The following is a 57,671-nucleotide window of genomic DNA, read 5'->3' on the forward strand; positions in this document are numbered from 1 at the left end:
CCCGCCGCGGCGGACACGGGCCCGAGGCCCGTCCCGTACGCGCGCCGGTGGGCGCCCCCCGCCCCCCCCCCCCCCCCCCCCCCCCCCCCCAACCCCCCCCCCCCCCCCCCCCCCCCCCCCCGCCCGGCGCCCCCCCCCCCCCCGCCCCCCCCCGGCCCCCCCCCACGGCGCGAAGCGTGAACGGGAATCGTGCCGCGGCACGGCCGAAGCAGGAGTCGGCGAGGCACGATGTTCACGCGCGGGCGCGGACCGTCTTCACCGACAGCCCGACCTCAGTGCCGATCGCCTCCCAGGTCAGGCCGCGGGCGCGTAGCGCGCGGATCGTGTCCGCGTCGACGTCGGGGGCCGGCCGGTTCAGCCGCTGGGCCTGGAGGTGAGTGCGGCGTTCGGCTTCGGGGATGCGGCGCAGGATGGTGCGGCAGTCCACGCCCGCCGCGCGGCCGATCGCGGTCGCGGACTGCCCGGCCCGGTAACGGGTCAGAATCTCCTCGTCCGACAGCGCCAGCACCATAGAGAGCCCACGGAAAGGAGAGCCCGTCGCGGCGCAGGCAAGGGCCCGGTGGCGGTGGACCTGAATCCTGCCCCGGCACCCCGGTCCAAGTCGGCGACCGGCCGCGGCCTGACCCGCTCAACCCGGCCAGGTCACAGCATTAGGGCCTGTCCGATGGGTCGGGTGACCCGTCCATCCGGAGAATCGTTCGGACAGGTGTGGGGCGAGGTGATCTGTCGGATCAGGAGTGGGCTCGGTTAGAGCCGCATCTACCGACGAACGTAGGTCGGGGCGGGCGCTGGAAGAGTCATCGCAGGGTGATCAACGGAATTCTCTTCCGTCAGCGAACCGGGATTCTATGGCGTGATCTTCCAGCGCGGTTCGGGAAATGGAAGACGGTGCACGACAGGCATCGGCGCTGGTCGGGGGATGGCACATGGGAGAAGATCCTGCGGGCTGTCCAGGCCGATGCCGATGCGGACGGACGGATCGACTGGAGCATGGTCAGTGTGGACTCGACCTCCTGCCGTGCCCACCAGCACGCCGCCGGTGCCCGTGCCGAAGCGCCGCGGCTCCCGAGGCGACCGGGTCAGCCTGTTGAGCATCGTTCCGATGAGGCTTTGGGCCGCTCTCGGGGCGGGTTGACCTGCAAGATCCACCTAGCTGGAGAGGGCGGCCGCAGACCTCTCGCCTTCCTGATAACGCCAGGCCAGTGGGGTGATGCTCCACAGATGATCCCGACCCTCGAACGCATCCGTGTCCCACGTGCCGGCGGCGGCCGTCCACGCACACGCCCTGATCACGTCGGCGGCGACAAGGCGTACTCATCCCGCCAGAACCGCCGCTATCTGCGGCGGCGGCAGATCAAGCACACCATTCCCGAGCGTAGGGATCAGCGAGCCAATCGCCAGCGCCGTGGTAGCGCCGGCGGTCGGCCCGCTGGCTTTGACAAGTCGATCTACAAACGCCGCAACGAAGTAGAGCGGACGTTCAATGCACTCAAGTGCTTTCGGGCCGTAGCCACCCGTTTCGACAAGCGCGCCTACGTCTTCCATGGAACGGTGACCGTCGCATCGCTCCGGCTGTGGCTCCGCTCGTGACCCGCCAGCAGCCCTGTCAGGGAACGTCTTGGCCGATCGCCCGGATCACGTCGGCAAGCCACACCAAGTGGTGACCCACAGCTTGGTCCTGGTGAGCCAGCAGATCCTCAAGATGCTGCCATGACTCCGAGAGCTGTCCGATCGTGAGGGCCCGGGGTTCGCTGCCGACGTCGTAGAGCTCGTCGACCGGGACAGACCAGAAGAGGTCTTCCCTGAGCGTCACGGTGGGCCCGGCTGACGCTTCAATGTGCCGTAGCGCCACGTACAAAGCGCGACGAAGTTGATCGATCGGGATCTGCACGGGTTCGCTGGCCATGGGCGTCATCTTCACTCAGGCACACCGGCAATGACTCATCGGACAGGCCCTAGGTGTATTGACCTGCAGCGTTGTTGACGCGGCTGATGGGCGGGTGTCCGTCGAGTGCGGTGTGGCAGCGGTGGTGGTTGTAGGTGTGCAGGAAGTCTGTCAGGGCCACTGTCCGCTCGGTGTTCGAGGTGTAGGGCCGCAGGTAGGCCCACTCGTCCAGGAGGGTGCGGTTGAAGCGTTCGACCTTGCCGTTGGTCTGCGGACGGTAGGGCCGGATCTTCTTGTGGGCGATGCCGGCCGCGATGAGGGTCTGGGTGAACAGCTTGGACTTGTAGCAGGAGCCGTTGTCGGTCAGCACCCGTTCGACGGTGATGCCGTGAGCCTGGAAGAACGCGTTCGCCCGCTGCCAGAAGGCGATCGCGGTGTGCTGGCGTTCGTCGGGCAGGACCTCGCTGTAGGCCAGGCGGGAGTGGTCGTCGACGGCCGAGTGGATATAGCTGTAGCCGATCACCGGCGTGCAGCTCTTGCGCTCGGTCGTGGTGGCCTGGCGGTTGCGGTCGCCTGCGGTCCTGCCGACGGTCCGCCAGCCGCCGCCGTCGGGGATGTTGCCGAGCTTCTTGATGTCGACGTGGACCAGCTCGCCGGGCCTGGCGCGTTCGTAGCGGCGGATCGGCTCGCCGGTGGGCCGGTCGAGCCAGGCCAGCCGGTTCAGGCCGTGCCGGACCAGGATGCGGTGCACGGTCGAGGCGGGCATGCCCAGGATCGGACCGATCCTGGCCGGGCCGAGCTTGCGGTCGGTCCGCAGTCGGCAGACCTGTGCCTCGACCACGGCGGAGGTCCGGAGCGGGGTCGTTCGGGGCCGGCTGGAACGGTCGGCGAGGCCCGCCTCGCCCTCGGCCCGCCAGCGGCGGACCCATTTGTGGGCGGTGGGACGGGATATGCCCATCTCGGCGGCCACGTGCGCGACCGGTCGGCCGGACAGGACGCGTTCGACCAGGATCCGCCTGCCGTGGACGGTCAACCGGGCGTTACGGTGGACACGAAGACCTCCGTGTGCGGTGAAGCCTAGACACCTCCACCACACCGGAGGTCTTCGCCATGATCAAGACCAGCCGGCGTTAACAACGCTCGTGATCAATACACCTAGGCAGGAGCAGCGGCCAGGGCAGGGGACCCGGTCAAAGCTCGCGTGTGGATGCTGGCCTCAGATGGGCAAAGAACACCGAACCGCGAGGATGAGGTCCGAGAGCCTGGCCTGAGGTGTCCAGGCTCTTGGACGACATGCGGCGGCCGACGGTTTGTCGTTTACGGCACCGGGGCCGATGAGTTTCATCAGTTGATGGTGACTGTCCGCTGCGCGGTTATGGTGCGGGAGTTGCGGGCGGTGGCGAAGGTGTAGAGACCGGGGACGAGGGTCCAGGTGCCGGCGTTCCAGATGGTGAGATCGTCAGCCGGAATAGTGAGAGTGATGCGCTGACTAGCTCCGGGAGCGAGGGTGAGCTTGCGGAAGGCAACGAGGCGACGTGGTTCGGCTGTCGCCGCGGCCGGAAGCGTGGCGTAGATCTGGACAACGTCGGTGCCCTGGCGGTTGCCGCTGTTGGTGACGGTGACGGAGAGGGCGACTGTCTTCGTGGTGGCGTTGTAAGCAGCTTCGGAGGAACCGTGGGCGAAGCTGGTGTAGGACAGACCGTGCCCGAAGGGGAAGAGGGGCTGTTGTCCCTTGGTGTCGTAGTAGCGGTAGCCGATGGCGATGCCCTCGTCGTAGGAGACGGTGGCGTTCTTGCCGGGATAGGTCTCGGTCGTGGCGCCGGGGCCCTGAGCGGTGCTCACGGGGAAGGTGACGGGGAGGCGGCCGGAGGGGTCGTTGTCACCGAAAAGGACGGCGGCGAGCGCGGTGCCCATGCCGCAGCCGCCGTACCAGGCTTGTACGACGGCTTCGACGTCGTCGAGCCAGGGCATCGCAACCGGACCGTCGGTGTTCAGGACGACGATGGTACGGGGGTTGACGGCGGCGACGGCGGTGATGAGCTGGTTCTGGTCCGCGGGGAGGGTGAGCTGCTCGTGGTCCATGGCCTCGCCGGCCATGCGGTTGACGAAGACGACGGCGGCTTCGGCGGCGCGGGCGGCCTGAACGGCGGCCGGGATGAGAGAGACAGGCTGCCAGCCGAGAGTGAGTCCACAGGTGCTCCGGCCCATGGGGTCCGGGTCGGCGATGGCGTTGTTGTAGGTGAGCTCGATGGTGGCGGTCTGGCCGGCGGTGAGCTCGATGGTGCCCTGGAGGGGGTAGTCGTAGGTGCCGAGGAAGAAGCGGCGGGTGCCTCGGGAGCCGGAGACGACGGTGACGCCGTTGATCTTGAGGGTGGCGGTGCCGGCGGGCAGGAGGGAGAAACGGTGCAGGCCGGTGTGGGTCGGGGTCAGAGTGCCGGACCAGGTCGCGGACCAGACTGTGGGGAGGCTCTCGATCGGGGCGCTGGTGAAGTCGATGACGCTGTCGGTGCGGGTGGCGACCGGGGTGCCGGTGGGCTGGGCGGAGGCGTAGTAGCGGCCGGTGAGGCCGGCGGTTCCGCTGGTAGTGCGCAGGACGGTGGCGGGAACGGTGGTCAGGGGGATGTCGCCGGTGGTGCCCTGGGCGTGGGTGACGGTGACGGTGCTGCCGGCGCGGGCCTTGATGGCCTGGAGGGGGGTGGTCCAGGTGCCGGGGTCGACGTAGGTGGAGCCGGCGACGCCGGTGAGGGCGTCGGCGTCGGCGGGGCCGATGACCGCGAGTGACTTGAGTTTGGCGGGCAGGGGGAGGGCTGCGGAGCGGTTGGTGAGCAGGACGGTGGAGGCGAGTGCGGCTTCGTGGGCGAGGTTCTTGTGCTCGGTGGTGCTGGCGTTCTGGGCCGGGGTGGGGAGGGGGTTGTCGACGAGGCCGTTGGCGAACATGGTGATGAGGATGCGGCGGGCGGCGTCGTTGAGGCGGGCGGCTGGAATGGAGCCGTTGGTGAGTGCGCCGGGTGCCAGCTTCACTCCGCCGGGTCCGAGACCGGCGAGGTCCATGCCGGCCTTGGCGGCGGTGACCTGGTCGGCACCAGCCCAGAAGTCGGGGACGGTGTAGCCCTGGAGACCGAGGCGGTTCTTGACGTCGTCGAAGAGGGCTGGGTTCTCGGTGGCGAAGGTTCCGTTGATCTTGGGGTAGGCCATCATCACCGAGGTGGTGGGGGCTGCGGCGATCACGTGACGGAAGGGCTTTTGGTAGGTCTCGTGCAAGGCCCGGTCGGACACCAGGGTGTCCGTGAAGAAGCGGTTCACTTCCTGCGTGTAGGCGGCGAAGTGCTTGACAGTGGCGGTGATCTGACGGCTTTGCATGCCGGTGGTGAGGGCGGCTCCGAGCCGTCCGGCGAGCAGTGGGTCCTCGCCGAGGCTTTCGGCTTGCCTGCCGAAGTGCCAGGTGCGGGTGAGGTCGATGGTGGGGCCGAGGAGGGTGTTGTAGCCCTTGGCGCGTCCTTCGGTGCCGATGGCGGTGCCGATGCGGCGGGCCAGGTTCTCGTCGAAGGCTGCGGCCTGCGCGAGGGGGACGGGGAAGGCGGTGACGTTCTGTTCGCCGCGCAGGCCGGCAGAGGCGTCGACCATGGTCAGCGCGGGGATGCCGAGGTGGGTGAGGGCGGCGAAGTCGCAGCGGACGAGCGCTTCCTTCTCCGCGGCGGTCATCCGCGCGAGAACGGCGTCAGCACGGTCGAAGACGCGGGGGTCGGTAGCGGCTATTGCCTGAATGGTGGCTCCAGGGGTCATGGTGGCGACTGCTGCTGTGACGATGGCGGCAGACAAGAAGGCACGTCGGTTCACGGCGACTCTCCGGACGGTGGGGGTGGCGGGCGGTGCCCGCAGAATCGACTGCTGCATGCCCGGCTGCAGGGGAGCATTCCGGGGTATTCAGCGACTCCTGGGGGTCTTCCCGAGTCCCACGAGAACCTCCAGGTTTTCAGGTGCTTGGATCTCGACACCTCACGCAATCCGAAAAGCTATGACCGTGAACACGTCGGGTCAACCCATCGAACTAATTCAATTTAGGTTGCAGGCTCTGACCTGCATCGACGCACGTTCCATAAAGGCGATCGAAGAGCCGGAGGATTAATCTTCCGGGCATTCTGTGGTTTGCTATACAGATATTCGATGGCTCTCATCCATCGCATCGATGATGCTGGCGTATTTCCGTGACATGCATGCGTGCCCGGCATGGATGAAAAGCGTGCCGGGCACTTTCGGTAGCTTCAGATATCCGTAGCTATTTTGAGGCGGTGTCGGTGGAGTGGAGGGTGTGTGTGCCTGGGGTGAGTCTGCTGGGTTCGCACCCGGGTAGTTGGACGACGGCTGTGCAGTTCGGTGGCACGGTGATCTTTGCCTTAATGCCGGCGCCGGTGGTCTCCCAGAACAGTTCGGTTGTTCCGTGGGGTGTCTCGTGGCGTGTGCGGGCCCAGGTGATGCCGCCGCCTGGGCGAGGCCGGAAGGTGAGAGTCCGGGCGCCGGGGGCGGTGACCTCGATGCCTCCGACGACCCGGTGGAGCCAGTCCGCGACGGCCCCGAGGGCGTAGTGGTTGAACGAGGTCATTCCGCCGGGATTGAGGGTGCCGTCGGGGCGGAGGCTGTCCCAGCGTTCCCAGATCGTGGTGGCGCCCATGGTGACGGTGTAGAGCCAGGAGGGGCAGTCGGTCTGCAGGAGCAGGCGGTAGGCGGTGTAGAGGTGGCCGGTGTCGGTCAGCGCGTCGCAGATGAGGGGGGTGCCGACGAAGCCGGTGGCGATGCGGGCGCCGTCCTGGTTCACCAGCTCGGCGAGGCGGTCGCCGGCGGCCTGGCGCCGGCTGGTGTCCAGAAGGTCGAAGACGATCGCGAGGGCGTACGCGGTGGGGCTGTCACTCGTCATGCGGCCGCCGGGGCGGACGTACCGGCTCCGGAAGGCCGTGGTGATCTCGTCGGCAAGCGTGTCGTAGCGGTCGGCGTCGCTGGTGTGGCCCAGTACGCGGGCGGCGCGGGCGAGGTGGCGTGCGGAGTGGGCGAAGTAGCCGGTGGCGACGAGGTGGCGGTCGGTGCGGCCTGCAGCAGGGTCGTCCGGCGGAGCGGTGGGGTCGAGCCAGTCGCCGAGCTGGAAGCCGGTGTCCCACAGGCGGTCGGGACCGGCGAGTTTTTCGACGAGGTCGACCCATGCCTTGCCCATGGGGTAGTGGCGGCGCAGGAGCTCGAGGTCTCCGAAGCGCTGGTAGAGGGTCCAGGGGGTGAGGGTGGCGACGTCGCCCCAGGCGGCTCCGGGCTGGATGGGGGTCCACATCGGTTCGCCGGGGATGACGGGGACATACCAGGGGATGGTGCCGTCCGGGAGCTGTTCGAGCCCGACGTCGGTGAGCCAGGAGTCGAGCATGCCGGCGCAGTCGTAGAGGAAGCTGGCGGTGGGGGCGAAGACCTGGATGTCGCCGGTCCAACCGAGGCGTTCGTCGCGCTGGGGGCAGTCGGTGGGGATGTCGACGAAGTTGCCGCGCATGCTCCACAGGACGTTCTCGTGTAGGCGGTTGACCAGCGGGTCGCTGCATTCGAACCAGCCGGTGCGGCGCATGTCCGTGTGGTGGACGCGTGCGGTGACGGCCTGCGGGTCGAGCTCGCCGGGCCATCCGGTGATCTCGGCGTACCGGAAGCCGTGCAGGGTGAAGCGAGGCTCCCAGGTGTAGGGGCCGGTGCCGGGCAGGATCAGCGTGTCGGTGGAGTACGCCTCACGCAGGGGGCGGGTGGCGAGTTCACCGTCCTGGAGCACCTCGGCGTGCCGGAGGGTGAGGGGGGTGCCGGCGGGACCGTCGGCGGTGATGCGCAGACGGCCCACGAGGTTCTGTCCGAAGTCGAGCAGGTGGCGGCCGTCGGGGGTGCGGGTGACCGAGACCGGAAGGATCTCCTGGGTGCAGCGGACCGGGGGCCCGTCGGGTGCGACGAGCGTGCGGGGGTCGCGGGTGCCGGTGCGCACGAGGGCCCAGCCGTCCGGCGAGGCGGCTGGGGAGCTCCATCCGGGGTCGTCGAGGCGGGCATCGAAGGTCTCGCCCTCGTACAGACCGCTGGTCAGGATGGGGCTGGGGGCTGCGTGCCAGGTGTGGTCGGTGGCGATGACGGTGGTGGTGCCGTCGATGTAGGTGATCTCCAGCTGCGCGATGAGGGACTGGTCGGTGCCGTAGATGTTGCGGGTGCCGCCGTCGAAGCCGTACTTGCCGCGGTACCAGCCGTCTCCCAGCCAGGCGCCGATGGTGTTGGCGCCGGGGGTGAGGAGGGCGGTGACGTCGTGGGTGCGGTAGCGCAGCCGGTGGGGGTAGACGGTCCAGCCGGGGGCGAGGGCCTCGTCGCCGACGCGGGTGCCGTTGATCTCGGCTTCGTACAGACCGTGGGCGGTGATGTAGAGCCGGGCGCGATGGATCGGCTTGGCGTCGGCTTGGAAGTGTTTGCGCACGCGGGCAGGGCGGCGTTCCGCTGCGGGGTCTTCCTCCCAGGCCGCGCCGACGGGCAGCGCGGACCAGTCGGTGGGTGTGAGCAGGCCGGTTTCGACGATGCTGGGCTCGCTCCATGCGGATGGCTCGCTGTTGCTTGCCGACCAGGTGCGGACGCGGACGAGGGCGCGTTCGCGGGAGGTGAGCGGTTCGGCGGGCCAGGCGACAAGGACGTGGTCGGAGCCGGTGACACGGCCGGTGCGTCGGCTGCGGCCCTGGCGTTCGACTTCGACTTCATAGGCGTGCTGGTCACCGGCTTCGGCGGCGGGGGTCCAGGACAGTCGGGGAATGCCGGTGCCGATGCCGAGGCCGTCCGTGAGGTGCTCGAAGCGCACCGGGGAGGGCGGGTGGGGCTGCAAGGGAAGGGGCCTTTCGTGTGCTCGGGAGCTGGGGCGGTGGGCGGGTGTTCAGCCCTTGACCGCTCCCGAGGTGAGGCCCTTCATGACCTTCTGGTTGAGAAAGAGGTAGATCACGAGGGTGCCGAAGACGTTGATACAGATCGCTGCGAAGAGCGGGCCGTACTGGGTGGCGCCGAAGTCGCCGGTGAAGTTCAGCAGTCCGACCTGGATGGTGCGCAGGTCTTGGCTGTTGGTGAAGGTGAGGGCGATCAGCAGGTCGTTCCAGATGAAGAAGAACTGCACCAGGCCGACGGTGAGGAGGGCGTTGCGGACCATGGGGACGCTGATGGTCCAGAAGGCTCGCAGGATGCCGGCGCCGTCGAGGGTGGCGGCTTCGAAGAGTTCGCGCGGGACGGTTCTGTAGTAGGTGGCCATCATGAAGACGGTCAGGGGCAGGCCGGTGCCGGTGTAGGTGAGGATGAGCGGCCACAGGGTCCCGGACAGGCCGGCCTGGAAGTAGACGGTGAACAGGGGCAGCAGGATCATCTGCGGGGGGATCATCATGCCCGCGAGGAAGACGAGGAGGGTGAGACTGCGTCCCTTCCAGACCATGATCTGCAGGGCGAAGCCGGCTGCGGTGCCCAGCAGGAGGATGAGAGCGAGGGCTGGGACGACGGCCAGGAGGCTGTTTTTGACGTAGAGCCCGATGTTTCCGGTGGTCCACGCCTCGGCGTAGTTGCCCCATTCCCATGTGGTGGGCAGGCTCCAGGTGGAGTTGTTGAGGTAGTCGCTGTTGGACTTCAGTGAGGTCAGGAACATCCAGATCAGCGGGTAGACCTCGACGACCAGGAGGACGGCGACGGCGAGCCGGATCCACAGTCGGCCGCCGGCCTTGCGTGCTGCGCGGAGCGGTGGCTGCTTGGGTCGCTTGTGGCCGCTGCTGGTGGTCTTCGGCAGGGTGTCGATGGCCATGGCGTTCAGCTCTCCGTGTTGTCGCGCCGCGAGACGCGGTAGACCGCCAGGCTCACCAGGAGACAGACGACGGTGAGGAGCAGCGCAATGGTGCTTCCGTAGCCGTACTCGCTGTAGGTGAACGACGACTGGAACATGTACAGGGTCAGCGGGGTGGTGCCGTTGCCGGGCCCGCCGTTGGTGAGGGCGACGACGGAGTCGAAGACCTTCAGGGTCCCGTTGATGCTGAAGATCAGGGAGGACATGAGAACGGGCAGCGAGAGCGGCAGGACGATGTGCCGGATCAGCCGCAGGCCGGAGGCGCCGTCGAGGCGGGCGGACTCGAGGACCTCGTCGGGGATGTCGACGAGCCCGGCGAACAGCAGCACGGCGTAGAAGCCCATCGAGCGCCAGATGTCCATGATGATCAGGACCCAGAAGGCGCTGCCGGCGTTGCCGAAGAAGTCGACGGACTCCAGGCCGAAGGCGTTGAGCAGGGAGTTGACGGGACCGGGCTGGGGCGCGACCTGGAAGAGCTTCTGGAAGAGCAGGCCGACGGCGACAGTGGGCAGGATGACCGGGAAGAAGGCCAGGGTGCGGATGAGACCGGAGGCCTTCTTGAGGAAGAAGACGTAGAGCAGGGCCAGAAGGTAACCGGCGATGACCTGGCCGGCGGTGACGATGACCGCGTACTTCAGGGTGAACCACAGGGCGTCGTGGACGGCCGGGTCGTCGAGGAGCCGGGTGAAGTTGTCCAGGCCGTTCCCGGTGAAGCCCTCGATGGAGTTGCCCTTGGTGAAGGAGTACCCGAGCGACCACACCATCGGTACGAGCATGATCAGGGTGTAGATGAGGAGTGCGGGACCGAGCAGGATCAAGATCGCCCTGCGGTCACCGAGTACGCGGTGCATCAGTGGTGTCCACTTCGTTTCTGTGAAGGGCTGGCCAAGCGGTGGCGGGCGGCCGCCTTGGACTGGCGGCCGCCCGTCGCACAGGGGTTACTCGGTGCTGAGCGCGGCCTGGACGGTCTCCATGAACTGCTGCGGGCTAACGCTGCCGTTGACGAGGCCGGGGGCGGTGGTGTTGCTGATCGTGGTTGCCTTGGTGCTGAAGAGCGCCTCGAACCAGAGGACGTTCTGCTTGGAGGAGCTGATGGTCTTGCGGACGGTGCCGGTGATCTCGTTGGCGTCCTTGACCGGCGTGTTGACCTTGAAGCCCGAGATGGTGCCGTGGTCCTTCAGGGCGGTGCTGCCGTAGTTCTTGGCGATGCAGCTGACCCAGGCGCCGGTCTTCTTGTCGAAGTTCTTCGAGCCGAGGGTGATGGCCAGGCCGATGTTCGAGGGGTACTGGTCGATCGAGCCGGCTCCGCCCTTGACGGCGGGGAAGGGCATGAAGCCGACGTTCTCGACGCCGACCTTGTTCTGCTTGGGGTCGGAGATGTTGGCCAGGGCCCAGCTGCCCATGTAGAACATGCCGGACTTGCCGGTGAGGAACTGGTTCATCGCGGTGTCGTAGTCGATGGAGCCGACGCCCTTGCCGAAGTAGCCCTTCTTGCCGAGCGCGGCGATCTCTTCGGCGGCCTTGACGTACTGGGGGTCGGTCAGCTTGGCCGCGCCGCCGTCGATCTTCTCCAGGGCGTCGGGACCGAGGCTGCGGTAGAGGTAGCCGCTGATGAGGCGGGTGAGCGGCCAGCCCTGGGCGCCGGAGGCGGAGAACGGCTGGACGCCCTTGGCGTTCAGCTTGTCCGCGGCCGCCAGCAGCTCGTCCCACGTGCCGGGGACGGCAATGCCGTTCTCCTGGAAGAGCTTCTTGTTGTAGAAGATTCCCTCGATGTTGTACTCGTACGGCAGCGCCATGAGCTTGCCGCCGTACAGGGCCTTGATCGTGGAGACGGCGGCCGGCTCGATCTGATCGGCGACACCGTTGCGCGCGAGTTCGAGCTGGAGGTCGGCGATCTTCCCGGACTTCTCGAGCTGCTTGGTGAGCGCGGGGGCGTTGCCGGCGGCGAACTGGGAGGGCAGGGCGTCCTGACCGGCGAGCAGCTGCAGCTTCTGATCGAGCTGCGCCTGCGGGACGGTCTCGACCTTCAGCGGCAGGGCGGTGTTCTCCGTCTTACAGGTGCTGGTGGAAAGCGTGGTCAGTGCCGTCCGCGTGGTCGTGTTCTCGGTGACGCTGAGGTACTTGAAGTCCTTGGGCGCCGCGGAGGCGCCACCGCCGCTGCCGCCGCAGGCGGTGGCGAGAACGGCCAAGGACATGGCGCCGGCCGAGGCGAGGATCAGGCGGCGGGCGCGGATCGTGCGGTGGGGCACTGGAGACTCCCAGGGATCGTGAGAGGAGAAGAGGCGCTCAGCGGGCGCGAAGGGCGGCGGAAAAGACCGGCCGCGCGAAGACGGAGTATGTAGAACGTTCTCCATCGGAACTGGCAACACCATGACGCCATCCCTCTGGCGCCGTCAAGACACAGACGCGTAACATCAGTGCCGCCTGGCCGAATAACGGGATCACCCGAAGGCTCAGCATGTAGAACGTTGCACTAACTGTAAGGAGGCGGGGGCTCGTATGGCTCCGGATAGTTCGCCCAGGAACATCAAGCGGGTGACGATCACCGATGTCGCCCGTCATGCCGGCGTGTCCACCGCCGCCGTCTCCAAGGTCATGCGCAACGCCTACGGAGTGAGCCCTGCCATGCAGGACCGGGTGAGAACGGCGATGGCCGAGCTGGACTACCGCCCTCATGCCGCGGCTCGTGGCATGCGCGGGCGTACGTACACGATCGGCGTTCTGCTCGACAACGTCCGCAACGCGTTCTTCGCCGACATCCTCGACGGCATCCATCAGGAACTGGAGGACAGTGAGTACACGGTTCTGATCGGCGCGGCAGGATTCGGCCCGGACGAGCAGGCCCGTACGATCCGCTCGATGGTGGACCGTCAGATGGACGGCCTGGTCCTCATCGCCCCCGCAACCCCACGTGCGGAGGTCTTGTCGACAGCGGCGGTGACGCCCACGGTGGTCATCGGTCACCACGACACCTCCGAGGTACACGACTCGGTCGTCGACGCGGACGATCTCGGCGCGGCGCTGGTGGTGGACCATCTCGTCTCGCTCGGTCACCGGGACATCGCACTGATCTCGGCAACCGGCAGTAGGACCAGTCGCTGGCAGCGGACTCCGGAGGTCGTGCTGGCGGAGGGATATGTGAGGGCGATGGAACGCCATGGCCTCGCCGACCGGGCACGTGTGCACCATGCCGCGTACACCGACGAAGGCGGCCGTGCGGCCGGTATCGCCCTGCTTTCGGGAAACGACCGGCCTACGGCGATCCTGGCCGGCGCCGACGTCGCGGCCCTTGGTATCTACCGCGCCGCCGACGAACTGGGGTTGTCCATCCCTAAGGACATTTCGCTCGTGGGCTACAACAACACCGCGATCGCCTCGCTCGCTCCTGTTCAGCTCACCAGCGTCGACCAGGCCGGACAGACGATGGGGGCGGCGGCCGCGAAGATGCTGATCGAGCGGGTCGAAGGTCGGCGGGACCGGTCCATGCAGACCATGATGACCCCTCGGCTGGTCGTGCGGCGCAGTACAGGAGCGCCGCGCGCCTGATGGAGGCGGGTTGTCGTCATACGCGGTCGGCCACTGCGGCCCAGGAAGGGCCTGGGAGATGTCGTACGAGCAGCAGGACCGGTAGCGGTCACGACCTCTGAGGGTCTGGAGCGTCCAGGCTCCGCAGCCTGGCGCGGAAATGGCATCACGGCAGGGGGTGCCGAGGCCGTCGCGTCCGCCGAGTAGACACCGCTGATGCCCGCATCTCGTCCGGTCGGTGCAAAAGGCATGCGTCTGGGCCGTCTGCTCATCGAGCAGACGGCCCGGACGGGTCCTCAGGTCCACGCTCACGCGGTCCTGGTGCCCGGACTCGTAGAAAGGCGGTCGGCCCGGGACACGTCTTCACTGCAGTGCTTGTTCATCACTGGACGCCGGTCGGTACACCTGGCTGCGCGGTGCGGCGGGCGGCCGGCAGCAGTGAAGCTGCGACGAGGGCGCTTGCCGCGCCGAGGACGGCGACGGCGGCCGCGAGGCTACCGACCGCTTCCTTGCCTGCCAACAGGGCAAGAGGGCAGAGGAATTCTCCGAGGAAGAAGGCCGCGGTCCAAAGACCCATGCCCCGGCCCCGGTCGGCGAAGTCGAGACGGGCCATGGCCCGTGTCACGAGTGACGGAAGCAGCATGCCGGTGCCGACGCAGTTGACGATGGCGCCGGTGATCAGCAGAGGCAGGCCGTCGGCGAGCCCCATGAGCAGGAAGCCGATCGCGCACAGGGCGAGGAGCACAGGCAAAGGGCGCAGCCGCGGGGCGAGGCGAGTGAAGAGGATGGAACCGAGGACGGTGGCGGCGCTGGCCACGGCGGTGACGGCGCCGATGGTGCCGGTGGAGTTGGTGCCCAGGTCGTCCAGGAGGTAGGCCATCTCGACGGGAACGGTGTAGAAGACGACGGCTCCGAAGACGGTGAGGAGGCAGATTCCCGCCATGCGGCGTATGGGGAAGGGGTGTCGGGTCTCCTGCGGCACCGTTGTGCCCTCCTGCGTCGGCGGGAGGGGGGCCGGCAGGACGCGGGCCATGACGGGCGCGATGAGCAGGCCGACGGCGTAGAGCCAGAAAGGGGCGCGCCAGTTCGCGGCTCCGAGTGCTCCTCCGAGGACGAAGAAGAGGGTGGCGGATGCGGAGGCGCACATGGTCTGCAGAGCGAGGTAGCGGTCGCGGAGTTCGCCGCTGTAATAGTCGCCGATGAGGGTGGTACAGGCGGTCATGATGGCGGCTTCGGTGACACCGACGAGGATGCGGCTGATCAAGATGGCGTGGAGGGAGTCCAGCCAGAGGGGTGCAGTGCCGAAGACGGCGTAGAGGGCGGTGGCGACGACGAGGAGGCGCTTGCGGCCGAGTTTGTCGACGATCATGCCGGCGAAGGGGGCGAGCAGGGCGAGGGCGAGGGCGGGGACGGTCAGCACGAGGGGGACGAGGGCCGCGCTGCCGGGGACGTTGTCGAAGTGGTCCTGCATGCGGGGCAGTACGGGGGCCAGGAGTACCGCCCCGAGAACGGGCAGGCAGCTGCCGGTCATGAGGACGGCGGCAGGCGGACGTCCGGTGGGGGTCGCTTCACGCCGGGGGGACGGCGGGGCGAGGGGTGCGGGCATGGCGGCACTCCAGAGCGCGAGGGAGGAAAGGGTGGCGCCCGGCCGGGTGTAGCCCGCTTGTGCGGGTCGGCGGCGGAACCGGGAGCGGAGGTGTCCTCGACTATGCGTGCCGGTGAACGTGCTGCCCACCCCTTGCGTCATCTGGGTTCGCGATGGGTTCGATCCACCGGATGGATGGGGATTGAGCAGGGGTTTCGGCGTCATGCCGGGTCTGTGCGGTGTGCCGATGGGCATCAAGCATCGGCGTCGGCGATGCGCCGGCCGACTCTGGCCGCGGTCTCCCGGAACCAGATGTGGGCGGCGTCGTGGGTGTGGACCGGGTGCCACCAGAGGGCTTCGCGCAGTGGGACGGCCTCATAGGGCGGGTCGAGCACGCGCACGGAGGTCAGAGGGGCGAGCAGGCGGGCGAGGCGGGCCTGGACGAGGGCGATGCGGCGGGTGCCGGCGACGAGGGCGGGCAGGGCGTGGAAACTGTCTACGGAGACCTCGACGCGCGGTTCGATACCGAGCATGCCTAGCTGGCGCACGGCAGGGGCGTCGTAGGTGCGCTGGTAGGTGACCCAGGGCAGTCTCGCGAGGTCCTGGCGGGTGAGACGGTCCTCGACACTGGGGTGGTCTTCGGAGACGACGAAGACCCACCGGTCGTCGTACAGGTCGGTGGCGGGGAAGTCGCTGATGACTCCGTGCGGCATCAGCAGACCGTCGGTGGCGCTGAGCAGGCTCGCAGTGTCATCGACGACGGTGATGGGGGTGCGGGTGAAGCGCAGCCGGATGCCTGGGGCCTCCTCGTGGATGACCCGGGCGAGTTCGATGCCGAAGACGTCGACGGCGTAGTCGGAGGCGATGATGCGGAACTCTCGGGTCTCTGTGGTCGGGTCGAAGGCCGCTTGACTGGCGAAGAGGCGTTCGAGGACGTCGTAGGCGGTGGCAGTGCGGTCCAGGAGGACCTGGCCCAGGGCGGTGAGCTCGTACTGGCTTCCGACGCGGGAGAGGAGTTCGTCGCCGAAGTGCCTGCGCAGTCGGGCCAGGGCGGCACTCATCGCGGGTTGGCTGAGTCCTACTCGCTGTCCGGCCTTGGTGACGTTGCGTTCTTCGAGTAGGGCACGGAGGGCGACGACGAGGTTGAGGTCCAGACGGGCCAGGTTCATGTGGGAGTCCCTTCCTAAGCTAGATAGCCACCAGCTATTTATCAGGTAGATGACTGGGATCCATATAATCGATTTCCCTGATTGCTTGAGCCGGGTCCAGATTAGTCCCATCGCAATCAGGAGGACATGTAGGTGAAACCTGAATCCGCTTCCGGCCTCTTTGTCGGGCCCTTCGCTCTCGGCACCCTTTCGGCCGCTGACGGCCCCGCCTTTCCCGCTCTCGTCGACCAGGAGGGGCAGGTCCTCGACCTGCGGGTGGCTCTTGGCAACCCGGCGCTGACGATGCGGGGAATCCTGGAGCAGTGGCAGAGCATGCTCCCGCGGCTGCGGGACCTCGCGGCTGACAAGGACTACTTCCGCCGCCCGTTGTCGGATTTCCGGGTCCTGGCTCCCGTCGAGCCCCGGCAGATCTTCCAGTCTGGTGCCAACTACCGCCAGCACGTCATTGACCTGCACGTCGCACACCGGGATCCGTCCGACGGCCGTTCGCAGGAAGAGGCGCGCGCCGAGGCGGCCGAGATCATGGACCGGCGGGCCGCGGAGGACCTCCCGTACGTCTTCATCGGTCTGCCCAGCTCCCTCACCGGCCCCTACGACGACGTCACGCTTCCCGCCTGGGCGGCGAAGCCGGACTGGGAGCTGGAGCTCGCGGCGGTGATCTGCCGGCCCGCCTACCAGGTATCCCCCGCCGAGGCCCTCGAGTACGTGGCGGGTTACACCATCGCCAACGACCTGACCGACCGGGCAACGGTGTTCCGCCGGGACATGCCGCAGATCGGAACGGACTGGCTGCGCAGCAAGAACGCTCCCGGCTTCACCCCGCTGGGTCCGTGGATCGTGCCGGCCGAGTCCGTCGATGACACCGGCGACCTGCAGCTGACTTTGAAGCTGAACGGCGAGGTCATGCAGGACGAGTCGACCAAGGACATGATCTTCGACGTGGCGCGCATGGTGTCCTACGCCTCCCAGTCTGCGCAGCTGCTTCCCGGTGACCTCGTGCTCACCGGCTCGCCCGCGGGCAACGGCATGCACTGGGGCCGGCTGCTGCGCGACGGCGATGTCATGGAGTCCTCCATCACCGGCCTTGGCGCGCAGCGCACCCGATGTCTCGCGGAGGAAGCGTGAACCGCACCGATCCCGAAGGCGCGATCGCCCAGGCCGCCAAGGAGTGCTCCAACTGGGGCCGCTGGGGCCAGGACGACCGTCTGGGCACCGTGAATTTCCTCGACGAGTCCAAGCGCCGGGAAGGCGCCGCGCTCGTCCGGCGCGGCGTCAGCTTCTCGCTGTCGCAGCGCTTCGACATCAACGGCCCGCAGAAGGGCTGGCGGCGGCGCACCAACCCCGTCCACACCATGCTCGACACCGGTACGGATGCGGCTCTGGGCAACCAGGGACTTCCCCACGGCATCGGCGGCGCCGACGACGTGATCGCGATGCCGTTGCAGTGCTCCACCCAGTGGGACGGACTGGGCCACATCTTCGACCATGGCAAGGCCTGGAACGGCCGGCCCGCCGAGCAGGTCGTCACCTCCGACGGCGACCAGGTCACCGGCATCGAGCACATGGCCCCCCACGTCGCCGGCCGCGCCGTACTCCTTGACATCGGCCGCACCGCCGGCGAGGACGGCGAACTGCCGGACGGATTCGCGATCACCGAGGAACACCTGACGGCCGCCGCCGAGGCCCACGGGGTCACTGTCGGGCGCGGTGACATCGTCCTGGTGCGTACCGGTCAGCTCGCCCGGGTCCGCCGGGAGGGGTGGGGCGACTACGCCGGAGGCGCGGCCCCGGGGCTGTCGTTCACTACGGCGTCCTGGCTGCACGGCAGCGAGATCGCTGCGATCGCGACCGACACCTGGGGTTTCGAGGTGCGGCCCAACGAGTTCGACCACGCCTTCCAGCCCCTGCACCAGGTCGTCATCCCGCACATCGGGCTGCTGATCGGCGAGATGTGGGACCTGGAGACCCTGGCCGAGGACTGTGCGGCCGACGGCGTGTACGAGTTCTGGCTCACCGCGGCCCCCCTGCCCATCACCGGCGCCGTCGGGTCCCCCGTCAACCCCGTCGCCGTCAAGTAGTCCCGGGGCCCGCAGCCCGAGGAACAAGGGAGTTCCCCATGAGCACACCCCGCAGAGTTCTGGTCATCGGCGGCGGAGCGGCCGGCAACGCCGCCACGATCCTGCTGCGCCGCGCCGGGATCGACGTCGACCTCGTCGAGGCGAAGGACGACTGGAACGCCACTGCCGGTTCCGGTATCACCCTGCAGGGCAACGCCCTGCGCGTCCTGCGCGAGCTCGGCGTCTGGGAAGAGGTGAAGGCCTGCGGCTTTCCTTTCGGGTCCGTCGGCATCACCGCGCCCGACGGCACCGTCCTGCACGTCCAGCGCGACCTGCGCACCGGCGGTGACGATCTTCCCGCTACTGTCGGCATGCAGCGGCCCCGGCTCCAGCAGATCCTGATCGACGCCGTCCGCGCCAGTGGCGCGTCCGTCCGCCTGGGCACGACCGCCACGGTCCAGGAGCAGGACGCCACCGGTGTCTCGGTCCGGTTCAGCGACGACAGCGAACACCGCTATGACCTGGTGATCGCAGCCGACGGACTGGGCTCGGCCACCCGGCCCCAGATCGGGATCACCGACAAGCCCGAACCGACCGGCATGGCCATCTGGCGCGTCGCCGCCCCGCGGCCCGTCGGGGTCGAGCACACCGACCTCGCCTACGGCGGCCCGGCGTTCATCGCCGGCTACTGTCCCACCAGCGACACCACGCTGTACGCGTACGTCGTGGAGAAGAACCGCGACCGCTCCTCCATACCTCCCGAGTCCTATGCCCAGGAGATGGTCCGTCTCTCCTCGGCCTATGGCGGGGCGTGGCCGGAGATCACCGCCACGATCACCGACCCGTCGAAGGTCAACTACACGTGGTTCGACCGGCTGCTCGTCGAAGGATCCTGGCATCGCGGCCGGGTCGTGCTGGTGGGGGATGCAGCGCACTGCTGTCCGCCCACGATGGCGCAGGGCGCGGCGCTGTCCCTGGAGGACTCCTGGGTCCTGGCCCAGATGCTCACTGCTACGGACGTCTGGGACGACGAACTGCTGCAGGCCTACTACGAGCGGCGGATCGCACGGGTCCGTCCGGTCGTGGAGGGCTCGGTCCAGATCGGCCAGTGGCAGCTCGACGGCGTCCGCGACGCCGATGTTCCCGGGCTGATGGCCCGCACCATGACCATGCTCAGGGAGCTGCCGTGACCGCGCCGATCGTGGACGTCCACGCGCACGTCCTTGTGCCGCAGATCGAGGCGCTCGTCACGGGGCTTGCCGGGCATGCCGAAGCCAAGGCGCTCGACGCCCGCCGCAATGGTCCCGACGCGCTCGCGGTCAGCGGTCCTATGGTCCGCGACCGCATCCCGGCCCTGACCGATCCCGCCGTCCGGCTCGCCCGGATGGACGCCCAGGGCGTCGACGTGCAGCTCGTCAGCCCCTCGCCGTCGCACTACCACTACTGGGCGGACGCCGACACGGCCGAGAAGGTCTACCGGCTGGCCAACGAGGCGACCGCCGCACACTGTGCGGCCGCGCCCGACCGGCTCAGGGGCCTGGGCCTGGTTCCGCTGCAGCATCCCGAACTGGTCATGCCCGCACTGGACCATGCGCTGGAGCAGGGACTGGCCGGCGTGGAGATCTCCAGCCATGCCCCCGGCCGGGAGCTGTCCGATCCGTCCTACGAGCCGCTGTGGACGCGTGCCGAGGAGACCGGGGCGGTGGTGTTCCTGCACCCGTTCGGCTGCACCCTCGACGAGCGCCTGGACCGCTGGTATCTGTCCAACACCGTGGGCCAGCCCACCGAGAACGCCGTCGCCCTCTCGCACCTGATCTTCTCCGGCGTCCTCGACCGCCACCCCGGACTGAAGATCGTCGCGGCTCACGGAGGCGGCTATCTGCCGACCCACATCGGGCGCAGCGACCACGCCTGGCGGGCCCGGACCGACGCGTCGGCCGGCTGCGCCGAGCTGCCCAGCAGTTACCTGCGGCGCCTGTACTTCGACTCGCTTGTGCACGACCCAGCCGTGCTGCGGACGCTGGTGGACGCGGCCGGGGCGGACCGGGTGCTGCTGGGCTCGGACTTCCCCTTCGACATGGGATCCGACGACCCTGTCGGCGCGCTGCGCGCGGCCGGCCTGTCCGAGGCCGACTTCCACGCCGTCCGCGGCGCCAACGCCGCCGCCCTGCTCAACCTCTCCCCTGCCTGAGGAGGCATCCCATGACGAACAACCGCCTGCTCACCCATCTGCGGCATGTCGACCTCGCCGTGCCCGACTACGACAAGCAGCTCGACTTCTACGCCGGGGTGTGGGGGCTGACCAAGGTCGCGGAGGACTCCGGCATCTCCTTCCTCGCCGCCGAAGGCAGCCCCGAGCAGTACGTGGTCCGGCTGCGCAAGGCCGACGAGAAGCGCCTCGACCTGGTCTCCTACGGCGCCGCCACGGCGGCCGACGTGGACACCCTCGCCGAGCAACTCCTGGCCGGCGGCGTGCAGCTGATCTCACAGCCCGGCACCGTCGACACCCCCGGCGGCGGCTACGGCTTCCGGTTCTTCGACGTCGACGGCCGCACCATCGAAGTCTCCGCCGACGTCGAGGTCCGCCGGCACCGCAAGATCGAGGAGAAGGAGGCGATCCCGGTCAAGCTGTCGCACGTCGTCCTCAACTCCCCCGACCTGGAGCGCACCCGCGCCTGGTACGAGCAGCACCTCGGCTTTCGGCTGTCCGACACGCTCAGCTCGCCCCACATGGGTGAGGTCATGCACTTCATGCGGATCAGCTCCCAGCACCACTCCATGGCGCTGGCGAAGGGCCCGCACACCTCCCTGCACCACATCTCCTTCGAGATGCGCGGCATCGACGAGTACATGCGCGGCTCGGGCCGGGTCCTGCGGGCCGGTCACACGAAGATCTGGGGGCCGGGCCGGCACATGGCCGGGGACAACACCTTCACCTACTTCCTCGACCCGCACGGCAACACCGTCGAGTACACCACCGAGCTGGAGAACCTCGACGAGGACACCTGGCACCCCCATGTCTACGACTTCTCCCAGCCCGAGGTCACCGACCAGTGGGGCACCGCTAATGCGATGAACGAGCTCGTCGCCAAGGAGTCGTTCAACGACCCCGACCGCGGCTGCTTCCTCGCCCCGCCGGTCTAGCCCCGGCCGCACGATCCCCGGGGACACGGCGGACCATGTCTTGCCCTGACTGCCACCGCCGTGTTCCCGGCCCCGGTCCACGGGACCAGGCCGTCCGAAGAAGGCCGGTAACAGGCCTTCTCTCCGTCCCGGACGGCCCGGTTCCGTGCCGCCTCGATTTCTCCACCTGGGAGCCGCACCATGCGCTTCGCCGCCTACACCCACCGGCACCGAAACCGTGTCGCCGTCGTCGAGGACGACGGCACACTGTTCCCCCTGCCCGGGGTCACCTCGCTCACGGACCTGATCCGCGACACCGATGGCCTGCCGGGCCTCCTGGCCGCCGGCGCCGCGGCCCTGGACGTGCCGCCCGGATCGCACGTCTCCGAGGTCCGGCTGCTCTCCCCGCTCCAGCCCTCCTCGGTAAGGGACTTCGTCACCTTCGAGGAGCACGTCGAGGGCGTGCGCCGCTCCGTCAGCGGCGAATCCGGAGTGCCTGCCCAGTGGTACGAGGCACCCACCTACTACTTCACCAACCCTCACGCGGTCTTCGGGCCCTATGATGACGTTCCCATGCCGCCGGGCTCGTCTGTGCTCGACTTCGAGCTGGAGGTGGCGGCCGTCATCGGCCGTGAGGGCCGGGACCTGACCCCGGAGCAGGCGCGGAACCACATCGTCGGCTACACCGTGTTCAACGACTGGTCCGCGCGGGATCTGCAGTCCGCCGAAATGCAGGTGGGTCTCGGACCGTGCAAGGGCAAGGATACCGCCACCACCCTGGGCCCCTACCTGGTCACAGCCGATGAGCTGGAGCCCTACCGCGACGCCGATGGCTTCCTTCGGCTGGCCCTGAGCGCTGAGGTAAACGGCGAGAAGGTCGGCAGCGACCTGCTGTCCAACATGAGCTGGACGTTCGAGGAGATGACCGCCTACGCCTCACGCGGCACCCGGATCGTGGCCGGCGACGTCCTGGGCTCGGGCACCTGCGGCAACGGCGGCTGTCTCGCCGAGCTGTGGGGCCGCTCCGGGCAGCAGGTTCCGCCGCCTCTCAAGCCCGGCGACACCGTCACCCTGACTGTGCAGGCCATCGGGTCGCTCACCACCCGCGTGGTTCCCGGCACCGAGCCGGTCGCCCTGCCCAAGGGCAGGCGCCGCAACCGGGAGCGGCCGTGAGCGGCGGGCGCCTGGCGGGAAAGGTCGTCGTCGTCACGGGCGCTGGTCGTGGCCAGGGCGCCGCCGAGGTGAAGGCCTTGCAGCAGGAAGGGGCGACAGTCATCGCCACGGACGTGAACGGCAAGGAGGGCATCCGTCGGCTCGATGTCACCCTGGCCGACGACTGGGCGGACCTGGCCGACTTCCTGCGCAATACCTACGGGGCCGTGCACGGTCTGGTCAACAACGCCGGCATCGCCTGGCGGGCCCGGCTCGGGGAGGTCACCGCCAAGGACATGAGCTGCGTCCACGCGGTCAATGTGAACGGTCCGCTCCTGGGCATGCAGCACCTGGCCCCGTTGATGCCTCCGGGCTCCTCCATCGTCAACGTCGGCTCCTCGGCCGCGCTAACCGCCCACTATCCGGTGGCCTACACCACGAGCAAGTGGGCGCTGCGCGGACTGTCGAAGACCGCCGCCATGGAGCTCGGGCCGCGGGGGATCCGGGTGAACACCATCCATCCCGGATTCATCGAGACCGAGATGACGGCCTCGGCCGCACCCGCTTTTAGGGAGTCGAACATTCGTGAGACACCTCTGGGCCGTGTGGGCACGGTGGAGGAGGTGACGCCTCTGGTGGTGTTCCTGCTCTGCGCGGAATCGTCGTTCATCACCGGCGCGGAGATCCCGGTCGACGGCGGCCTCACCTCGCACGGCGGAGTGAAGTCGGTGTCCGACGCCCTGCTCGGGGGGACAGGCCGGTGAGGCGGCTGGAGGGAAAGGTCGCCCTTGTCTCGGGCACCGCCCGCGGCCTGGGTAAAGCCACAGCTCTCCGGTTCGCTGCCGAAGGTGCCCTGGTCGTCGGTGGCGACCTCCTGCACGACGAGGCCGTTCAGACGCAGCGGCAGATCGGCCGTGAGGGCGGCACCGCCCTTACTCCGGGCCCTCTGGACGTCACCCGGCCCGAATCCGTCGAGGCATGGGTGGCAGAAGCGACCGAGGCGTTCGGCGGCATCGACATCGTCGTCACCAATGCCGGGTCGGTGCGGTTCGGGTCCGTGGCCGAGCAGTCCTATGACGATTACAGCATCACTGTGCGCTCAGAGCTGGACTCGGTGTGGCTCACCGCCCGCGCAGCATGGCCCCATCTGATCCGCAGTGGCGGATGCATCATCACCATCGGCTCGACAGCCGGGATCAGGGCCTCGCGGTCCAACCAGCGCACCGCTCACTCCGCCGCAAAGGGAGGAGTGATCGCCCTGACCCGTCAGCTCGCCGCGGAGGGCGCCGCGCACGGCATCCGTGCCAACTGCATCAGCCCGGGGCTGATCGACACGGAGGGCTCACGCGACAACCTGCTCGCGGATACCCATCCTCTGCGCGACGCCGCCCGGCACATCCCCCTCGGCCGGCTCGGTACTCCCCAGGACATCGCCCAGGCGGCGGTCTTCCTCGCCTGCGAGGAAGCGTCCTACATCTGCGGCGCCCACCTCGTCGTCGACGGCGGCTGGTCCGCCGTGCTGCCGGGCCCCCTCACCTGAAAGGACACCGGGAATCGTGGACAAGGTCATCCGGAAAGCTGCGGATGCCGTTAGCGACATCCCCGACGGTGCATCGCTCGCCGTCGGCGGCTTCGGGCTCAATGGCATCCCCGAAACCCTGATCCGTGCCCTGCACGCCCAGGGCGCCTCTGCCCTTCAGGTCGTCTCCAACAACTGCGGCGTGGATGACCGGGGGCTGGGGATCCTGCTGGGCGCCGGACGCATCAGCCGGGTCACCGGCTCGTATGTCGGTGAGAACAAGGAGTTCGCCCGGCAGTACCTGAGCGGCGAGCTGGAGTTCGAACTCGTCCCGCAGGGCACCCTGGCCGAGCGGCTGCGGGCCGGCGGCTGCGGCATCCCCGCCTTCTACACCCCGGCCGGGGTCGGCACCCAGGTCGCCGACGGCGGGCTGCCCTGGCGTTACGCACCCGACGGGAGCGTCGTCCTTCCTTCCCCCGCCAAGGAAATCCGTCTCTACGACGGTCGTCCCCATGTGCTGGAGCACGGCATCACCACCGACTTCGCGCTCGTTCGGGCCTGGCGGGGCGACCGGCACGGCAACCTCGTCTTCCGCCGCGCCGCCGCCAACTTCAACCCGCTGGCCGCCATGGCCGGCCGCGTCACGATCGCCGAGGTCGAGGAGCTCGTCGAACCCGGTGTTCTTGATCCCGACCAAGTGCATCTGCCCGGCGTCTTTGTCCAGCGCGTCCTGCCCCTCACTCCCGCCCAGGCGGCCGACAAGCAGATCGAGAAGAGGACGGTGCGTGCCTGATGGCCTGGAACCGCAACCAGATGGCCGCCCGGGCCGCCGCCGAACTGGCCGACGGCTCCTATGTGAACCTCGGTATCGGCCTGCCGACGCTGATCCCCGCCTATGTGCCGGCAGGCGTGCATGTGGTGCTGCACTCCGAGAACGGCATCCTCGGCACCGGCCCCTACCCCTTCGAGGATGAGGTCGACCCCGACCTGATCAACGCGGGCAAGGAGACCGTGACCGTGCTGCCTGGAGCGTCGTTCTTCGACTCCGCCCTGTCGTTCGGGATGATCCGCGGCGGTCACATCGACACCGCCGTCCTGGGAGCCATGCAGGTCTCGGCCACCGGCGATCTGGCCAACTGGATGATCCCCGGCAAGATGGTCAAGGGCATGGGCGGCGCCATGGACCTCGTCCACGGTGCGCGCAGGGTCATCGTGCTGATGGAACACACCGCGAAGGATGGCACCCCGAAGATCGTCGAGGAGTGCACCCTGCCGCTCACCGGTCAGGCGTGCGTCGACCGGATCATCACCGATCTCGGCGTCCTCGACGTCACCGACCGTGGCCTATGCCTGGTCGAAGCCGCTCCCGGCGTCACCGTCGAAGACATCCACGCCCTCACCGGCGCCCGCGTCCGCGTCGACAGCACCACAGCCGCCTGCTGACCCTTCTTTCTCCGCCCCAAGAGTCCGCGCAGGCCCGTTTCCAGGGCCACCCCCACCCCTGCCCCGATGGTCCGTACACCAACGATCCCGGCGCACAAGACCCACGGCGCCGGGAAGCGGACCGACCAGCTCTTCAAGGAGGCACCTGACCGTGACGACCTCGCCCTTGCACATCGCCGTCGTCGGCGGCGGCATCGGCGGCCTGGCCGCCGCCCTCGCCGCCGCCCGCTCCGGCCACCGCGTGAGCGTGGTGGAACGCGCCGCCCAATTCGGCGAGATCGGAGCCGGCCTCCAGCTGGCCCCGAACGCCTCCCTGGCGCTGGAAGAACTCGGCGTCCTGGACGCCGTGCAGCGCTCCGCCGTCGCCCCGCCGCAGCTCGTCATGATGGACGCGCTCACCGGCAGGCAGGTCACCGCTCTTGACCTGCGCAGTGACGCCTACCGCAGCCGCTTCAAGCACCCCTACCTTGTCACCCACCGCACCGACCTCCACGGCGCCCTGCTGGCGGCCTGTCAGGAACACTCATCGATCACCCTGCACACCGGGCGGACCGTGACCGACGCGGTGCAGACGCCGGCAGAGGTGCGCCTGCACTTCGCCGAGACGCCCGAACGACTCGCGGCGGACGCGGTGGTGGCCGCCGACGGCCTGCACTCCCGGCTGCGGCAGATCCTCGTCAACGACGGCGCCCCCGTCTGCTCGAAGTACGTCGCCTACCGCGGCGCCCTGCCCGTCGGCAGCATGACCGGGTCGATGGCGCAGCACGCCACGACGGAGTCGGTCATCGTCTGGGCCGGTCCCCGTATGCATCTCGTGCAGTACCCCGTACGGCGCGGCGAGCTCTACAACCAGGTCGCCGTCTTCGAAAGCGACCACTACGACCCGGGCTCCGACGACTGGGGCACCGAGGCCGAGCTGGAGGAGCGGTTCGCCGGCGCCTGTGACACCGTGCGCGACGCGCTGCCGCTGGTCGCACGGGACCGGCGCTGGCCGCTGTTCGACCGGCTTCCGATCACCGACTGGGTCCACGGCCGCATCGTGCTGCTGGGCGACGCCGCCCACCCGATGCTGCAGTACCTGGCCCAGGGCGCCTGCCAGGCACTGGAAGACGCCGTAGCGCTGGGCCGGGCACTGCGTGAGCACGGCCGCCCGCAGGAAGCGTTCGCCGCCTACGCCGCCGTACGGACCGGACGGGCCGCGGAGATCCAGACCAACGCGCGGCGGTTCGGCGAGATCTGCCACATGGAAGGGATGGGCGCCTTCCTGCGCAACCAGCTCCTGTCCGACCGCACCCCGCAGGACTTCGACGACGTCGCCTGGGTGTGGACCCCCGCCGGCGACCTGCAGCCCGCGACCACCGCGTGAACGACCATCGCGAGGAGACATCATGACCGACGACCCGGCCTACAAGGCCCTCGACGAGCTCGGTGCCGCACCGCTGTGGCGGTTCTACGGCAACCTGTTCCCCGCCCAGCCCCGCAGCAGGGCCGTGCCCTACCGGTGGAGCTGGACAAAGCTGCGTCCGCACCTGCTGCACTTCTCCCAGACCTTGTCGCTGGAAGAGGCCGAACGACGCGTCCTGATGCTCGTCAACCCCGGACTGACCGATCCGCCTGCCACGGTCACCACCCTGTACGCCGGGCTGCAGATCATCCTGCCCGGCGAGACCGCCCAGGCCCACCGGCACACCTCCAACGCCTTCCGGTTCATCCTGGAAGGCGACGGCGCCTGGACCACCGTCAACGGCGAACGCGTCTTCATGGCACCCGGCGACCTGCTGCTCACCCCCGGCTGGCACTGGCACGATCACACCCACGAGGGCGACGCGCCGATGATCTGGCTCGATGCCCTGGACTACCCCCTCGTCAACGCGCTGGAGGCGGGTTTCTACGAGAAGTACCCGCAGCGTCTGCAGCCCGTGACCCGTCCCGACGACGCCGGCAGCCGTCAGTTCCTCCATGGCCGCCTGACCCCCGCCTGGATCACACCGGCCGGGCCGAACTCCCCCGTCACCCGCTACACCTGGCAGGAAACCAGCCGAGCTCTGGAGGCCATCGCCGACACCGCCGAGGGCAGCAACGTCGACGGCATCGTCCTGGAGTACACCAACCCCTGGACCGGCGGCCCCGTCATGCCCACCATCGGCTGCCGCGTCCAGCGGCTGCGTCCCGGCTTCGAAGGCGCGGGCCGCCGCCACACCGCCTCCACCATCTTCAGCGTCGTCCGCGGCGAAGGCGCCACCATCGTCGACGGCAAGCGCCTGGACTGGGCCGAGAACGACACCTTCGCCATACCGGGCTGGGCCTCCTACCGGCACCTGAACACCTCGAAGTCCGCCGACGCGGTCCTGTTCTCCTACAGCGACGAACCCGTGATGCGCTCCCTGGGCCTGTACCGCAGCGAGAACGCCGACCCCGGCGCCTGATCACCCCTCCCACCTCTTCGACACCCTCAAGGAGGCCATGATGCGTCTGGCCCTGTTCGACAAGGGACGCCTCGGCATCGTCGACGGCGACACCCTCACCGACGTAACCGACCAGGTCACCGCTGTCTCCGCCAGCCCGGCCGGCGTACTGCAGCAGTACATCGAGGCGGCGTCCGACGGCACCGGCCTAGTGCTCGATCCGGCGCGCGGGCGCCGGGTTCCGCTGGCGGAGGCGACGCTGAAAGCTCCACTGCCCCGCCCGGGCAAGATCATCGGCGCTCCGGTCAACTACCTCGACCACAAGGCGGAGATGGACTACCCCACCTCCATCGCCGACCTGGGCGTCTTCTTGAAGGCCAACTCCTCCGTGATCGGCCCGTACCAGGACATCGTCCTGCCCTACTCCGACGTCCGCACCGACCAGGAGGGCGAGCTGGCCGTCGTCATCGGCCGCACCGCCTCACAGGTCAGCGCCGATGAGGCCCTCGACCACGTCTTCGGCTACACCTGCCTGCTGGACATCACCGTGCGCTCCGGCGAGGACCGCTCCACCCGCAAGTCCTTCGACACCTTCACCCCGATCGGCCCGTGGGTGGTCACCGCCGACGAGATCACCGATCCCGACCGGCTCGATCTGCGCTGCGATGTGGCCGGCGAAACCCGGCAGAGCACCAACACGTCCTACCTCATCTTCGGGGTTCGGGAGCTGGTCGCCTACGCCTCCTCGGTGATGACCCTGTACCCCGGCGACGTGATCGCGACAGGTACACCGGCCGGCGTCGGCCCGCTCAGCGACGGTGACCGCGTCGTCGTCGAGATCGAGAAGATCGGCAGGCTCGAAGTAGGAGTGGACGGCTCCCGGGCCACGCCGTACGCGTCCCGGCCCGGCCACCGCCGCGGCTGAACCCGCCCCCTGTGCGGGGCGGTCCCGGACGGCAGACGCCTGTCCGGGGCCGCCCCGCACAGCCGTCCGAGCAGGAGGCCACGATGGACGAAGCTCTCGATCTGGACCGCTACGCCGGCCATCTGATCCGGCGGGCCGAGCAGGTGCATACCTCTTTGTGGAGCAGGTTCGTCTCCGAGACCGTGACGTCTCAGCAGTTCGCCGTGCTCAACGCGCTGAGACGGAGCGGAGGGATCGACCAGCGTACGGTGGCTCGGCTGACGTCTTTGGACAGGTCGACGACGCATCACATTGTGCGGCGGTTGACCGAGCAGAATTACATCAGCCGGACGCGTGACGAGGCCGATCGCAGACGAACTCTTCTGGCGCTGACAGCAGAGGGCAGGATTCTGCACGCCTCGCTCGCCTCATCCGCCGAAAAGATCAACGAAGACCTGCTCGCCGTCTTCTCCGAAGAACAGCGAGCCGGAGTGATCGGCGTTCTCACCCAGCTCGCGCAGCGACTGTCCGGCTCTCACGAATGACGCTGCTCACTCGCACGGCGCCTCCCTGGAAAGAGGACGTGCTCGTGGAGCGCTGGCCCGAGGAGTTCCGTGCTGGCGAAGCGTCCGCGCGGGGGGTCGTTTCGTGGTCGTCGGGATCATGGACTGTCGCAGTGCCGAGTCTCGGCGTCACAGAATAGGTACCTTGACATAGGTATCCAGCCATATCTAAATTGATGTCATGCCCCCGCACAGCGCGTCCGGACAGGACATCGACCGCATGGCCCTCGGCCTTGCGGAGCGCCTGCCTGCGCTCGCCCGGGCTCTCGAGCGCTATGTGGATCAGCACTATCCCCACGCCAAGCCCACCGACGCCCAGCTGGCTCTGCTGCGCTACGTCGAAGGCCACGACGGGACCACCGTGCGCGCCGCGGCCGGCGCCTTGCTCATGAAGCCCAACAACGTCAGCGCGTTGGTCACCCAGCTCACCGAGCAGGGACTTCTGGAACGCCGACAGGACCGCGCCGACAAGCGGATCGCCCACCTGCACCTCACGGCGCAGGCACGGCAGCGAATCGGCGAGGTCAAGCAGCTCATGGGAGTCCGCACCGCGCAGGTCCTGCGGACGATGACCGACGGCGAGCTCGACGCTCTCGGATCTGCCCTCGGGTCCCTGCAGGCGCTTGAAGAGCGCCTGCACTCCGCTCACTGATCATTGCGGCGCCGCGGCATCCCCGTGGTGTCCGTGATGCGGGCGTTTCCGCCCTTCTTCCTTTCTGCCGCAGGCCGGCACCGCCCACGTCGCGGTGCGGTACCGGCCTGCGCTCCATGACGAAAGAACGAACCACCATGGCTCCCGCCGGCACCCTGGCAGAACCGACCCATTCCCCGCCCGCCGCAGAAACCGGCGGCCGACGGTCCAACGCGTGGCTGACTCTGGCCGCAGTCGCCTTCGGGCTCTTCATGGTCGGCCTCGACGGCTCCGTCGTCTCCATCGCCAACCCCGAGATAGGCCGCGACCTCCACGCCTCCACTTCTGACCTGCAATGGGTCACGAACTCCTACCTCCTCGCCCTCGCGGCAGCCCTCATCCTCGGCGGCAAGCTCGGCGACCGGTTCGGGCGCCGCACCTTCTACCTGATCGGCGTCGCCGGCTTCACCCTCGCCTCGGTCGCCATCGGACTGGCAGGATCCATCGAGGGCGTCATCGCTTTCCGCGCCGTCCAGGGTTTCTTCGGCGCCCTGCTCATGCCCAACACCCTCGGTCTGCTCCGCGCCGTCTTCCCGCCGAAGAAGTTCGGCATGGCCGTCGGCATCTGGGCCATGGTCTCCTCGGTCTCCACCGCCCTCGGGCCCATCGTCGGCGGTTTCCTCGTCCAGCACGTCAGCTGGGAGTCCGTCTTCTACATCAACGCTCCGATCGGGGTCGTCGCCCTCGCCTTCAGCGCGGCGGTCCTCCCGCAGAGCAGGAACGAACGCGCGGCACATGAGAGGTTCGACGTCCTCGGAGTCGCACTGCTCGCCGCAGGCCTGCTCGCGCTCGTTTTCGGCGTGGTGAAGGGAGAGACATGGGGCTGGACCTCCAGCGGTACGCTCGGCGCCATCGGCGCCGGGCTCCTGCTCCTCGCACTGTTCGGATGGTGGGAGACCCGGGTCGCCTCCCCGCTCCTCCCGATGCGCCTGTTCCGCAACCCGGCACTGACCATCGGCAGCGTCATCACCGCTTTGAACTTCTTCGTTCTGCTCGGCGTGATCTTCTTCGTCATGATCTACCTGCAGAACGTGCGCGGTTTCACTCCGGTCGAAGCGGGCGTTCGCACCCTTCCCCTCAGTCTGGCCTCCGTCGTCGCCTCGCCTCTGGGCGCCGCCCTCACGGACAGGTTCGGCCCCCGTTTCACCATGCCCCTGGGCATGGTTCTCCAGGGAGCCGCGTGCTTCACCCTGCTCGGCTGGAGTGCCGGATCCTCCTACACGTTGATGTGGCCGCCGTTCATCGCGCTGGGGCTCGGTGTCGGCATGGTGATGGCCTCGTCCTCCGACGCCATCGTGGGCAACGCTCCGGTGAAGGACGCGGGCGTGGCCGGTGGCCTGCAGGCCACGGCCCTCCAGGTCGGCGGTGCTCTTGGCACCTCTGTCCTGATCTCCCTCATCTCCAGTCGTGTCGGCGCCACTCTCACCGGTGAACTCACCTCGGCAGGCCTTCCCGCACCCGCTGCCACAGGACTTGCGGAGGCGAAGGACGCGGTGGCCATGGGCGTAGCACCTATCGGGATCGATACACCTGCACAGCTCAAGGCCGCAATCATCGAAGGCAGCCACAACGCGTTCATGAACGGTGTGCACACAGCTGCCGTTGCCGCCGGCGCACTGTGCATGGCCGGCGCCGTCCTGGCAGCCCTGGGCGTGCGGCGGACGACGGCACCGCCTCAGCAGCACTGAGACGGTGAACGACTGGACCAGCCTGCTGTCGGGCCTGCCGAAGCCCGCACCGGGCTAGGCATGCCCCTCGTAGCCGACAGGTCGCCTCCCTGTGCCGCCCGGATCGGCGCGGGAAGGCGACTTGCCAACTACGAGGACATCCGCCCGCCCCTCGGTCGCACGGCGCGCGGGCGCAGGGCTTCAAGTGCGAGGTGCGCTGGACCGGCGTACTACGAGTTCCGGCTGGAGGACGATGCCGGTGTGCTGGTGGTCGTGCCCCGGCTCCGGAAGTTCGATCTCTTTGAGCAGGAGATCGGCCGCGAGGCGGCCGATCTCGCCGGCTGGATGGCGTACGGAAGTCAGGGGGATGAGGCTGGCTTCGGCGAACTCGATGTCGTCGTAGCCCACGACCGCGAGGTCGTCGGGGATACGGATCCGGGCGTCGAAGGCTGTCTGCATCACACCCAGGGCCAGCAGATCATTTGCACAGAAGACGGCGGTCGGTCTGGGGGAAAGGCCCATGATCCGTGCCCCCGCGTCGCGGCCGGCGCGGACATCCAGTCTTTCGGCCGGGATGTCGATGACCGCGTCGGCCTCCAGACCCGCTTCCCGGACCGCTCGAAGCAGTCCGGCGCGCCGGTCTTGTACCTGCTGGAGCCGGTCGGGGCCGTGGACGTAGGCGATGCGACGGTGGCCGGCCTCGAGCAGGTGCCTGCCGGCGAGCGTCCCGCCGAGGATGTCGTCGGCGGCCACCGAGCAGGCTTCCTGTGTGTCGACCGCGCGGTCGACGACCACGAAGGGGATGTTCGGCCGTCGTAGCGCTTGCCACGGCTTGCCCTCGGCGGCGACGGGAGCGAGCAGGACACCGCGGAGACGTTGCTCGGCGAACAGCGACAGATATGACTGTTCGGCTGTGGCGCTTTCTGCGCTGTTGCACACCATGACGCCCAGGCCGGCCCGGGCTGCCACTTCCTCGGTGCCGCGTGCGAGGGAGGCGAAGAAGGGGTTGCCGGTGTCCATCACAAGCAGCCCGAGCATGCGGCTCTGCCCGGCACGCAGCTGCCGTGCCGATTCGCTTCGGACGTAGCCGAGGGAGGCGATCGCGGCGTGCACGCGGGCCTGGATCTCGGTGGAGACTCGTTCGGGTCTGTTCAGGACGTTGGAGACCGTGCCGACGGAGACCCCTGCCTGCTGTGCCACCTCCTTGATGCCCGCCACTGCTGTCCGTCCATTCACCTCGGTTGTACGTGATCACCATCGTAGCCCGCCGCACCATCGACGTGAATGAATCGTTTCATTTACTTTTCCCTGCCGTCTTGACCGGCTTACTTGAAGCGTGTTTCCGTAGCAGTGAAACGATTCAAGGCTGACGCGGACAGCGCGGCCCAGGTTCCGAGGTTGCCCAATGACTGTCGTACGCGACGCCGTGAAGGCCGCGCTGAAGACCCAGAGCATCGAGACTCCCTCCTGGGGTTACGGGAACTCCGGCACCCGCTTCAAGGTGTTCGCCCAGCCCGGCGTCCCAAGGACTGCGTGGGAGAAGCTCGACGACGCGGCGAAGGTCCATGAGTTCACCGGTGCCGCGCCGAAGGTGTCCCTGCACATCCCGTGGGACCGGGTCGAGGACTACGCTGCCCTGGCCGCCTACGCGAAGGACCGCGGTCTGGAACTGGGCGCCATCAACTCCAACACCTTCCAGGACGACGAGTACCGGCTCGGCAGCGTCTGCCACCCCGATGTGAAGGTCCGGCGCAAGGCCGTCGACCATCTCCTGGAATGCGTCGACATCATGGACGCCACCGGGTCGAGGGATCTGAAGCTGTGGTTTGCCGACGGGACCAACTACCCCGGTCAGGACGACATCGTCGCCCGTCAGGACCGGCTCGCCGAGTCCCTCTCCGAGGTGTACGAACGGCTCGGAGAGGAGCAGCGGATCCTGCTGGAGTACAAGTTCTTCGAGCCGGCCTTCTACACGACCGACGTGCCGGACTGGGGAACCTCCTACGCCCACTGCCTCAGGCTCGGGCCCAAGGCCCAGGTCGTCGTGGACACCGGGCACCACGCGCCGGGCACCAACATCGAGTTCATCGTCGCCTTCCTCCTGCGGGAGAAAAAGCTCGGCGGCTTCGACTTCAACTCCCGCTTCTACGCCGACGACGACCTCATGGTCGGCTCCTCCGACCCCTTCCAGCTCTTCCGCATCATGCACGAGGTGGCCAAGAACGGCGGTCTGGACGCCGCCGCCAACGTGGCCTTCATGCTCGACCAGTGCCACAACATCGAGGCGAAGATCCCTGCCGTCATCCGCTCGGTGATGAACGTCCAGGAAGCCACCGCCAAGGCCCTCCTCGTCGACCGTGACGCGCTCGCCGCCGCCCAGGCCGCCGGCAATGTCCTTGCCGCCAATGCGGTGATCATGGACGCCTACAACACCGACGTCCGCCCCCTGCTGCGGGAAGTCCGCCAGGAGCAGGGCCTGCACCCCGACCCGGTCGCCGCGTACGCGGCCTGCGGGTGGCAGGAGCAGATCGCTGCCGAGCGCGTCGGCGGCGAGCAGGCCGGCTGGGGCGCTTGAGCGCGCTGCCCCACCCAGCCGCACGCCGGATCCGAACGGCTCTCGCGCCGAGCAGGCGCCCCTCACTTCCTCCTTTGCACGCTTCGCACCTGAAGGACCGATCTGCCATGGCCACGCATCCCGAAGTCGCCGCGCTCATCGACCGCGCGCGCCGGCTGGGCTCCGACCCTCGCAACACCAACTACGCCGGCGGCAACGCCTCGGCCAAGGGCGTCGTCACCGATCCCGTCACCGGCTCGGACACCGAGCTGATGTGGGTGAAGGGGTCCGGCGGTGACCTGGGCACCCTGACCGAGGACGGGCTCGCCATCCTGCGTCTCGACCGGCTGCGGGCCCTTAAGAAGGTGTACCCGGGGGTGGAGCGCGAGGACGAGATGGTCGCCGCCTTCGACTACTGCCTGCACGGCAAGGGCGGCGCGGCCCCCTCCATCGACACCGCCATGCACGGACTGGTGGACGCCGCGCACGTGGACCACCTCCACCCGGACTCGGGCATCGCGCTGGCGTGTGCCGCCGACGGGGAGAAACTGACTGCGGAGTGCTACGGCGGGAAGGTGGCCTGGGTACCGTGGCGCCGTCCCGGCTTCCAGCTCGGCCTGGACATCGCCGCGATCAAGAAAGCCCACCCCGAGGCCATCGGTGTGGTCCTCGGCGGGCACGGCATCACCAGCTGGGGCGTGAGCGCCGAGGAATGCGAGGCCAATGCCCTGTGGATGATCCGCACCGCGGAGACCTTCCTGGCCGACCGGGGCAAGGAGCAGCCGTTCGGCGCGCCGCTGCAGGGGTACGCGGCGCTGGAGGGCAGCGAGCGGCGGGAGCGGGCCGCCGTGCTCGCCCCCGTCATCCGGTCCCTGGCTTCGCAGGATCGCCCGCAGATCGGCCACTTCAACGACTCCGACGTCGTCCTGGACTTCCTCGCCCACGACCAGCACCCGCGCCTGGCCGCTCTGGGCACCTCATGTCCCGACCATTTCCTGCGCACCAAGGTCCGGCCGCTCGTCCTGGATCTGCCGCCCACCGCGCCCCTCGACGAGACGGTGGCCAGGCTGCGGGAGCTGCACGCCGCCTACCGCGAGGAGTACGCCGCCTACTACCACCGGCACGCGCTGCCGGACTCGCCGCCGATGCGGGGCGCCGATCCGGCGATCGTGCTCGTGCCCGGGGTCGGGATGTTCTCCTTCGGCAAGGACAAGCAGACGGCCCGCGTCGCCGGTGAGTTCTACGTCAATGCGATCAACGTGATGCGCGGCGCCGAGGCGGTCTCCTCCTACTCCCCCATCGAGGAAGCGGAGAAGTTCCGCATCGAGTACTGGGAACTGGAAGAGGCCAAGCTGCGACGGCTGCCGAAGCCGAAGCCGCTCGCCACCCGCGTCGCCCTGGTGACCGGCGCGGGCTCCGGCATCGGAAAGGCGATCGCCCACCGGCTGGCTGCCGAGGGCGCCTGCGTGGTCGTCGCCGACCTGAACGGCGGGAACGCCGAGGCCGTCGCGGAGGAGCTGGGCGGTCCGGACAAGGCCGTCGCGGTGACGGTGGACGTGACGGACGAGGAGCAGATCGCTGCCGCGTTCCGCCAGGCCGTCCTCGCCTTCGGCGGGGTCGACCTCGTCGTCAACAATGCCGGCATCTCGATCTCCAAGCCGCTGCTGGAGACCACTGCCCGCGACTGGGACCTCCAGCACGACATCATGGCCCGCGGCTCCTTCCTCGTCTCCCGCGAGGCCGCCCGGGTGATGATCGACCAGAAGCTCGGCGGCGACATCGTCTACATCGCCTCCAAGAACGCCGTCTTCGCCGGACCGAATAACATCGCCTACTCCGCCACCAAGGCAGACCAGGCCCACCAGGTCCGCCTCCTCGCCGCCGAACTCGGCGAGCACGGCATCCGCGTCAACGGCGTCAACCCCGACGGCGTGGTCCGCGGGTCCGGCATCTTCGCCGCCGGCTGGGGCGCCCAGCGGGCCGCCACCTACGGCATCGAAGAGGAAAAGCTCGGCGAGTTCTACGCCCAGCGCACCCTCCTCAAGCGCGAGGTGCTCCCCGAGCATGTGGCGAATGCGGTCTTCGCCCTCACCGGCGGCGACCTCACCCACACCACCGGCCTGCACATCCCCGTCGACGCCGGCGTCTCCGCCGCCTTCCTGCGCTGAAGGCCCCTGACCGCACCTGGGGCGGGTGACTGACGCACCCGCCCCAGGTGCACCCGCGGACCGGCGGCACGAAGCCGTACGGGAACCGGCCCTGACACCGTGCCCGCCAGGCGCCGCCGGTCCGCCTTCCTCCTGCCCGCCCCCGGCGCGCCACTCGCACCGCAAAGGTATCCACGTGACCACCACTCCCCCTTCCTCCGCCTTCGCGTCCGCGTTCGCCGCGGTCGACCTCGGCGCCACCAGCGGACGGGTGATCGTCGGCCGCGTGGGCCGGGACAACCTCGACCTCACCGAGGTCCACCGCTTCCCCAACACACCCGTGCGGCTGCCGGACGGCCTGCGCTGGGACGTCCTGTCCCTCTTCCAGGGCATCCTCGACGGACTGCGTGAAGCCGCCCGCTCGGGTGGCGTCGCGTCCGTCGGCGTCGACACCTGGGCTGTGGACTACGGACTTCTCGACGCAGACGGGGCCCTGCTCGGCCATCCGTTCCACTACCGCGACGACCGGACCGACGGTGCCGCCGCCGATGTCTGGGCCAGGATCGGCGCCAAAGAGCTGTACTCCCTCACGGGACTGCAGCACTTGCCGTTCAACACCGTCTTCCAGCTCGCCGCCAGCGCGAACACCGCTCAGCGCGATGCCGCCCGCACCCTGCTCCTCGTTCCGGACCTGCTGGTCCACTGGCTGACCGGCTCGATCGGCGCCGAGGAGACTAATGCCTCCACCACTGGTCTCTTCGATGCCCGCACCGGCACCTGGTCCAACAACATCCTGAGTCGGCTCTCCCTCGATTCCGGGCTCTTCCCGCCGTTGCGTGCCCCTGGTGACCCGGCCGGCACCCTGCTTCCTCACGTCGCAGCGTTCACCGGCCTCGACCCGCGTACCCCGGTGACGACGGTTGCCTCGCACGACACCGCGTCCGCAGTCGTCGCAGTGCCCGCAACCAAGCCCGGCTTCGCGTACATCTCCTGCGGCACCTGGTCGCTGGCCGGACTCGAACTCGATGCCCCCGTTCTGAGCGAGGAGTCCAGGGCGGCGAACTTCACCAACGAGCGCGGCATCGACGGCACGGTCCGCTACCTGCGCAACATCATGGGCATGTGGCTGCTGGAGGAGTGCCGGCGCACCTGGGAGAAGGAGAACCTTCCCACGCACATCCCCACGCTCCTCGCCGACGCGGCCCGCGCCAAGGCCTTCGCTTCGCTCGTCGACCCGGACGCGCCGGAGTTCCTCGCCCCCGGCGACATGCCGGCCCGCATCCGGGAGTACTGCGCCCGCACCAAGCAGCGTGTCCCCGGCAGCCAGGGCGCGGTGGTGCGCTGCATCCTGGAAAGCCTGGCACTGGCCCACCGGCGCACCCTGCGGCAGGCCGCCGAACTCTCCGGCCGCGGCATCAGCCGTATTCACCTCGTCGGCGGCGGCTCACGCAATGACCTGCTCTGCCAGCTCACCGCCGACGCCACCGGACTGCCCGTCATCGCCGGCCCCACCGAGGCCACCGCACTGGGCAACATCCTCGTCCAGGCCCGCGCCGCCGGCCTGGTCGAAGACCTCACCGACATGCGCCGTCTGATCGCCTCCACCCAGCACCTGCGGCACTACGCTCCCCGAGGTGACACCGCCGCCTGGGACACGGCAGCCGCCCGCCTCTCCCCCGCCCCGAGGAACCTTTGATGCGTGTCGCTCTCTTCGCCACCTGCGTCAACGACGCGCTCTATCCCTCCACAGCCATCGCCACCGTCAAGATCCTTGAACGACTCGGCGTGGAAGTCGACTTCCCCGCCGGCCAGACGTGTTGCGGGCAGCCCCAGTTCAACACCGGATACCGGCAGGAAACAGAACCACTGGTGCGCCGCATGGCCCGGACTTTCAAGGACTACGACCACATCGTCACCCCCTCGGGCTCCTGCGTCGCCATGATCCGCGACAACTACCCTCGGATCGCCAAGAAGGCCCAAGCAGAAGGACGCGGAGACACCCTCACGGACGCATCCGACTTTCTTGTTCCAAGGACGTACGAACTGACGGAGTTCCTCGTCGATGTCCTCGGCGTGACGGACGTCGGCGCGTACTTCCCCCACACCGTCACCTACCACCCCTCCTGCCACGGCCTGCGCATGCTCGGTCTGGGCGATCGCCCGCGGCGCCTCCTGGAGGCGGTCAAGGGCCTGGAGCTGATAGAGCTGCCGGGCGCGCAGGAGTGCTGCGGCTTCGGCGGCACCTTCGCCGTGAAAAACCCCGACGTATCGGCCGCCATGGGCGCCGACAAAATCCACAACTCCCTGTCCACCGGCGCCGGTGTCCTGTGCGGAGCCGACAACTCCTGCCTGATGCACCTCGGCGGGATGCTGCGCCGCCAAAACGCCCCGCAGCGCGCCCTGCACCTCGCCGAAATCCTCGCGAGCACGCAAGAGGAGCCCTTCGCATGAGCGGAACCTTCATCGGCATGCCGGCCTTCCCCAAGGCCGCGCACAAGGCCGTACATGACACCACACTGCGCGCGAACCTGCGCCACGCCACCCACACCATCCGCGACAAGCGGGCAGTGGCTGTGTCGGAGCTGGAGGACTGGTCAGAGCTGCGCGAAGCCGGGAAACAGATCAAGGACCTCACCCTCGGCAGACTCGATCACTATCTGATCCAGCTGGAAGAAGCGGTCACCGCCGCCGGCGGCACCGTGCACTGGGCGGCGGACGCGGCCGAGGCCAACCGGATCGTCGCCGGCCTGGTGAAGGCCACCGGCGAGAGTGAGGTCGTCAAGGTCAAGTCGATGGCCACGCAGGAGATCGGCCTCAACGAGGCCCTGGAGGCGGAGGGCATCGCCGCCTACGAGACCGATCTCGCCGAGCTGATCGTGCAGCTGGGCGAAGACCGGCCCTCCCACATCCTCGTCCCCGCCATTCACCGCAACCGCAGCGAGATCCGCGACATCTTCCGCGACACCATGGGGCGTTGGGGACGCCCGGCGCCGGAGGGGCTGTCCGACTCCCCCGCCGAGCTCGCGGAAGCGGCCCGGCTGCACCTGCGGGAGAAGTTCCTGCGCGCCAAGGTCGGCATCTCCGGGGCGAACTTCATGGTCGCCGAGACCGGCACCCTCGTCGTCGTGGAGTCCGAGGGCAACGGCCGCATGTGCCTCACCCTCCCCGAAACCCTGATCTCCGTCGTCGGCATCGAGAAGGTCGTGCCGACCTGGCGGGACCTGGAGGTCTTCCTCCAGACTCTCCCCCGCTCCTCGACAGCCGAGCGCATGAACCCCTATACGAGCATGTGGACCGGCACCACCGACAGCGACGGTCCCCACACCTTCCACCTCGTGCTCCTGGACAACGGCAGGACCGATACCCTCGCCGACAGGGTCGGGCGCCAGGCCCTGCGCTGCATCCGCTGTTCTGCCTGCCTCAATGTCTGCCCCGTCTATGAACGGGCGGGCGGGCACGCCTACGGCTCCGTCTACCCCGGCCCGATCGGCGCGATCCTCACCCCCCAGCTGCGCGGCACGGCGAGCGAGGTCGACGCCTCCCTCCCCTACGCCTCCTCTCTTTGCGGCGCCTGCTACGACGTCTGCCCGGTCGCCATCGACATCCCCGAGGTCCTCGTCCACCTCCGTGAGAAGGTCGCCGAGCAAGGCGGGCCGGGACACCGCCTGGAGAAGATCGCCATCAAGGCGGCCGGATGGGTGCTCAACCACCCGAGCGCCCTCGCCATGGGGGAACGCGCCGTGTCGAAGACCCGTGCTCTGCATCCGAAGAAGCTGCCCGGCCCCGGCGCCCGCCAGTGGACCGAAAGCCGCGACCTGCCCGAGATGCCCGCCGAACCGTTCCGCGACTGGTGGAAGAAGAACCGCACGTGAACATGAACTCACGCGAACGTGTCCTGGGCCGCATCCGTCAGGCTCTCTCCGACACGCCACCCGTCACAGCGGCGGCACGTGACTACCTCCCCACCCACACCCCAGATGATCGCGACGCGGTCCTGAACCTTCTCCACGAGAACCTTGTCGACTACCGCGCGACCGTGCATCGCATCACCGAAAAAGAACTTCCCGCTCTGGTGGCAGAACTCCTGGATCGGCACAACGCCCGCACCGTCGCCGTTCCACCCGGACTACCCGCTACATGGCTGTCAGCAACAACAGCCGAGCAACACCACGACGATGCGGACACCCCCCTCATCCCGCATAGACTCGACACCATCAGTGCTGTGATCACCGGCTGCACCCTGGCCGTCGCCGAAACCGGCACGATCATCCTCGACGGCGGCCCCGGCCAGGGCCGTCGCGCCCTCACTCTCATCCCCGACCTGCACATCTGTGTCATACAAGCCGATGATCAAGTCGTCGCCTCCATCCCCCAAGCCCTGCCACGCCTCAACCCCACCCGCCCCCAGACCTGGATCTCCGGCCCCTCCGCCACCAGCGACATCGAACTCAACCGTGTCGAAGGCGTACACGGCCCAAGACAACTCAATGTCGTGATCGTCACCCACTGAAGGCGAAACGGTCTGCCGCACACTCCGGACCTACCTCGGTCGGCCGCCCGGACCGGTTGTGGTAGAGCGGTGCCGTACAGGTCTCGTCCTTGCGGGTGAACCCGCGCACGCCGAGACGGAGCGTTTCTCCAGCGCACCCCGGCGCCTCGCGCGGTCGATGAGCTCTCCGGCCCCGGTGTGTCCGTGGGTCTGGGTCCGCTATGTCTACGGGCGTGATCACCAACCTGCTGCGCGGCGCTGCCGCGTTCTGCCTCGCCCTGACCCCCCTCACCCTCCCCTCCCCTGCCGCCGCCGAGCCTATGGCCACAGCGGGGGCGTCTGTTCCGGAGGTGCTGCCGCTGGAGGACGCCGTCGGCCAGCTGCCCGTCGCCGAGGAGGACCGCACCGGCTACACCCGCGACTCCTTCAGGCACTGGAACACCGGCCTGGACGCGGCCGACGGCTGCAACACCCGCAACGAAGTCCTTCTCGCCGAAGCCGTCCAGGAACCGGCCATCGGAGCCGGCTGCAAACTGACCGGCGGAAAGTGGGTCTCCTACTATGACGCGGTCGAAGTGAACGAGGCAGGCAAGCTCGACATCGACCACATGGTCCCCCTCGCCGAAGCCTGGGACTCCGGCGCGAGCGCCTGGGACCCCAAGCGCCGCGAGGCCTACGCCAACGACCAGGGCGCCACCGCCTCCCTCGTCGCCGTCACCGCCCGCACCAACCGCTCCAAGGCCGACCAGGACCCGGCCACCTGGATGCCGCCCCTGCCCGACGCCCACTGCCGCTACATCGGCGAATGGACCGCCACCAAACTGCGCTGGAACCTCACGGTCGACCAGACCGAGAGCGAGGCGTTGAAGGTGTACGCCGAGGCCTGCGAGACCACCGTCGTCCACTACAACCCCGCACCATAGGCCGGAGGCGGGAGCACGTCGTGCCCCGTACCGGGTGATCCCGGTACGGGGCACGTGTGAGCCGTGCAGGGTATGGCGTGCCAAGCCGGGGCACGGGCTCCTGTCTTCATGCGCGGGCGCGAGCGGTCTTCGCCGACAGCCCGACCTCGGTGCCGATCGCCTCCCAGGTCAGGCCGCGGGCGCGCAGCGCGCGGATCGTGTCCGCGTCGACGTCGGGGGCTGGCCGGTTCAGCCGTTGGGCCTGGAGGTGGCCGCGGCGTTCGGTTTCGGGGATGCGGCGCAGGATGGTGCGGCAGTCCACGCCCGCCGCGCGGCCGATCGCGGTCGCGGACTGCCCGGCCCGGTAGCGGGTGAGGATCTCCTCGTCCGACAGCGTCAGCACCATCCGGGCGCCGCCCCTCCTCGGCTGTACAGGACGAGGCGGGGGGATGGGAGCTTCTCCGGCCGAGTGGGCACGCCAGTCGGCGTCGGGGATCCTCGCCTGGATGGTGTGGGGGGAGACGCCGAACTCGCGGGCGAGGGCGTAGGTGCTCTCCCCCGCCGCATACCGGCGGCGGACCTCTTCGTCGACAAGTACCCGCCGGGACCGGGGCTGGGACTGCGGGGTGCGGCTGCGGGAGCGGAGCAGGTCCTCGGGGATCCTGCGCCGGATCGTGGAGGGGTGCACCCCATAGAGTCGGCCGAGCTCGGTCATGGTGGCACCCTGCACATACCGGGCGATGACTTCGTCCTGTGGCAGGAGTTCGCCCTGCTGCTCGACGGCGAGCCGGGTTGCTTGCTGCCGGGAACGGCGCTGGGACGGCTCCAGCCGGGCTACCACCGCCTCGACCGAGATACCCAGTGTGGCCGCCACCCGCTGCTGCGGCATCCCCGAACCGTAGAGGCGCACGACCTGGGCCCGCAGCGCCTTCTCGTACGGTGTCTCCGCCCGGTTGCGGTGCCGCTGCCGTGCGGCGGCGGCCGCATCCCGTCGCTCCTGTGCCGGCACATGACGCCGCACGGTGGACTTTGACACCCTTAGCTCCCGCGCGACTACCGCAATACTTGCGCCTTCGCGGTACCGGCTGCGGATCATCGCTGACAGCACCTTCATGTCCCGGACCACTCGGCCTCCTTCCTCCGGGCCAACGAGGTACTCCTGTGAAGGATGCGTTGGCGCTGAGAAGTTACGAGGTTTTCCTTGTGACCGATCAACTGGATCAGGACTTCCTCATCATTGCCATGATTTAGTGAGGAAATAGCCTAAGAGGTCGTCTCATTTGGCTAGGCGGCGGTAGCAGATGAGGGTGCAGGCGATGGCGGTGAAGGCCAGGAAGTGACTGGCTTTGCGCTCGTAGCGTCGATGGAGTCGGCGGCAGCCGGCGAGCCAGGACATGGTGCGTTCGATGGTCCAGCGGTGTCGGCCCAGCCGCTTGGACGACTCGATGCCCTTGCGGGCGATCCGGTGGGTGATCCCACGTCGGCGCAGCCATCGCCGCAGGTGGTCGTAGTCGTAGCCCTTGTCCGCGTGGAGTTTGGCGGGGCGCCGCCGTCGCGGGCCGCGGCGGGATCGGATCGGCGGGATACCGCGGACGAGGGGCTCGAGGGCCTGGCTGTCGTGGAGGTTCGCGCCGGAGATCCCGATCGAGAGGGGCAGACCCGTACGCTCCGTGATCAAGTGGATCTTCGAGCCCTTCTTGCCCCGGTCGACAGGATTCGGACCTGTCAGCTCCCCCCTTTCAGGGCCCGCATGTTCACCGAGTCGATCGCGCAGCGGGACCAGTCCAGCTCGCCCCGCCTGCCCAGTTCGTCCAGGACAAGACGGTGCAGCTTGGCCCACACCCGTGCTTTGCTCCACTCGGTGAACCGGCGGTGAGCCGTCGGTCCCGAAGGCCCGAACGACGGAGGCAGCTGCCGCCATGTACACCCTGACGTGGCCACGAAGATGATCGCGGCCAACACCTCACGGTCTCCGTACCGACGGCGACCGCCACCCTGCGGCCGAGACGGAGCAGGCGGCACCACCCGCTCGAACAGCTCCCACAACTCATCCGGCACAAGACGCTCAATGATCCCCACAACGCCAGACTATCGAACAGCCCAAATGAGATGGCTTCTAAGTGGACATTTTGAGGGAGCTCGCCGTCTTGTTGCTATGACCGCGTCGGCCAGATCAGCGCCTGGGCGACGATGACGTTCTTACCGTTGAAAGTGACAGCAGGACCTTCGTACAGCTCGTATCCAAGCTCCAGCGCCTCGCTCACACGGTGGCAGAACGCGGGATCGTCCGGGCCGGTCAAGACCCGGTAGAGGGGCAATCCGTCAGGCGGTGTACTCATGGGCGAACGATCTCATGAAGCCCCCGGGCTCCATGGGCTTCGTCAGTCGAGGGCCTGGTAGAGCGTGGTCCAGAAGTCGGCCATGGCCCGCGGCGAGTCCGGGGTGGACAGTCCGACCTGGGTGAGCAGGACGCCAGTGAGCTGATGGGTCGGGTCCGCGTAGGCGGTGGTGCCGGTGCCGCCGAACCAGCCGAACCGGCCGACGGGCGCGTAGTTGTCGCGGCCCGTGTCCACCGACATGCCAAACCCCCAGCCGCCGGCCGCGCCCTGGCCGGACGACAGGTGGGCGACGCCGTCGAACATGGCCGCCCGGGCGGCCATCTGCCCCAGGGAGAGGCGGTTGGTGGTCATCAACTCGACGGCGGCCCGGGACAGGATGCGCTCGCCGTCGTGGACCCCGTGGTTCAGCAGCATGCGGAAGTAGGCGTGGTAGTCGTCGACGGTGGAGACCAGTCCGCCGCCCGCGCCCTGGAACACGGGAGGAGAGCTGAACATGCCCCCTGCCACCTGGTCCCAGATGGTGAAATCGCCCGTCTGCGGATCGGGCCCGTACAGGGGCGGCAGGCGGTCGATTCGGTCGGCGGGCACGTGGAAGCCGGTGTCCTTCATCCCCAGCGGATCGAGAATCCGTTCACGCAAGAACGCTTCCAGTGGCTGTCCGGCGGCCCGGGAGACGAGCACGCCGGTCACCTCGTTGCTCAGGTCGTACTGCCAGCGCACACCTGGTTGGTACTGCAGGGGGAGTTCGCCCAGGCGGCGCATCCACTCGTCCTGGTGGGGCGCCGGGCCGGAAGCCACGCTGTAGTCGAGGCGTTCGAAGGTCGCGGCCCTGATCGGTGAGGCCATCGACTCGAAATCGGTGCCGAGCCCGAAGGTGGAGGTCAGCAGGTCCCGTACGGTGATCGGCCGCCGCGCCGGAGTGGTGTCGTCCAGCGGGCCGTCGGGCCGCCTGAGCACCTGTCGGTCGGCGAGTTCGGGCAGCCATGGGTCCACGGGGTCGTCCAGTCGCAGTCGGCACTCGTCGAGCAGGACCATCGCCGCCGCCGTGGTGACGGGCTTGGATGCGGATGCCATCCGGAAGATGGTGTCCCGGCGCATCGGCGGGCCGCCGTCGTGCCGCATCGTCCCGATCGCCTCGACGTGCGTCCGTCCGCTGCGACCGATGAGGGCGACCAGACCCGGGATCTTTCCGGACTCCACGTGCCTTTCCAGCACCTTGCGCAGTCGGCGCAGTCCCGCCTCGGTGAAGCCGCTGTCGTTCGTCGCCATGGGGTGTCTCCTGTTGACGGTCTCGTTTCCCGCGGCCGCTCACCGGTGGCCGGGTGGCCCTGAGAAGGGCCGTGGCAAGAGGCTGCATCCTTGCCCCAGGGTCAAGGTCAAGGGCGGCTTCGGGCGCGTTATCCTCGCCCCCGCGACGATCAGCGACACGGAGGAGCGTCAGGGTGGCGGCGGACGGGTTCGGGCTCACGATCGGTCAGGCGGCGGCGTATGTCGGCGTCACGATCAAGACCGTGCGGCACTATCACCGGCTTGGTCTGGTCGCCGAGCCGGAACGCGACGCTTCCGGCTACCGCCGCTACCGCTCGGACGAACTGTTCCGTCTGCTCCAGGTGCGCACCCTGGCCTCAGCCGGGGTACCGCTGGCTGAGGTCGGTGATCTCCTTGAGGCCGACTCGGAGACCTTCGCCGCGACCCTGGAGGAGGTTCACCGCGCACTCACTTCCCGGATCGAGGAGCTGACCGCGCGCCGGGACCGGCTGCACCGCCTTGACCACGGTGATCGCGCCCTGCTGCCCGACCGGGCCTGTGCGATCTTGGAAACACTGGCTGGACTCGGCTTCGACTCCGCCTATGTGACCGGTCAGCGAGAGGCCCTCGTACTGACCCGAGCTCTGGTCCCGGAGATCTTCGACGGCTTCATGACCTGGCTCGAACAATCGCTCGCCGATCCCGAGACCGTCGAGCTGACCAGGCTCGGCTGGGAGGTGAGGAGCTGGGATCCGGCCGATCCGCGGATCGAGGAAGTGGCCCGTGAACTGGCCGGGAAACTGCTGACCCGGCGCGAACTGCTGTCGATGCCGTCCGGGTTCGAGGGCCGATCCGACACCGCCACTCGCTACGGGATGGTCAACCACCACATGGAGGACCGGGTGCCGTCCATAGCCCGGCTGAATGCCCTGGTCGAGGCGGAGCTGCGTGCCGCCGGCATCGCCGTGCCTCAGCGCTGACCAATCCCTTTGGAAGGTGGAAGGGGACGGTTGGCGGGAGTCGTCTCGGGTGTGTGTGTATGTCGTGCGCATGTCCCCGGCGTGAGGTACCGCAGGGTCGGCGGTCTCCTTTCGTCCTGTCCCAAACGGGCGAAAGAGAGCTGGAACTCTGATCCGTTCGGTGTGAGCGAGCGTCACGTGCGGCGTCCTCGGTGCGCTCAGGCTCCTCCTGCGCCCGCCCTCGTGCTCGCGCCCTCGATCGCCACCGCATGCCCGCTCACCCGTACGCGCGGGTGGCTGGTGGAGGCCTCGACTCGGAGCAGGCTGGGCCGGCCGAGGTCCTCTCCCTGGTGGATGGTGAAGGTTCCGGTGGGCGGGAGGGCGTGAAGGGTGCGCAGGTAGCCGCCGAGGGCGGCAGCGGCAGCACCGGTGGCCGGGTCCTCGATGACGCCGCCGACCGGGAAGGGGTCGCGGGCGTGGAAGAGTTCGGGGTTTTCGCGCCAGACCAGTTGGAGCGTGGTCCAGCCGTGACGGTGCATGACCTCGGCCAGGGCGTCGAAGTCGTAATCGAGGGCCGCCAGACGCTCGCGGGTGGCCGAGGCCAGGATCAGGTGCTCGTTCCCTCCGAAGGCGACGTGGGGCGGCAGCGCGGGGTCGAGGTCTTGCCGGGACCAGCGCAGAGCTGCGAGGGAGGCGTCGAGTTCTTCGGTGGTCGCCGGCCGGGAGCGAGTGGGGACGCTGGTGAGCGTCGCCGTCACGGGTCCTTCGAAGTCGGCGGAGGTGTCCAGGGCGATCTCGCCGACCGGTGTGTCGAAGACGAGCGGACCGGTACCGATCCGTTCGGCCAGGGCCACCGCGGTGGCGACGGTGGCGTGACCGCAGAAGGCGACCTCGGCGAGCGGGCTGAAGTAGCGAAGTCGGAACCGGCGTGCCGTGTTGTCGGCGGCCGTGACGAACGCGGTTTCCGAGTAGCCGACTTCGGCAGCGATGGTGAGCATGGCGGTCTCGTCCAGCGCGGCCGCGTCCATGACGACACCGGCTGGATTACCGCCGGCGGGCTCGGTGGTGAAGGCGGTGTAGCGCAGGATTTCGGGGTGTGTCCTCGGGTTCATGGCTTTTACTGTGGCACCGCATAGGCATCGTTACAAACGATGGTTTTTGATCTGATTCATCGCTTTGACCGATGGGATTGCTTAGGGTCGACGGCATGGACACTCGACTGCTGCGCACCTTCACCGCCGTTGCCCGGACCGGGAACCTGACCGCCGCCGCGGAGCGACTGCACCTGGCACAGTCCACCGTCACCGCCCAGGTGAAGGCATTGGAGAAAGAGCTGGACCTGCGACTGTTCGACAGGTTGCCGCGCGGAGTCGTACTCACCAGTGCCGGGTGCGAGGTGCTGGCACAGGCCGAGACGATGCTGGAGGCCGAGTCCCGGCTGCGGGCGGTTGCTGCCTCGGTAGGCGGCGCGGACGGTCGGGTGACCGGGCGCGTGACAGTCGCGGCAGGCGAGACGCTGGTGTCCGCGCGGTTGCCGGGAGTCATCGCCGCGCTGCGGCGCAGTCACCCGGGAATCGAGGTGGACCTGCGCACGATGGGCACCGCGACCGCAATCGCCGCGCTTCGCACCGGCGAGGTGGACTTGGCACTTCTCCTGGAGGATGAAGCGGCTTTCTGTGACATCTCATGTACGCCGCTGGCCCATGAGCCGCTGGTGCTCGTTTGTTCTCCCGAGCATCCCCTCGCCCGCGGCGCCGCCGGTGCGCCCGCTGACTGGGCGGAGCTGGCTCGCCAGGACTACTTCCTGCACGAACAGGGCTGCTCGTACAGTGATCGCTTCGTCGACCGGCTGCTCACCGCGGCTGGAGGCGCTCAGCCCCGGATCACGCGCTTTGGCAGTCTGGAGGTCGCCCGGTCCTGCGTCGCCGCAGGCCTCGGCCTCAGCCTGCTGGCCCGCACCAACATCGCAGACGCGCTCGCAGCGGGCCGTCTGGTGCAGGTGCCCGGGCCGCGGTTTCCTGACGTCGCGGTCCAGTTGGCCCGTCACCGCCGGCGCTGGCTCTCCCCCGCAGCAACGGTGCTCACTGCGGAACTGTCCCACCACTTCCCGCAGTGAGCACGCTTGCCCCAGTCGGCGACGGGACAGACGGACACTCGGGTGCTTGCGTTCCTCCTGAGGAGGGGGCCGAGGCCTGAACTACGACTTGGTAGATCCACGCCTCGAAGGCACGGGACTGACGGGACTCAGATTCAGGGTTTCTGTTTTCAGGACTTCTCAGAGGTCAGTCCCCCTCCCTCCCTGTTGGACTTAGCTCAGTCCCGTGGGAGAAACCCCAGCTCAGTGACCCATGCCTCTCCAGCACGGGACTGACGGGACTCAGATTCAGGGTTTCCGGCTCCGGGGTCCGGGCGGTAGGACATGTCGGTTGACAAGCAGGTTAGGACGCTGCGGTCACTATGTCGGCAGCGTTGCCCTTCTGGGACCGCAGTGTCTTGGATCCGGCGCTGCCGGGGGCGATCGTCCGCGGATCGATCGCTTCTCCTGGTGCTCCTACTGCGTAGTCCCCTGAAGGTTCGCTGTCCCGGTCGTGCGGGAGGAGGAAGAAGGTGCGGCGTGGCCACAGTCCGCTGTCGGGGTCGCGTGCGGCGTTCTTGGCGAGGTTGGTGTATCCGACGAGGCGGCCGTCGCGTTCGTAGCGGGGCTTGCCGGTGCGGCTGTTCACCCTGTCCAGCGACTGGCGCACGTAGTCGAGCCTGTCGACGTCTTCAAGCCAGACGACCTCGACTTCTTCGGTGAGCTGGCTGTCCCGCAGCATCGAGCTCATGGCTGCAGCTCCTCCTGATTGTCGTCGGCCGGTCCTCGGCCTGCGTGGGTGGTGTTCAAACCGCTCGTCCTGTGGCGCTGCATATGCATGTCGTCTGAGTCGTGGCGTTCATCTTAGGTTCTGTCCGGTTTCTGGTCCCAGGATGCAGAGGGGCGTCATCTGGCTGCGTTGTCGTCCTCGGTGAGGAGAGCCAGGCCGGGGTACAGCTTCTTGGTGTTGTTCTTGATCATCTCGGCGGGTGATGCCAGACCGAGTTCTTGTCGGATGCGGCTTGCGAAGGCTCGCGGGGTGGAGGGGCGGATCGCCTCTTCGGAGCACCATTCGCTGTATGCCTCGAAGAGCAGTTTCTGCTCGACGCGGAGGTCAGGATTGGGCCGGCCGCCTGTCTCTCTGGTGCACCGCTCGTTGAGGAAGCGCCCGATGTGGTCTTCGGTGGTCTCGTAGGCCGCCGTGGCCAGGCGGACGGCGTCGGGGCCGGTGAGGGGGTCGCGGGTGGTCAGGTACTGCCGGGCGCCGGCGATGAGCCAGTGGAGGATGCCGGGGCCCTCGCTCTCGACGAGTTCGGCGGCCAGGTTGTCGATCTTTCGCTCGTTGGGGACTTTCCGCTCGAAAGGGATCAGGCGCATGCGGCGCCAGAAGGCGTAGCCACCGGTTCCCACTTCTGGCCTGTGGTTTCCCAGCAGCCACAGCTTGTGGGTCGGGGAGAACGTGAAGAAGTCCTGCCGCATCCGGCGCGCGGTGATCTGGTCACCGCCGGTGAGCAGCTTGACGCGTGCCTCGTTGAACTTGTCGGTGGGCTTCAGCTCGCTGCAGACGACGATGCGCCGGCCGTGCAGTTCCGTCAGCTCGGTGGAGTGCTCGCTGAACTTGCCCTTCTCCATCAGGAACCCCGGTGGGGCGGCGTTGGCGTAGTCCCCCATGACCTGGGTCATGACGTCGAGCAGTACCGACTTGCCGTTGGCACCGGAACCGAACAGGAAAGGCAGGACCTGGCCGCCGACGTCCCCGGTAATGGAGTAGCCCAGAAGCAGGTGGAGGAAGCGGGTGATCTCCAGGCCCCGTGCGTCGTCCCCGAAGGTGTCCTGGAGGAAACTGGACCACCTGGGGATGGGCATCTCCTCGGGACCGACCATCGTCGCCCTGGAGTGCATGTCGGTCAGTGGATCCGGTTTGCGCAGCTCACCTGTCTTGAGGTCAACCACTCCGCTCGGTGTGCACAGCGCGTAGATGTCGCCGTCCAGAGCATTCGGGTCAAGGCTGAGGAGCGGTGAGGCCTGGGCCTGCTTCAGGAGTGCCGTCATGCCCGCGGTGGACTGCGTGCGGCGCCTGTGGGTTGCCAGGTCCCGATCGTTGAAGGTGCCCGAGGGGTCTGTACGTGGCATCTGCTCGGCCATGTCCCCCGCGGCCCACAGAGCTCTTTTCTCGCCGTTGGTCCGCTGCCAGCGGTACTGCTCCCAGCTGTACCAGCCATTTCCCTCTACGTGCCGGAACTGGTCCTGGTAGAGGTCGGCGAAAAGTCGGGCGTTCGCCCGGTCGGTCAACTCCCGGGGCAGAACGCCGGAAGGAGCGGCCTTCGGCTCCCTGATCTGAACTGTCTTGTGGGCGGAGGGCACCACGTGCGGACGTGGCAGGTCCAGCTCCAGCGCCTGCTGCATGCTTGCCTCGATCTGCCCGGCCGCGGCAACGGCGTCGAAGCGGATCTCCTCGGCGCTGTTCATGAACGTCCTTTGAGGTGGAACGGGCGCTGGGCGCCGGCGGACAGGGCGGAGTCGATGATGCTGTTGTTGCGGCTTTCTTGATGTGGACGGGCCTGTCGGGCTGTCTCACACAACAGCTCGCGGATCTCGTCCATGACGAGGTGGCCGGTCTGTACGAGTCCGCCGGCAGTGAAGGCCGCTCGGTTGAGCTTCTCGGTGAAACTCGCTCCGCAGGACACGGCCGCGCAGGCGGCGACCTCGTCGAGCAGGGGCTGCAGGACGCGATGCGCTGCCTTGGGAGCCCGCCGCGCGCGAGTCTTCGGAGGCGGGGTGTTACTTGTGGTCGCCTGCTCCTCAGGGAGGTGCCCGGTCCGGTTCAGTTCGGCGGCCAGCCAGTCGGGCAGGAACGCCGGATGACGGGCCTGTCCCACACGGGTGTAGACACCGGCAGCGGTTTTCGTACCGGGCGCCACGATGTAACCGCCGTGAGCACGCACGTCTACCTGCCAGGCCAGGGCAGTCTTCGGGCTCGACCCGGTCGAGGACCGGTAGTGGCTGGCAGGGCACGGGTTCAGATACCAGACATGGAGGCCCCCGGAAGGGGTGCGAACCCGAAGGGTCTGCTCGTCCTGCGCGGGGCTCGGCTGCCGGCGCAGGGCGGCCAGGAGCGCCAGTGTGTCGAAACCTGTGGCAAGACCGTCCAGGTTCACGCTCGGCGCGATCGGGATGCCCGGCAGCAGACGGCTTCGGTCAGGAACCTCGGCTGCGTGGGCGTCTACGTCGATAACCACCAGGTTGGCGGGGCCGCATGACACACCGACCCCGGAACGGGGTTGCTGTGCCCACCAGGCGTCGACCTGCTCGGGGAGCGTGGTTGCCGCGTGAAAGCCGTGGCACCAGCCTCCTGCCAGGATGCAAGGGCACTCTGAGGGGCGATGGCGATCCGTCTTGCACGCGGGGCAGTTCGCGGCCGGGGTCTTGTGTCCCGGAGCCAGCGGATGGACAGGCCAGCCCTGTTGGGCGCACCAGCGTGCGACAGCGTGTGACGTGCCAAGCCCCGTTGGGGAAGGCGAGCTGGTCACAGACTGACTCGGCACTGAACTGTCCTTGCTGGGGTAAGCGTTTTTTTCTTCCTGCCAGGGGCCCGTACCTTGAGTGAGGCTTGCAACGGGACTGACGGGACCAAAGTTTTCACTTAGCTGGGCAGAGCCTAGCGCAGTTCCTTCCCCGGTCGCGGCGCACCTTCGCCGTGTCGGAAAGTTCAGTCCCGTCAGTCCCGAGAAAGGGTCTATGCAGGGGAAGAACGACCGGCGGGGGCGCAAGCAGAGGGCTGGCCTTACTTCACCTTTTTGTCGGTTTCATCAGAGCGAGGCAATGCATGTCCGGCAGGCAGTCACTGAGCTCCGGCAGGGGGCTGACGGGACTGACGGGACTGAACTTACGGCATGGGCAGGCCTGCCGGGGGGCGCTCCCCTACTACTTGCCGAACGTCTCCATGCGGTGCCCGCAGCAAGCGTTCAGTCCCGCTGCGGGTCTCGCCACTTTCAGTCCCGCTAAAGAAAACCGCAGGTCAGCGCCTCGTCCTGTACGTCTACGGGACTGACGGGACCCTACCTTCCATATATGAGCCGAGCAGGCTTCTTACTTGCGCGCGTGCACGTGGACACGCAACTGCGAGGCATAACTACCAACCAGAGTCCCGTCAGTCCCGTGAAACAGGAAGACAAGCCTTTGACCTGCGTCTTTGTGTACGGGACTGAAGATGGGAACAGGTCTAGTCTTCAGCCCCGGCTGCGAGCCCGTCCTAGAGGTTGTCCCGTAAATGGTCTGTGGCGTGCAGGTTGGCCTGCTTGTTTGCCTGTTATCCGGTGAGGGTGAGGTTGTGGAGGCGGGTGATGCCGAGCATGGCGTGGTGGACGCCGTCGCCCTTGAGGCGGCAGTCGCGGAGGACCTTCCAGCTCTTCATGCGGGCGAAGGTGTGCTCGACGCGGGCCCGCACCTTGCGGTGGGAGGTGTTGTGGTCCTCCTTCCAGGTCGGCAGTTCCTCGTCCTTGTGCCGGTGGTAGTGCGGGATGGTCAGGCCGGTGCCCCGGTAGCCGCCGTCGGCGATCACCGTGGGGGCGGTGCCGACCGCGGTCTTGGTGCCGGAGTCCTGCCAGGCCCGGCAGTCGTTGTGGTTGCCGGCCGCTGCCCGGCAACCACAACGACTGCCGGGCAGTGGCCGGCCGACGGCGACGAGCAGGCGGGTGTCGGCGTCGGTGACGACCTGGTGATCGGTGGAGTGGCGGTAGTTCTCGCTGGAGGCGGCCACGGTCCGGTCGCGGGTGGGAACCAGGGTGCCGTCGACGATGAGCACGGTGTTCTTGCGGAACCGTCGCCGGGACTGGAGGGCGAGAGCTGGTCCGAGGTGGGCGACGTTCTGGTCGGCCGCCGACTTCGAGACGCCGAACAGCGGGGCGAGCTGGCGCAGGGTGAGGGTTGGTGCGCCAGTACGCGGCCGCCGGCGGTACCCGGTCCTCCAACGGCAGCGACCATGGCCTGCCCTTGCGGACCGGATCGGCCCCCCTCACGCCGCAGCGCGGCGATCAGTCTGTTGAACTGCCGCGGGTTCAGCCCGGTGAACGGGCCTATCCAGGAGGGTTCCGACGCCGTGATCACACCAGCCACGGCAAGATCATCTCACTCCTGACCAGCGGTTACGGGACAAACTCTAGGCTTGTCATTAAGCCTTTTCCAACCTGGCTGTCAGGTCCGCCGACCATGCCTGGCGGAGCGTTCGTCGCACGGCGACCGACTGTGGATCTGCTGGTCACAGACCTGTCACCGGCTGACATGGTTACTCACCGGCACGCCCTTGACCAGCACAGACGTGAGGTTGGAAAAGGCTCCTTGCCGACGCCTTCCGGGTTTCGTATCCACATCAGGCTGGGGCGGGTGTGGGCCGGATGATATCCACCGTAGGCACATTATTGCTGGTGGGAGGGCGTTTCGAGGGGCGGGTCACTCCATTGGCCGGATCGGACTTCGGCAGACACCCGGGGAGCCGGTATAGTGATGGCACAACTTGTTACTCAGGCACAGAGGCCCCCACCAGTGGTGGGGGCCTCTGCTTGTGTCAGGCGATCCGGAGTGCCGGCCGTCCTTCAGCAGGCGGGGCACTTTGGTACTCGGGAAGGTTGAGAACGGCAAGGTCTCCGTTCTTCATGTCCTCCACAGCCTGCTGGAAGGCCTCATGCATCGCATCGATGCTGTCGTACTTGGCCGCCAAGGGGTGCAGACGGTACTTGTTGCCCCCTCGCTCCTCCGCCTGGTGGCGCAGGACGAGATTGAGCTCGAAGAGAGGGCCGAGCAGAGTGCTGACGGTGGTCGGCGAGACTTTGTACTCGCGGGCCATGTCTCGCTGGCTCGGCAAAGCGCCGCCGTTCGCGCTGCGGAAGACCAGGTACTGAAGGAACTTGACCGACGGCGCGTTGATGGGCAGGGCCCAGATGCGCTCAGAGACAAGCGGTGACATCACGGGAAGCGCCATCGGCTTCGTCCTCCGATTCGGGTCGTTGTATGAGGGTCATCCCGTGCGCCGTCTGCGCCGCGCGGGGGTTTCGGTCTGCTCGATGGCGAGGCCGAGGTCGAGCTGCTCCGGGTGCTGGTGGATGAGCTCGGGGCCGATCTGGTAGGGGAAGCGGTTGGCCTTGTTCCCGTCCGCAGGGATGTCCTTCTCCATGTCGGCGAGGACTTCGTGCTGGAAGACGCTGCCGCCATGGAACCAGAGACGGACGTTGAGACGGGTGCGGCCGTTCCCGACCTGTTCGACCCAGCCGATCTCGCCCAGACGCCGGATGGCTCGGTTCACAGTAGGCCGTGAGATCTTCCGGGCGTTGGGGTCTGCGGCGATCAGCTTGTTGAGACCTTCGGTGATCTCCTGCTGGGTGTACTCGGCAACGCCTGTGTTGCGTTTTTGCCCTCCGGCTACGTAGAGGAAGACGCAGAGCTGGCTTCGGGTGATCTCGTTGGCGATGAGTAGCTGGGCCAGTCGCTGGGTGAACCAGTTGCTGGCGAGGCTATAGCCGAGCGGGCCGGCCATGTCGTGGACTGTGCTGGGTTCATCGCCGTACTCGACCGAAACTCTGGTCACCTTGCGCTTGCCGACGACCGGGTCGGCGGCTCGCTGGAGGGTCTGACCGAGCTGCTCACCGAGCATGCCGAGGAGTTGGTTTCCGACGACGTCGGTCGAGGCGGTGGTGGGTCGTACCGTGCGGGGCCGACGCGGGTTGCGCGACGGCGGTTCAGCTGTCACTGAATCCTCCTTGCTACTCAGGCGTTTCCGACTCTATCCCAAAAGTGAGGGAGAGCCGTACTTTTGGTGCGCCCGCGCGCCGGTGCGCGTCTTCGCATCAGAAGTGCGGCTGCGCCGTACTTTCTGTGCGCTGCGGCTTCGGAAGTACGGCTGTGCCGTACTTCCTGTAGCGAGTCAGTGCGACATCTCGCCAGTGGAAGGAGGTGTGACATGAGCCTGTGGAAAACGTTCTGACCTGCGCGATCCCCTGGCGATCAAAGGCATAACTGAAAGTTAGGCAGTGCCTTACTTTCCGGGTTCAATGTGCTGGCGGCGTTAACAACTTCAAACCTAAAATGTAGCGTTATTTCATGATCAACTTCAGAAAAGCCCAGGTCAGAGGCTTGCAAGCTTCCGGCGCTCTTCTAAAGAGGCACAGCTTAAGAACCACGGAGAATCAGTAGAAGCCGCCTACTCGGAAGGAAAGATGCAGAGAACCCCCTCATCCGGCACCAGAACAACCGCAACCTCCGGGTGACACCCTCCCAGGGCCAACACATAGATCAGTCGTCCGCCGTCGCTTCAAATGGGCTGACCATGACAGAGGACCTACGCAACTCGCGTAACTGCCCGGTTTGAGCAACCCCTCGTTCAAGGGCAACTGTCCAGGGAGGGCCCTCAGGGCCCGACCGGTCAAGCGCGGAGCCCCCGGAGCTTGCGGAGGGGGTGAGCACTTGAGGACAGGCGGCAGTCCTGTAGTTGCAGTTGATAGAGGGCCGTCCAATGCTCTTCAGGTGCTTGCAGAGGCCTCTGGGGCGCTGCACCACGGCAGGAGGCGGGAGACCAGCCCTAGCCCCACAACCCGCACCTGACCATGGAGAAGACGCCTTGTAACAAGCAGTTCCTCTGTCCGCTATGGCCCTACTGGATCACTGCGAAGCAGAATGCAGGGGTGGGCACGATTCTGACCCCGGAGACCACCTCGGAGGTGACGATCCGCAAGTGGCGCCCAGGCGAGACAACATAGCCGCAAGCCAAAATCCGGATGGCCCTGAAGCAGGTCAGCGGGCTCACGTTGGCGGGCTTAGGGTTCCGCCGGCCCGACCGCCGCAAGACCCTCCCCGGAAGCCCGTTGCTCCGCCGCGCCTTCCTTACCACCGCCCCCATCCCAGGCGTGGCCGCCTCCTTCAGTCAGCGATGGCTGCCGCCGGGAGCGAGCAGGCTGGTGAGCTCGACGATCGCTTCCGGAGACGGCTTGAAGTAGCGGTGAACGTTCTCTGGCTTCTTGTGCCTCGACTTCGCCATCAGCATCAGCAACGATGCGCCCTGTTCCCTGAGGTGAGTCAGGGAGGAGTGACGGTACTCATGCAGATCCCAGCCCGTTCCAGGTCCGCGTACGGCCGTGTGCTCGTCCAACAGGGCACGGGCCTGCCCGTACGGCAGCCGGGCACACATCGCGCGGGCTGACGACCTTCCCGGGCCCCGGGGCGGCAGTAGGTGACGAACACCGCCTCGGGGGTGCGGTCCTTAAGCAGGCGGGACAGGGCCGGGCGGCGCCCGCGTCCCAGTACACCGTCTCCAGCACGTAGCCCTCGCTGGCCTGGCCCCGGCGGCGGGCCTTGGTCCGGGCGTCCTTCGCCTCCACCGGGCAGCGGCGTCGGCCAAGTCCAGGTCCTCGATGTTCACGCCCTAGATCTCCTCCGCGCGCCCCGAGCTCTCGTAGAGCATCCGTCACAAGGTCCTCTCCCCCAGGTGGACCTCGCGTCGGGCGACCAGCCGGTCGACGGCTATCTTCGAGCGGGCCGGGGTCTCGGAGTCCGGCCCGGCCAGTTGCTTCACCCAGGTCAGGACCGTCGGGCCCTCGTGCCCACGCGCGGAGCACCAACCCATCCAGGACAGCACGGCACCGCGGCGGGTGTTCCAGGTGTTCACCGTCGAGCGGCCCCGCAGCAGCTTCAGCGGCCAGCGCTGGGCACTGGCGACGAGGCACTGAACGTCGCAGAAATTAGCGGCTTTCGGCCCGGTCGCACGGATGCCGCTGCGCCAGATGCCTGGCCAGGACACCCGCCCGGCCCATAACGCACCCTCACCGCAGCCCCCCACGGACCGCCGTGACGTACGGTCCGGGTACGGCATCCGACAGGACGGGAGCCCAACGGCCGGCCATCCGTGACCCCCGAGCGCGGATGGCCGGCCGTTTTGCTCCCTCCGTCTTGTCTCAGGCCGTCTCAGCGAGGCCGTCGATCAGGGCCATGACGTCAGGGTGATGCTTCAACGCCATCCGGATCTCGACCAGTTTGGCGCCGCGCTTCGGCCTGCTCCAGTACGGATGCATGGCGACCGCGATCGACAGCTTCCGCACCAGATCCCACAGCCGCTTCTCTTCTGCGGCCTGCTCCGGGGTCCAGCCCGGGTTGTTCTCTCGCCCAGGGAGGACTTCCTTGGTGTGCGAATGCTCCGAACCGCCCCAGCCGGGCAACGGCATCGGCCACGGCAGGCTCTCGAGCAGCACCCGGTAGGCGGCATGCGCCCGGTGCAGTCGGGCCTGGAGGTCCTTCAGATCGACCGGAAAGCCGTACGGATCCTTCGGCTTCCCATCAGGAGATGGGTTCCCACTCACACATTAATGCTACGCCTGTTCGATTTTTGGAGGTGATTCGACACTCCGGCACACGCACACGGCCACCCCGACGGC

The 57,671-nt window shown here is 68.1% G+C and carries 49 protein-coding genes and 2 pseudogenes; 27 read left to right on the forward strand and 24 right to left on the reverse strand.

Translation table 11 applies throughout. From position 1 onward, the window contains the following. Positions 1 to 232 precede the first annotated feature (232 nt). Positions 233 to 511: a hypothetical protein gene (locus ACIQKA_RS22340; protein WP_402542071.1), complete on the reverse strand. Its 279-nt coding sequence runs from the start codon at positions 509 to 511 to the stop codon at positions 233 to 235. Between the two features lie 197 nt (positions 512 to 708). Here ACIQKA_RS22340 and ACIQKA_RS22345 point away from each other — a divergent pair, with 197 nt between their 5' ends. After that, positions 709 to 1,590: an IS5 family transposase gene (locus ACIQKA_RS22345; RefSeq protein ID WP_402542073.1), complete on the forward strand. Its 882-nt coding sequence runs from the start codon at positions 709 to 711 to the stop codon at positions 1,588 to 1,590. A 16-nt stretch (positions 1,591 to 1,606) separates the two neighbouring features. On the opposite strand, the gene ACIQKA_RS22350 is transcribed toward ACIQKA_RS22345, so the two are convergent. The 7 genes from ACIQKA_RS22350 to ACIQKA_RS22380 all read right to left on the reverse strand — a co-directional run bounded on the left by ACIQKA_RS22350 (position 1,607) and on the right by ACIQKA_RS22380 (position 11,989). Further along, positions 1,607 to 1,906 carry a hypothetical protein gene (locus ACIQKA_RS22350; protein WP_386363675.1) on the reverse strand — a complete coding sequence of 100 codons (300 nt, stop codon included), beginning with the start codon at positions 1,904 to 1,906 and terminating at the stop codon, positions 1,607 to 1,609. Positions 1,907 to 1,955: 49 nt separating this feature from the next. Further along, the gene (locus ACIQKA_RS22355; RefSeq protein ID WP_402542075.1) at positions 1,956 to 2,981 is read right to left on the reverse strand and encodes an IS481 family transposase; all 1,026 of its coding nucleotides are present in this window, start codon (positions 2,979 to 2,981) and stop codon (positions 1,956 to 1,958) included. Positions 2,982 to 3,229: 248 nt separating this feature from the next. Further along, on the reverse strand, positions 3,230 to 5,587 hold the full coding sequence (locus ACIQKA_RS22360) for a glycoside hydrolase family 3 protein (protein ID WP_402542077.1): 2,358 nt from the start codon (positions 5,585 to 5,587) through the stop codon (positions 3,230 to 3,232). A 574-nt stretch (positions 5,588 to 6,161) separates the two neighbouring features. Beyond that, entirely contained in the window at positions 6,162 to 8,750 is a 2,589-nt protein-coding gene (locus tag ACIQKA_RS22365; RefSeq protein ID WP_402542078.1) for a family 78 glycoside hydrolase catalytic domain, read from the reverse strand. A 48-nt stretch (positions 8,751 to 8,798) separates the two neighbouring features. Next, positions 8,799 to 9,701 (reverse strand): carbohydrate ABC transporter permease, encoded by a 903-nt coding sequence (locus tag ACIQKA_RS22370; RefSeq protein WP_402542080.1) that lies wholly within the window; start codon positions 9,699 to 9,701, stop codon positions 8,799 to 8,801. Positions 9,702 to 9,706: 5 nt separating this feature from the next. Further along, positions 9,707 to 10,591, reverse strand: a complete 885-nt coding sequence (locus ACIQKA_RS22375) for a carbohydrate ABC transporter permease (protein ID WP_401573454.1) — start codon at positions 10,589 to 10,591, stop codon at positions 9,707 to 9,709. 87 nt (positions 10,592 to 10,678) lie between these two features. Next, positions 10,679 to 11,989 (reverse strand): ABC transporter substrate-binding protein, encoded by a 1,311-nt coding sequence (locus ACIQKA_RS22380; protein ID WP_402542082.1) that lies wholly within the window; start codon positions 11,987 to 11,989, stop codon positions 10,679 to 10,681. A gap of 286 nt (positions 11,990 to 12,275) precedes the next feature. On the opposite strand from ACIQKA_RS22380, the gene ACIQKA_RS22385 reads away from it, so the two are divergent. Further along, the gene (locus ACIQKA_RS22385) at positions 12,276 to 13,286 is read left to right on the forward strand and encodes a LacI family DNA-binding transcriptional regulator (RefSeq protein ID WP_402542084.1); all 1,011 of its coding nucleotides are present in this window, start codon (positions 12,276 to 12,278) and stop codon (positions 13,284 to 13,286) included. A 361-nt stretch (positions 13,287 to 13,647) separates the two neighbouring features. On the opposite strand, the gene ACIQKA_RS22390 is transcribed toward ACIQKA_RS22385, so the two are convergent. Together ACIQKA_RS22390 and ACIQKA_RS22395 are read right to left on the reverse strand one after the other, a co-directional pair. Beyond that, positions 13,648 to 14,871, reverse strand: a complete 1,224-nt coding sequence (locus tag ACIQKA_RS22390; RefSeq protein ID WP_402542086.1) for an MFS transporter — start codon at positions 14,869 to 14,871, stop codon at positions 13,648 to 13,650. Between the two features lie 233 nt (positions 14,872 to 15,104). Beyond that, positions 15,105 to 16,019 carry a LysR family transcriptional regulator gene (locus ACIQKA_RS22395; protein WP_402542087.1) on the reverse strand — a complete coding sequence of 305 codons (915 nt, stop codon included), beginning with the start codon at positions 16,017 to 16,019 and terminating at the stop codon, positions 15,105 to 15,107. 132 nt (positions 16,020 to 16,151) lie between these two features. Between ACIQKA_RS22395 and ACIQKA_RS22400 the strand changes: the two genes are divergently transcribed. The 16 genes from ACIQKA_RS22400 (at position 16,152) to ACIQKA_RS22475 (ending at position 31,564) form a co-directional block, all read left to right on the forward strand. Further along, positions 16,152 to 17,144: a fumarylacetoacetate hydrolase family protein gene (locus ACIQKA_RS22400; protein WP_402542088.1), complete on the forward strand. Its 993-nt coding sequence runs from the start codon at positions 16,152 to 16,154 to the stop codon at positions 17,142 to 17,144. Continuing rightward, positions 17,123 to 18,097 carry a cyclase family protein gene (locus ACIQKA_RS22405; RefSeq protein ID WP_402542090.1) on the forward strand — a complete coding sequence of 325 codons (975 nt, stop codon included), beginning with the start codon at positions 17,123 to 17,125 and terminating at the stop codon, positions 18,095 to 18,097. The genes ACIQKA_RS22400 and ACIQKA_RS22405 overlap by 22 nt, the downstream gene beginning before the upstream one ends. Positions 18,098 to 18,135: 38 nt before the next feature. Beyond that, positions 18,136 to 19,266: an FAD-dependent oxidoreductase gene (locus ACIQKA_RS22410; RefSeq protein WP_402542092.1), complete on the forward strand. Its 1,131-nt coding sequence runs from the start codon at positions 18,136 to 18,138 to the stop codon at positions 19,264 to 19,266. Then, positions 19,263 to 20,267, forward strand: coding sequence for an amidohydrolase family protein (locus tag ACIQKA_RS22415; RefSeq protein ID WP_402542094.1), 1,005 nt, complete (start codon positions 19,263 to 19,265; stop codon positions 20,265 to 20,267). The genes ACIQKA_RS22410 and ACIQKA_RS22415 overlap by 4 nt, the downstream gene beginning before the upstream one ends. 11 nt (positions 20,268 to 20,278) lie before the next feature. After that, positions 20,279 to 21,220 carry a VOC family protein gene (locus ACIQKA_RS22420; protein WP_402542095.1) on the forward strand — a complete coding sequence of 314 codons (942 nt, stop codon included), beginning with the start codon at positions 20,279 to 20,281 and terminating at the stop codon, positions 21,218 to 21,220. A gap of 180 nt (positions 21,221 to 21,400) precedes the next feature. Beyond that, entirely contained in the window at positions 21,401 to 22,372 is a 972-nt protein-coding gene (locus ACIQKA_RS22425) for a fumarylacetoacetate hydrolase family protein (RefSeq protein WP_402542097.1), read from the forward strand. Then, positions 22,369 to 23,115, forward strand: a complete 747-nt coding sequence (locus tag ACIQKA_RS22430; protein ID WP_402542098.1) for an SDR family NAD(P)-dependent oxidoreductase — start codon at positions 22,369 to 22,371, stop codon at positions 23,113 to 23,115. Before ACIQKA_RS22425 ends, ACIQKA_RS22430 begins: the two co-directional genes overlap by 4 nt. After that, positions 23,112 to 23,891, forward strand: coding sequence for an SDR family NAD(P)-dependent oxidoreductase (locus ACIQKA_RS22435; RefSeq protein WP_402542099.1), 780 nt, complete (start codon positions 23,112 to 23,114; stop codon positions 23,889 to 23,891). Before ACIQKA_RS22430 ends, ACIQKA_RS22435 begins: the two co-directional genes overlap by 4 nt. A 16-nt stretch (positions 23,892 to 23,907) precedes the next feature. Then, a complete protein-coding gene (locus tag ACIQKA_RS22440) occupies positions 23,908 to 24,663 on the forward strand; it encodes a CoA transferase subunit A (RefSeq protein ID WP_402542100.1) in 756 nt (251 codons plus the stop codon). Beyond that, positions 24,663 to 25,313 carry a CoA transferase subunit B gene (locus ACIQKA_RS22445; protein ID WP_402542102.1) on the forward strand — a complete coding sequence of 217 codons (651 nt, stop codon included), beginning with the start codon at positions 24,663 to 24,665 and terminating at the stop codon, positions 25,311 to 25,313. The genes ACIQKA_RS22440 and ACIQKA_RS22445 overlap by 1 nt, the downstream gene beginning before the upstream one ends. Further along, positions 25,210 to 26,679, forward strand: coding sequence for an FAD-dependent monooxygenase (locus ACIQKA_RS22450; RefSeq protein WP_402542104.1), 1,470 nt, complete (start codon positions 25,210 to 25,212; stop codon positions 26,677 to 26,679). The genes ACIQKA_RS22445 and ACIQKA_RS22450 overlap by 104 nt, the downstream gene beginning before the upstream one ends. A 22-nt stretch (positions 26,680 to 26,701) precedes the next feature. Next, on the forward strand, positions 26,702 to 27,739 hold the full coding sequence (locus tag ACIQKA_RS22455) for a cupin domain-containing protein (protein WP_402542106.1): 1,038 nt from the start codon (positions 26,702 to 26,704) through the stop codon (positions 27,737 to 27,739). Positions 27,740 to 27,779: 40 nt separating this feature from the next. Next, positions 27,780 to 28,643 carry a fumarylacetoacetate hydrolase family protein gene (locus tag ACIQKA_RS22460; RefSeq protein WP_402542108.1) on the forward strand — a complete coding sequence of 288 codons (864 nt, stop codon included), beginning with the start codon at positions 27,780 to 27,782 and terminating at the stop codon, positions 28,641 to 28,643. Between the two features lie 83 nt (positions 28,644 to 28,726). Beyond that, positions 28,727 to 29,167: a MarR family winged helix-turn-helix transcriptional regulator gene (locus tag ACIQKA_RS22465; RefSeq protein WP_402542110.1), complete on the forward strand. Its 441-nt coding sequence runs from the start codon at positions 28,727 to 28,729 to the stop codon at positions 29,165 to 29,167. A gap of 199 nt (positions 29,168 to 29,366) precedes the next feature. Next, positions 29,367 to 29,837: a MarR family winged helix-turn-helix transcriptional regulator gene (locus ACIQKA_RS22470; protein ID WP_402542112.1), complete on the forward strand. Its 471-nt coding sequence runs from the start codon at positions 29,367 to 29,369 to the stop codon at positions 29,835 to 29,837. 137 nt (positions 29,838 to 29,974) lie between these two features. After that, positions 29,975 to 31,564, forward strand: coding sequence for an MFS transporter (locus tag ACIQKA_RS22475; RefSeq protein ID WP_402542286.1), 1,590 nt, complete (start codon positions 29,975 to 29,977; stop codon positions 31,562 to 31,564). 180 nt (positions 31,565 to 31,744) lie between these two features. Here the strand turns inward: ACIQKA_RS22475 and ACIQKA_RS22480 are convergent, their stop codons facing one another. Further along, a complete protein-coding gene (locus ACIQKA_RS22480) occupies positions 31,745 to 32,761 on the reverse strand; it encodes a LacI family DNA-binding transcriptional regulator (protein ID WP_402542114.1) in 1,017 nt (338 codons plus the stop codon). 187 nt (positions 32,762 to 32,948) lie between these two features. Here ACIQKA_RS22480 and rhaI point away from each other — a divergent pair, with 187 nt between their 5' ends. From rhaI to ACIQKA_RS22515, 7 genes are all read left to right on the forward strand, one after another. Further along, positions 32,949 to 34,118 carry an L-rhamnose isomerase gene (gene rhaI, locus ACIQKA_RS22485; RefSeq protein WP_402542116.1) on the forward strand — a complete coding sequence of 390 codons (1,170 nt, stop codon included), beginning with the start codon at positions 32,949 to 32,951 and terminating at the stop codon, positions 34,116 to 34,118. A gap of 89 nt (positions 34,119 to 34,207) precedes the next feature. After that, positions 34,208 to 36,265 carry a bifunctional aldolase/short-chain dehydrogenase gene (locus ACIQKA_RS22490; protein ID WP_402542287.1) on the forward strand — a complete coding sequence of 686 codons (2,058 nt, stop codon included), beginning with the start codon at positions 34,208 to 34,210 and terminating at the stop codon, positions 36,263 to 36,265. Positions 36,266 to 36,440: 175 nt separating this feature from the next. Further along, on the forward strand, positions 36,441 to 37,940 hold the full coding sequence (locus ACIQKA_RS22495; RefSeq protein WP_402542118.1) for a rhamnulokinase family protein: 1,500 nt from the start codon (positions 36,441 to 36,443) through the stop codon (positions 37,938 to 37,940). Then, positions 37,940 to 38,695 carry a (Fe-S)-binding protein gene (locus ACIQKA_RS22500; protein ID WP_402542119.1) on the forward strand — a complete coding sequence of 252 codons (756 nt, stop codon included), beginning with the start codon at positions 37,940 to 37,942 and terminating at the stop codon, positions 38,693 to 38,695. Before ACIQKA_RS22495 ends, ACIQKA_RS22500 begins: the two co-directional genes overlap by 1 nt. Further along, positions 38,692 to 40,116 carry a LutB/LldF family L-lactate oxidation iron-sulfur protein gene (locus ACIQKA_RS22505; protein ID WP_402542120.1) on the forward strand — a complete coding sequence of 475 codons (1,425 nt, stop codon included), beginning with the start codon at positions 38,692 to 38,694 and terminating at the stop codon, positions 40,114 to 40,116. The genes ACIQKA_RS22500 and ACIQKA_RS22505 overlap by 4 nt, the downstream gene beginning before the upstream one ends. Before the next feature lie 2 nt (positions 40,117 to 40,118). Beyond that, entirely contained in the window at positions 40,119 to 40,754 is a 636-nt protein-coding gene (locus ACIQKA_RS22510; RefSeq protein ID WP_402542288.1) for a lactate utilization protein C, read from the forward strand. Between the two features lie 212 nt (positions 40,755 to 40,966). Continuing rightward, positions 40,967 to 41,656, forward strand: coding sequence for an HNH endonuclease family protein (locus tag ACIQKA_RS22515; protein ID WP_402542121.1), 690 nt, complete (start codon positions 40,967 to 40,969; stop codon positions 41,654 to 41,656). Positions 41,657 to 41,762: 106 nt separating this feature from the next. Here the strand turns inward: ACIQKA_RS22515 and ACIQKA_RS22520 are convergent, their stop codons facing one another. From ACIQKA_RS22520 to ACIQKA_RS22535, 4 genes are all read right to left on the reverse strand, one after another. Continuing rightward, the gene (locus tag ACIQKA_RS22520; RefSeq protein ID WP_402542122.1) at positions 41,763 to 42,671 is read right to left on the reverse strand and encodes a hypothetical protein; all 909 of its coding nucleotides are present in this window, start codon (positions 42,669 to 42,671) and stop codon (positions 41,763 to 41,765) included. A gap of 240 nt (positions 42,672 to 42,911) precedes the next feature. Then, a protein-coding gene (locus tag ACIQKA_RS22525) for an IS5 family transposase (protein WP_402542290.1) occupies positions 42,912 to 43,708 on the reverse strand; the annotation gives its coding sequence in 2 pieces (ribosomal slippage) (positions 42,912 to 43,375 and positions 43,375 to 43,708; 798 coding nt in all). Between the two features lie 80 nt (positions 43,709 to 43,788). Continuing rightward, the gene (locus ACIQKA_RS22530) at positions 43,789 to 43,974 is read right to left on the reverse strand and encodes a DUF1737 domain-containing protein (protein WP_402542123.1); all 186 of its coding nucleotides are present in this window, start codon (positions 43,972 to 43,974) and stop codon (positions 43,789 to 43,791) included. A gap of 42 nt (positions 43,975 to 44,016) precedes the next feature. Further along, on the reverse strand, positions 44,017 to 45,243 hold the full coding sequence (locus ACIQKA_RS22535; RefSeq protein ID WP_402542125.1) for a serine hydrolase domain-containing protein: 1,227 nt from the start codon (positions 45,241 to 45,243) through the stop codon (positions 44,017 to 44,019). Positions 45,244 to 45,416: 173 nt separating this feature from the next. Between ACIQKA_RS22535 and ACIQKA_RS22540 the strand changes: the two genes are divergently transcribed. Continuing rightward, the gene (locus ACIQKA_RS22540; protein ID WP_402542126.1) at positions 45,417 to 46,202 is read left to right on the forward strand and encodes a MerR family transcriptional regulator; all 786 of its coding nucleotides are present in this window, start codon (positions 45,417 to 45,419) and stop codon (positions 46,200 to 46,202) included. A 197-nt stretch (positions 46,203 to 46,399) separates the two neighbouring features. On the opposite strand, the gene ACIQKA_RS22545 is transcribed toward ACIQKA_RS22540, so the two are convergent. Further along, positions 46,400 to 47,293, reverse strand: coding sequence for a PhzF family phenazine biosynthesis isomerase (locus tag ACIQKA_RS22545; RefSeq protein ID WP_402542128.1), 894 nt, complete (start codon positions 47,291 to 47,293; stop codon positions 46,400 to 46,402). 95 nt (positions 47,294 to 47,388) lie between these two features. Here ACIQKA_RS22545 and ACIQKA_RS22550 point away from each other — a divergent pair, with 95 nt between their 5' ends. Then, complete coding sequence (locus tag ACIQKA_RS22550; RefSeq protein ID WP_402542129.1) at positions 47,389 to 48,297, forward strand: LysR family transcriptional regulator; 909 nt, start codon at positions 47,389 to 47,391, stop codon at positions 48,295 to 48,297. A gap of 322 nt (positions 48,298 to 48,619) precedes the next feature. On the opposite strand, the gene ACIQKA_RS22555 is transcribed toward ACIQKA_RS22550, so the two are convergent. The 8 genes and pseudogenes from ACIQKA_RS22555 to ACIQKA_RS22590 all read right to left on the reverse strand — a co-directional run bounded on the left by ACIQKA_RS22555 (position 48,620) and on the right by ACIQKA_RS22590 (position 57,596). After that, the gene (locus ACIQKA_RS22555) at positions 48,620 to 49,006 is read right to left on the reverse strand and encodes a DUF6009 family protein (RefSeq protein WP_383447614.1); all 387 of its coding nucleotides are present in this window, start codon (positions 49,004 to 49,006) and stop codon (positions 48,620 to 48,622) included. Positions 49,007 to 49,161: 155 nt separating this feature from the next. Next, a complete protein-coding gene (locus tag ACIQKA_RS22560) occupies positions 49,162 to 50,724 on the reverse strand; it encodes a phage/plasmid primase, P4 family (protein ID WP_402542131.1) in 1,563 nt (520 codons plus the stop codon). Beyond that, positions 50,721 to 51,800: a bifunctional DNA primase/polymerase gene (locus ACIQKA_RS22565; RefSeq protein ID WP_402542132.1), complete on the reverse strand. Its 1,080-nt coding sequence runs from the start codon at positions 51,798 to 51,800 to the stop codon at positions 50,721 to 50,723. The genes ACIQKA_RS22560 and ACIQKA_RS22565 overlap by 4 nt, the downstream gene beginning before the upstream one ends. Before the next feature lie 764 nt (positions 51,801 to 52,564). Next, a pseudogene (locus ACIQKA_RS22570) lies at positions 52,565 to 53,370 on the reverse strand (transposase). A 448-nt stretch (positions 53,371 to 53,818) separates the two neighbouring features. Beyond that, positions 53,819 to 54,232 (reverse strand): hypothetical protein, encoded by a 414-nt coding sequence (locus ACIQKA_RS22575; RefSeq protein WP_383157297.1) that lies wholly within the window; start codon positions 54,230 to 54,232, stop codon positions 53,819 to 53,821. A 36-nt stretch (positions 54,233 to 54,268) separates the two neighbouring features. Beyond that, the gene (locus tag ACIQKA_RS22580; protein ID WP_402542134.1) at positions 54,269 to 54,997 is read right to left on the reverse strand and encodes a hypothetical protein; all 729 of its coding nucleotides are present in this window, start codon (positions 54,995 to 54,997) and stop codon (positions 54,269 to 54,271) included. 1,170 nt (positions 54,998 to 56,167) lie between these two features. Then, positions 56,168 to 57,079: pseudogene (locus ACIQKA_RS22585) on the reverse strand (site-specific integrase). 115 nt (positions 57,080 to 57,194) lie between these two features. Then, positions 57,195 to 57,596, reverse strand: a complete 402-nt coding sequence (locus ACIQKA_RS22590; RefSeq protein WP_402542136.1) for a hypothetical protein — start codon at positions 57,594 to 57,596, stop codon at positions 57,195 to 57,197. Between the last annotated feature and the right edge of the window lie 75 nt (positions 57,597 to 57,671).

The organism is Streptomyces sp. NPDC092045 (assembly GCF_044756005.1).
Taxonomy (GTDB): domain Bacteria; phylum Actinomycetota; class Actinomycetes; order Streptomycetales; family Streptomycetaceae; genus Streptomyces.

Coding starts and splice junctions, on each gene's coding strand:
- ACIQKA_RS22460 (WP_402542108.1), top strand. CDS start 27,780: ATGCGTCTGGCCCTGTTCGACAAGGGACGCCTCGGCATCGTCGACGGC.
- ACIQKA_RS22500 (WP_402542119.1), top strand. CDS start 37,940: ATGCGTGTCGCTCTCTTCGCCACCTGCGTCAACGACGCGCTCTATCCC.
- ACIQKA_RS22410 (WP_402542092.1), top strand. CDS start 18,136: ATGAGCACACCCCGCAGAGTTCTGGTCATCGGCGGCGGAGCGGCCGGC.
- ACIQKA_RS22395 (WP_402542087.1), bottom strand. CDS start 16,019: ATGAACCTGGCCCGTCTGGACCTCAACCTCGTCGTCGCCCTCCGTGCC.
- ACIQKA_RS22390 (WP_402542086.1), bottom strand. CDS start 14,871: ATGCCCGCACCCCTCGCCCCGCCGTCCCCCCGGCGTGAAGCGACCCCC.
- ACIQKA_RS22510 (WP_402542288.1), top strand. CDS start 40,119: ATGAACTCACGCGAACGTGTCCTGGGCCGCATCCGTCAGGCTCTCTCC.
- ACIQKA_RS22575 (WP_383157297.1), bottom strand. CDS start 54,232: ATGGCGCTTCCCGTGATGTCACCGCTTGTCTCTGAGCGCATCTGGGCC.
- ACIQKA_RS22475 (WP_402542286.1), top strand. CDS start 29,975: ATGGCTCCCGCCGGCACCCTGGCAGAACCGACCCATTCCCCGCCCGCC.
- ACIQKA_RS22545 (WP_402542128.1), bottom strand. CDS start 47,293: ATGAACCCGAGGACACACCCCGAAATCCTGCGCTACACCGCCTTCACC.
- ACIQKA_RS22535 (WP_402542125.1), bottom strand. CDS start 45,243: ATGGCGACGAACGACAGCGGCTTCACCGAGGCGGGACTGCGCCGACTG.
- ACIQKA_RS22425 (WP_402542097.1), top strand. CDS start 21,401: ATGCGCTTCGCCGCCTACACCCACCGGCACCGAAACCGTGTCGCCGTC.
- ACIQKA_RS22445 (WP_402542102.1), top strand. CDS start 24,663: ATGGCCTGGAACCGCAACCAGATGGCCGCCCGGGCCGCCGCCGAACTG.
- ACIQKA_RS22375 (WP_401573454.1), bottom strand. CDS start 10,591: ATGCACCGCGTACTCGGTGACCGCAGGGCGATCTTGATCCTGCTCGGT.
- ACIQKA_RS22470 (WP_402542112.1), top strand. CDS start 29,367: ATGCCCCCGCACAGCGCGTCCGGACAGGACATCGACCGCATGGCCCTC.
- ACIQKA_RS22505 (WP_402542120.1), top strand. CDS start 38,692: ATGAGCGGAACCTTCATCGGCATGCCGGCCTTCCCCAAGGCCGCGCAC.
- ACIQKA_RS22405 (WP_402542090.1), top strand. CDS start 17,123: ATGTCTCGCGGAGGAAGCGTGAACCGCACCGATCCCGAAGGCGCGATC.
- ACIQKA_RS22455 (WP_402542106.1), top strand. CDS start 26,702: ATGACCGACGACCCGGCCTACAAGGCCCTCGACGAGCTCGGTGCCGCA.
- ACIQKA_RS22370 (WP_402542080.1), bottom strand. CDS start 9,701: ATGGCCATCGACACCCTGCCGAAGACCACCAGCAGCGGCCACAAGCGA.
- ACIQKA_RS22530 (WP_402542123.1), bottom strand. CDS start 43,974: ATGAGTACACCGCCTGACGGATTGCCCCTCTACCGGGTCTTGACCGGC.
- ACIQKA_RS22550 (WP_402542129.1), top strand. CDS start 47,389: ATGGACACTCGACTGCTGCGCACCTTCACCGCCGTTGCCCGGACCGGG.
- ACIQKA_RS22420 (WP_402542095.1), top strand. CDS start 20,279: ATGACGAACAACCGCCTGCTCACCCATCTGCGGCATGTCGACCTCGCC.
- ACIQKA_RS22360 (WP_402542077.1), bottom strand. CDS start 5,587: ATGACCGCCGCGGAGAAGGAAGCGCTCGTCCGCTGCGACTTCGCCGCC.
- ACIQKA_RS22340 (WP_402542071.1), bottom strand. CDS start 511: ATGGTGCTGGCGCTGTCGGACGAGGAGATTCTGACCCGTTACCGGGCC.
- rhaI (WP_402542116.1), top strand. CDS start 32,949: ATGACTGTCGTACGCGACGCCGTGAAGGCCGCGCTGAAGACCCAGAGC.
- ACIQKA_RS22560 (WP_402542131.1), bottom strand. CDS start 50,724: ATGAACAGCGCCGAGGAGATCCGCTTCGACGCCGTTGCCGCGGCCGGG.
- ACIQKA_RS22555 (WP_383447614.1), bottom strand. CDS start 49,006: ATGAGCTCGATGCTGCGGGACAGCCAGCTCACCGAAGAAGTCGAGGTC.
- ACIQKA_RS22350 (WP_386363675.1), bottom strand. CDS start 1,906: ATGGCCAGCGAACCCGTGCAGATCCCGATCGATCAACTTCGTCGCGCT.
- ACIQKA_RS22465 (WP_402542110.1), top strand. CDS start 28,727: ATGGACGAAGCTCTCGATCTGGACCGCTACGCCGGCCATCTGATCCGG.